Consider the following 54,932-nt stretch of genomic DNA (forward strand, 5'->3'; position numbering starts at 1 on the left):
AGGGACCGGTGGCCACCGGTCCCTTCACAGCTCAAAGCCATCACGCCTTCGAGCCGCGATCCAGATACAAGGGGTCCCGGGCACAAGGCCCGGGACGACGGTTAAAAGCAAGGGATGGAGGCTCGAAGCCCTCAGTCCACCATCGCCTCCAGCGCCGCGCGATCGCGCAGCAGCACCTTGCGGGTGGTCGGCAGGGCGATCAGGCCGTCGTGCTGGAACTGGGTGAAGGTGCGCGACACGGTCTCGATGGTCAGGCCCAGATAGTCGGCCATGTCCTGGCGGGTCATGGGCACGTCGAGCAGGGCGTCCGCGCCGGTCCGCTCGGCCAGGTCCAGCAGAAGGGCCGCGACCCGCTCGCAGGCGCTGCGGCGGCCCAGCATCAGCACGTGGTCCTGGCAGCGGCGCAGGTTGTCGGTGGTCAGCTCCAGCAGCCGGCGGGCCACGTCGGCATGGTCGTGGGCCAGGGCCTCCAGGGCCGAGCGCGGCAGGACCCGCACCTGGGCCGCGCTCAGGGTCTGGGCGGCTACCCGGTGGGTCTCGCCGCCTTCCAGGCCGAACACGTCGCCGGCGAAGTGGAACGCCTCGATCTGGCGGCGTCCATCGCGCAGGATCCGGCAGGTCCGCAGGCTTCCGGAGGTCAGCTGATAGACCCGGTCGGCCCGCTGGCCCTCGTCGAAGATCGTCTCGCCCGGGCCGTAGCTTTGGCGCAGGCCGTCCAGCACGATCGTCGCCGGCGGGCGTGTGACGAGGGGGGCGGCGGTCTGGATCACGGACAGCATGGCGGTTTCCCGATCTCTTTGGCCCGCCCAATCTCCGTCGCGGGAGCCTGGCGGTACAGTCGGGGCCTATGCCTAAGGAGGACTACCTAGGCTGGCTTGAACACCGCGCTCGCCCCCTGTTCACCCCCGCCGGATCGACAGGGTCATGCGCACCAGGGCGGCCAGGTTGTCGGCGTGCATCTTGGCCATCAGCTTGGCGCGATAGATCTCGACCGTGCGCGGACTGATGCCCAGCTCGCGGGCGATCACCTTGTTGGGCTGACCGTCGACGACGCCCTCCAGCACCTGGCGTTCGCGCTCGGACAGGGTCTCCAGCCGCTGGCGGACCAGGGTCGCCTCGTCCGAGGCGGAGACCGTCGCGCCGCTCTGAGCCTGGGGCGGCGGCCCGGCCTCCAGGGCCCGGTTGAGGGCGTCGAGGATCCGGCTTTCGCCGAACGGCTTTTCGATGAAGTCGGCCACCCCGGCCCGCATGGCCTCGACCGCCAGGGGGATGTCGCCATGGCCGGTGATCATGATGATCGGCACGCGGCAGCCGCGGGCGTTCAGCTCGCGCACCAGCTCAAGCCCGGTCATGTCGGGCATGCGCATGTCGGTGATCACGCAGCCGGCCCCATCCAGGGGCAGGGCGTCCAGCAGGGCCAGGGCGGAGGCGTGGCTGACCACCTCGAAGTCGGCGGCCTCCAGCAGGAAGGCCAGGGACTCGCGGGCGCTCTCGTCGTCGTCGACCACGTGGACCACGGCTTCACTCATCGATCACGTCCCTGGCCTGTTTATCGTCGTCGTCTTCTCTACGCGGCGGCAGGACGAAGTGGAACACCGTGCCGCCCTTGGGATTGGGGTCGGCCCAGATGCGCCCGCCATGCGCCTCGATGATCGACCGCGAGATTGACAGGCCCACCCCCATGCCCTCGGCCTTGGTGGTCATGAACGGCTGGAACAATCGCTCGCGGAAATCGTCGCTGATCCCCGAGCCGGTGTCGGTGACGCTGACCTGGACGGAGCCGTTGTCGAGCCGCCGGCTGGCGATCGTCAGTTCACGGCGGGGAGCGTCGGCCATGGCGTCGACGGCGTTGCGGATCAGGTTGACCAGCACCTGCTGGATCTGCACCCGGTCGGCATAGACCGCGTCGGCGGCCGGGTCGAGCTGCAGGCGGGTTGCCACCAGGTGCTCGCGCGCGCCGATCAGGGCCAGGGCGGCGGCGTCCTCGACCACCTTGGACAGGCTCTCGGGCGCGCGCTCGCTGGCTCCGCGCCGGACGAACTCGCGCATGCGGTGGATCACGTCGCCGGCCCGCAGGGCCTGGGCCGAGGCCCTGTCGATCGCGTCGCGGACCTTGGCCTGGTCCTCGGGCCGGCCGCGGTCGATCAGGCGGCGCGAGCCGGTCAGCAGGTTGGCGATCGCCGACAGCGGCTGGTTCAGCTCGTGGGCCAGGGTCGAGGCCATCTCGCCCATGGCCGTCAGGCGCGAGACGTGGACCAGCTCGGTCTGCAGGTCGCGCAGCCGGGCCTCGGTCTGCTGGCGTTCCGTCAGGTCACGGATGAAGCCGGTGTAGAACGGCTGCAGGCCCCGGGTTTCGCCGACCGCCAGCTCCATCGGAAAGGTGGTGCCGTCCTTGCGCTGGCCCACCACCACGCGGCCGACGCCGATGATCCGCTTCTCGCGGGTCTGGGCGTAGCGGGCCAGGAAACCGTCGTGGGCGCCGCGGTCGGGTTCGGGCATCAGCAGGCTGACATTGCGGCCGATCGCCTCGGCCGAGGTCCAGCCGAACAGACGCTCGGCCGCGGGGCTGAACGAGGTCATCACGCCGGCGGGATCGATGACGATCACCGCGTCGGGGGCCGAATCGAGGATCGACTGCAGGTGATGGGTCATGGCCGCGGCGCGCGAGCGGGCGGCGTGGAACCAGCCGCCGCCGACCGACATGCCCGAGCCGATCATCACGAACACCAGGCTGGACAGGGCGGTGGCCTGGTCGGGCCGTCCCTGCACCTTCAGCGCCCAGACCGCGCCGGCGGCCAGGACGGTGGCGAACAGGCCCGGCGCCAGGCCGCCGACCGCGGCGCTGATCAGCACGGACGGCACGAACAGCAGGAAGGCCGAGGGCGCCGTGAAGCCGGGGGGAAGGGCCAGCTGGATCAGGCCGCAGGCCAGCACCGTGGCCATGGCCGCCAGATAGGCCCTGGGCCGCAGGTCGCTGTGCAGCGTCCCGGCCGAAACCGTGGTCATCACGTGATAGCGCTCTCCGCTGCGCAAGGTGGCCTACCCCATAGCGCGGGGCGGAGCGATTGGCAGTTCCCGATCGCACAGGGCGCGCGGGGCCGGGCGGTGGCTGACCAGCACCAGGCCCTGGCCGGTGCGCTTCAGGCGGGCGTCCAGGCGCGCGACGACCAGGGCCTCGGTCGCGGCGTCCAGGCCCTCGGTGGGCTCGTCCAGCAGCAGCCAGGGCGCGTCGCGAAGCAGGGCCCGGGCCAGGGACAGCCGCCGCCGCTCGCCGCCCGACAGCCGCTCGCCGTTCTCGCCGATCCAGGTGTCCAGGCCTTGCGGCAGGGCGCGGACCCGGGCTTCCAGCGCCGCGTCGGCCAGGGCGTCCCACAGGGGCTCGTCGGGGTGCGGTCCGGCCAAAGCGAGGTTGGCGCGCACCGTGCCGGCGATCATCGCCGCGTCCTGCGGCGCGTGGGCGACGGCGGCGCGGAGGGCGGCGGGGTCGAGGGTTTCGATCTCCCGCCCATCACACATCAACCGCTCATCCCGGCGAATGCCGGGACCCAGATGGAATGGCTTTGAGGTTGACGCCAAAGCGCGCTGAGCTCCTCCAATCATCCACCCCGCTATGGGATCTGGGTCCCGGCATTCGCCGGGATGAGCGGAGTTTGAGGCGCGCAAACCCAGCAGCCGTTCAAGCACCGTGGTCTTGCCGCAACCCGAAGGACCGGTCAGGACCAGCCGTGAACCCGGTTCTAGGGTGAGATCGCCGAACCCGAGGCTAGGGCGATCCGGCGACGCCTGAGCGTCCGCCGTGACAGGCCCACGCCCCAGCACCGCATCCAGCCGCGCCGCCGCCGCATCGGCCCCGGCCTCCTGCTCGAACGCCTTGCCCACGCCCGCCAGGCCCTCCAGCGCCATGGCGGTCGCCAGGCCGGCCATGGCCGCCAGGGGCGTGGCGGCGTCGTGGGCGAAGGCCAGGACCAGGGCGACGGCCAGGCCGAGGATCGCGCCTTGCAGCACCGCCAGCCTCCCGCCGGCCGCCACGGCCTGGCGCTTCAGGTCGTCCAGCCGCGCGCCCTTGGCGGCGATCTCGGCGGCCGCGCGGTCCTGGACGCCATAGACCCGCAGCTCGGGCGCGGCGGCGGCGTAGGCGGCCAGGGCGTCCTTCAGGTCGCCGGCGGCCTGCTGGATCGCCGGACCCGCGCGGGCCATCAGGCGGCGGGCCAGGGCGCGGGTTCCGAGCACGGTCGCGGCCACGGCCAGGGCGACGACCACGGCCGACGCCCAGCCGGCGGGGGCCGCCATGGCCAGGCCGGCGGCGACGGCGGCTCCCGCGCCCCAGGGGGCGGAGAGGCGGATCAGACGGGTCTCGACCGCGTCGACGTCCTGCACCAGCCGCGCCGAGGCTTCGCCGCGCGACAGGGCCAGGGCCTGGGCGGGCGGGGCGGCGGCCAGGGATGCATAGAGCGTCGGGCGGATGGCGGCCAGGGCCTTGAGGGCGGCGGCGTGGCCCGACAGGCGCTCCAGATAGCGAAAGGCGGTGCGCAGGATGGCCAGCAGGCGGATGCCGGCGCTGGGCAGCAGCACGTTGAAGGTCTGGGCGGCCGCCAGTCCCGCCAGGCCGGCGATCGCCGCGCCGGTCAGGAACCAGCCCGACAGGCCCAGCAACAGCACCGACCCGGCCCCGACGATCGCGGCCGAGAGCGCGGCCAGGCGCAGGCCGTCGGCATGGCGCTTGCGCTGCTGGCGGATCAGGGCGGCGAGGGGGCCGCTCACAGCCGCACCACCCGGTCGGCCAGGGCGGCGACGGCCTCGGAGTGGGTGGCGATCAGGGTCGTGCGGCCGCGCGCCGCCTGACGCAGGATCGGCAGCAGGGCCAGCTCCGAGGCCGCGTCGAGGTCAGCGGTCGGCTCATCCAGCAGCAGGATTGGGGCCGGCTTGAGCATCGCCCGGGCCAGGCCCAGCCGCCGCCGCTCGCCGCCCGACAGGCCGGCGCCGCGTTCATCGAGCTCAGCGCCAAGACCTCCGCGCCCCTGCAGCACGGCATCCAGGCCGACGGCCCGCGCGGCCTGCTCCAGCGCCTCCCGCGTCGCGCCGGGATGGGCCAGGGCCAGGTTGTCGGCCAACGTCCCGGGCAAGATCACCGGCGACTGTCCGGCCCAGGCGGTCGAGGCGGCGATGGATTGCAGGTGCGACAGGCGCTGGTCGCCGACCATCACCTCGCCGCCGCTCAGCGGCGCCAGGCCCAGCAGCAGGTTCAGCAGGGTGGTCTTGCCGCTGCCGCTGGGACCGAGCAGGGCGACGGTCTCGCCCGGGGCGACAGCGAGGTCGAAGCTCTCGAACACCGAAGGCTCGCCGGCCTCATAGGTCACGGTCACGGTCTGGAAGCAGATAGCCGGCGGAGCGTCGAAGACTGCGACCGGCGGGGCGGGCGCGGGGGCGGGCAGGGCGGCCAGGGTCAGGGCGGCGGCCTCGGCGGCCTGGCGGTCGTGATAGGCGGCGGCCAGCCGGCGCAGCGGGGCGTAGACCTCCGGGGCCAGGGCCAGGGCGAAGAAGGCGCGCTTCAGGTCCAGCTGTTCGGGGACCGGAAAGGGCAGCAGCCGTAGCAGGTTGAAACCGCAATAGACCGCCACCAGGGCCACAGACAGGGCGGCGAAGAACTCCAGCGCGCCCGACGACAGGAAGGCGACCCTCAGCACACGGATTGTCCGCTTGGCCAGGTCGTCGGCGGCGACGGAAAGGTCGCGGGTCACGGTCGCTTCGGCCTGGAAGGCCAGCACCAGGGGCAGGGCGCGGACCCGATCGAGGAACAGGCTGGACAGCCGCTCCAGCGCCAGGAACTGCCGCCGCGACTCCTCGGCCGCGGCCCCGCCGGCCAGGGCCATGACCAGGCCGAACGGGACCAGGGTCGCCAGCAGGATCGCGGCCGCGACGGGGGTGGCGACGGCGATGGCGGCGATGACCAGCAGCGGCGCGACGGCGGCGGCCAGGCGGGCGGGCGCGAAGCGGGCGACGTGGCCGTCCAGGGCCTCGACCCCCTCGACGACGGCCGACAGCGCCTGTCCGCCCGTGGGCCGGCCGCCGGCGCCGCCCAGCACCGAGGCGATCGCCTCGCGCCGGGCCCGGTCCTTGGCCGCCGCGGCCGCCCGGGCCCCGGCATCGGCCGCGCGCCGGCCCAGCAGGCCGCGCGAAGCCGCCGCCAGGGCGAGCAGGACCAGCCAGGGCGCGGCGGCGGCTAGGCCGCGCGGCAGGGCGTCGACGGCCAGGGCCAGGCCCGCGGCGAACGCGACGGCGGCCGGCGCGTCGGCCAGCAGCCAGAGGGCGGCGGCCGTCGACGCCCGGTCGCCGGACCGGGTCAACGCCTTCAGCCAGGGTCGCGCGACGGCGTCGAGCTGGGCGGTGAAACTCGCGGACATGGACCGTCGTTAGGGGGCGGGGACGGGCGCGTCCTTGATCCGGATCAAAGCGCCCTAGCCACGAGGCGTCTAGGGGTGGAAAGTCCTGGCGCGATCGATCGCCAACGACCTCCGGAGCGCTGCATGGACCCCGCCGTCGTCGACCTTTCCCGCCTGCAGTTCGCCCTGACGGCGCTGTACCATTTCCTGTTCGTGCCGCTGACCCTGGGCCTCTCCTTCATGCTGGTGATCATGGAGAGCGTCTATGTGATGACCAAGCGGCCGATCTGGCGCACCACGACGCGGTTCTGGGGCACGCTGTTCGGTATCAACTTCGTGCTCGGCGTCGCCACCGGCCTGACCATGGAATTCCAGTTCGGCATGAACTGGTCCTACTACTCGCACTATGTCGGCGACATCTTCGGCGCGCCGCTGGCCATCGAGGGACTGATGGCCTTCTTCCTGGAGGCCACGTTCGTGGGCCTGATGTTCTTCGGCTGGGACAGGCTGAAGCCGGTGCAGCACCTGCTGGTCACCTTCCTGGTCGCCCTGGGCACCAACCTGTCGGCCCTGTGGATCCTGGTCGCCAACGGCTGGATGCAGAACCCGGTCGGCGCGGCCTTCAATCCCGACACCCTGCGCATGGAGGTGACCGACTTCCGGGCGGTGCTGTTCAACCCGGTGGCCCAGGCCAAGTTCGTGCACACGGTCAGCGCCGGCTACACCATCGCCGCGGTCTTCGTGCTGGGGGTCAGCGCCTTCTATCTGCTGAAGGGTCGCTACGTCAGCGTCGCCAAGCGCTCGCTGACCGTGGCCGCCGCCTTCGGCCTGGCCTCGTCCCTGTCGGTGGTCGTGCTGGGCGACGAGAGCGGCTACGCCCTGACCGACAACCAGAAAATGAAGCTCGCGGCTCTCGAGGCCATGTGGGAGACGGAGCCCGCGCCCGCCGGCCTGACCGCCTTCGGCATTCCCAGCCTGGCCGACCGCAAGACCCACGCCGAGATCAAGATCCCCTACGTCCTGGGCCTGATCGCCACCCGCAGCCTGGACCGGCCGGTCGCGGGCATCTTCGAGCTGGTGGCCCAGGCGCAGACCCGGATCGAGAGCGGCGTCGTCGCCTACGACGCGCTGGAAAAACTGAAGGCCAATCCCCAGGACCTCGCGGCGCGCGGCGTCTTCGAGACCCACCGCCGCGACCTGGGCTACGCCCTGCTGCTCAAGCGCCACGTCGCCGACCCGCGCCAGGCCGACCTGGCGCTGATCCAGAAGACCGCCTGGGACACCGTGCCCAACGTGCCGGTGATGTTCTGGTCGTTCCGCATCATGGCCGGCGTCGGCTTCCTGATGATCGCCCTGTTCGCCACCGCCTTCGTGCTGGTCACCCTGCGGCGGCATGACACCCGCTGGTTCCTGATGCTGGCCGTGGCGGCCATCCCGCTGCCGTGGATCTCGACCGAACTGGGCTGGGTGCTGGCCGAGGTCGGGCGCCAGCCCTGGGCGGTGGAGGGCGTGCTGCCCACCTTCCTGGCCCCCTCGTCGCTGAGCGTGCCCCAGATCCTGACCAGCATCGTGGTCTTCACCCTGCTCTACGGCGCCCTGGCGGTGGTCGAGGTCGGACTGATCCTGCGGACCATCAAGAAGGGCCCCTTCGCCGAGCAGGAAGCCTTCCCCGCCGGACAGGCGGCCCCCGCCGGCGAAGCCGTGGCCTAAGGAGATCGGATCCATGGAACTCCCCCTCGACTATCCGACCTTGCGCCTGATCTGGTGGGGCCTGCTGGGCGTGCTGCTGATCGGTTTCGCCGTGACCGACGGCTACGACATGGGCGTGGGCGCCCTCCTGCCCTTCGTCGCCCGCACCGACGAGGAGCGCCGGATGGTGATCAACACCGTCGGCGCCACCTGGGAAGGCAACCAGGTGTGGTTCATCACCGGCGGGGCCTCGATCTTCGCGGCCTGGCCGCTGGTCTATGGCGTCAGCTTCTCGGGCTTCTACCTGGCCATCTTCGCGGTGCTGGTGGCGATGATCCTGCGGCCGGTCGGCTTCAAGTACCGGTCCAAGCGGCCCGATCCGCGCTGGCGGACGTTCTGGGACTGGGCGCTGTTCACCGGGAGCTTCGTGCCGGTGCTGGTGTTCGGCGTGGCCGTGGGCAACGTGCTGCAGGGCGCGCCGTTCAAGCTGGATGGCGACTTGCGGGCGACCTATCACGGGGCCTTCTTCGGCCTGTTCACCCCGTTCACCCTGGTCTGCGGCCTGTTGTCGGTGGCCATGCTGGTGCTGCACGGCGCGGCCTGGCTGGGGATCAAGGCCGAGGAGGGCGTGGTCGGGGACCGGGCCCGCCGGTTCGGCGCGGGGGCCGGGATCGCCACCCTGGCGCTGTTCCTGGTCGGCGGCCTGCTAGCCACGCGCCTGGGCTTCCGGATCGAAGGCGCCTTCGATCCCGCCGCGCCGTCTAACCCGCTGCGGACAGCGACCGTCGCCGCGCCCGGGGCCTGGTTCGACAACTTCGGCCGCCATCCCTGGATGCTGGTCGCCCCGCTCATGGGCTTCGGCGGCGCGATCCTGGCGCTGGCGGGCCTGTGGCGACGCTCGGCGGTCCTGGCGTTCGGCGGCTCGTCGGCCTCGGCGGCGGGGATCGTGGCCACGGTCGGCCTGTCGATGTTCCCGTTCATCCTGCCCAGCACCATCGATCCGCGCTCGAGCCTGACGGTGTGGAACGCTTCGTCCAGCCACCTGACCCTGTTCATCATGCTGATCGTCGTGGCGGTGCTGATGCCGGTCGTGCTGCTCTACACCGCCTGGGTGTTCAAGGTGCTGTGGGGGCGGACCAGCACGGCGGCGCTCAAGACCGACCCGGCCCTGTACTGAGGAGTTTCGAGCCATGTGGTACTTCACCTGGATTTTGGGCCTGGGCCTGGCCGTCGCCTTCGGCGTGCTGAACGGCGTCTGGTACGAGTTCAACCTGACCGACGAGGGCGATGTGGGGGCGTCCGAGCCCTGACCCTTCCCCCACAGGGGGAGGCGCTCCAGCGCGACAATTCGACGCCGCCCCGCAAGCGCTGCATTAACCGTTATTAAACGGCGGCCGGGCTCTTGTGACGGGTGACGCGAAACCGCTTTCGGCCTTCGCCGCAAGACCTTTCGAGCCTCGGGACCCGACCATGACCGACCACGCCGAACCCGCCCTGGAGCTGATCTCGTTCTGCATCGGCGAGCAGGAGTTCTGCATCGACGTCAAGACTGTCCGCGAGATCCGCGGCTGGACCCCGGCCACCCCGATCCCGCACGCCCCGGCCTTCCTGAAGGGCGTGATCAACCTGCGCGGCGCGATCATGCCGGTCATCGACCTGCGCAACCGCCTGGGCCTGGGCGTCACCGTCCCGGAGACCCGCCACGTCATCGTCGTCGTCGAGTGCCAGGACCGCCTGGCCGGCATCCTGGTCGACGCGGTCAGCGAGACCTTCACCGTGTCGCGCGACCACCTGCAGCCGACCCCGGACCTGGGGACCGACGAACTGCGCTTCATCCAGGCGATCATCTCGCTGGACAGCCGCCTGATCACCTATCTGCGCATGGACGACGTCTTCCCCGCCCAGGTCAGCCAGGCGGCGTAAGGCTCCCATCCAGGGCGGTAACGAAAAGGGCGGGCCAGTGGGTCCGCCCTTTTTCGATTCAGCACCCGGACTGGGGACAGGCACATGTGCCTGTCCCCGACCGAGGCGACTTACTTCCCGCGCACGATCCGGGCGGCCGCCGCGTGGAAGGCGGCTTCGGTCTCGGCGGCGGCGGCCACGGCGTTGTGGCGGTCGGCGGCGACGGGCATGGCGGCGCGGCCGGTGGTGGGAGCGGCGTAGCTCTGGGCCACCTTGCGGGCGTCCTGGGCGCGCAGGGCGGCGTTGCTCGAGGCTGTCTCGTGCCAGTGGGCCAACTGCGCCGCCGTCAGGGCGCCGTCGGCCGGCAGGTCGGCGTGATGGACCACCTCGCCGAAGCCGATGGCCACGAAGCCGTGGATGACGCCGTAGTCCTCTTCCGACAGCAGGAAGGTGATCTGCCGCTCCTCGACCTGGCCGGTATAGACGTCCTGCTCCGGATCGAACTCGCGCAGCACCAGCACGTCGCCCACCGCGAACTCGCGGTCGTTGCGGCGGATCTCGAAGCGCTTCTTGCCCGAGCGGACGGCGGCGAAATACTGGGGCCAGGTCTTCAGTTCGTGACGGGTCATGGGGACTTCTTCGGAAAGGGAGGCGTGGCCTTAACGGGCGGACGTCGCCGGAAGGTTAAGGCTTGAGAGGACGGCTGTGGATTTTACTCGATCCGCTCATCCCGGCGAAGGCCGGGACCCAAGCGGAATGTCAGGATAGATCCCAGACGATCGGAACCATAGGACACACGCCCAAGCTCGGCTTGGGTCCCGGCCTTCGTCGGGATGAGCGGTGTTTTTTTATGACAAGCAGGTCCGGGCGATTTCGGCGCGCAGTTCGGGCAGGCCGTAGCCCTTTTCCGACGAGGTCGCCATCACCTTCGGGAAGGCGGCCGGACGCTTGGCGATGGCCTTCAGGGTCTTGTCGACCGTGGCGTCCAGCTCGGCCTGCTTGATCTTGTCGGCCTTGGTCAGGACGATCTGGTAGGAGACCGCCGCGATGTCCAGGGCGTCCAGGGCCTCGGCGTCCACGGCCTTCAGCCCATGGCGGGCGTCGATCAGCAGGTAGACACGCTTGAGGTTGACCCGGCCGCGCAGATAGGCGCGGCCCAGGTCCTGGAACTTGTCGGCGATGCTCTTGGACACCCGCGCGAAGCCGTAGCCCGGCAGGTCGACCAGGCGCAGCTTCTCGGCCAGCACGAAGAAGTTGACCTCCCGCGTGCGCCCCGGCGAGTTGGAGGCGCGCGCCAGGTGGTTCTGGCCGACCAGTCCGTTGATCAGGCTGGACTTGCCGACGTTGGAGCGGCCGGCGAAGGCCACTTCCGGCAGGGTCGGGGCCGGCATGCCGTCCATCCTGACCGCGCCCATCATGAAGGTCGCCGGCTGGGCGAACAGCACGCGGGCGGCCTCGATCTCCTCTTCGCTGTAGGCGAGTTCGTCCATCAGGTGGCCCCGACGGACTTGCCGCTGAAGCGGGCGATCAGCTTGTCGATCGGGTTCTCGACCTTGTAGCGGTGCATGATGATGTACTGCTGGATGATCGTCAGCACGTTGCTCCAGCACCAGTAGATCACCAGGCCCACCGCGAACTGCGACAGGGTGAAGGTGAAGACGATTGGGAACAGCTGGAAGATGCGCTGCTGCATCGGATCGCCGGCCGGCGGGTTCATCGCCGTGGTCAGCCACATGGTGAAGCCGTACAGCAGCGGCCAGACGCCGATGTGCAGCGGCCCGGCCAGCAGGCCGCCGATCAGCGGGGCCGTCGCCGGATCCCAGTGGATCAGGCCGAACAGGGTGGTGAAGGTCGACGGGTCGCGGGCCGACAGGTCGGTGATCCAGCCGAAGAACGGCGCATGCCGCATCTCGATGGTCACCGTCAGCACCTTGTACAGCGAGTAGAAGATCGGAATCTGGATCAGCATGGGCACGCAGCCCATCATCGGATTGATCTTCTCCTTGGCGTACAGCTGCATCATCTCCTGCTGCTGCTTGGCCGGATCGTCCTTGAACTTGGTCTTCAGCTTTTCGACGTCGGGCGCGATCTTCTTCATCTTCGCCATCGACTCGTAGCTCTTGTCGGCCAGCGGGAAGAGGATCAGCTTTAGGGCCACGGTCAGCAGCATGATGGCCACGCCGAAGTTGCCCACCAGCTTGTAGAAGATCTCCAGGATGTTGAAGATCGGCCGGGTGATGACCTCGAACATCCCCCAGTCGACGGCCTTGTCGAAGCTGGGGATGGCGGCGGCCGGACGGTTCCAGAACTGCCACCAGACCACCGGCTTGCCGCCGTACTCGTAGCGGGTCAGCAGCGGCACGGTCTTGGCGCCGGCGAACAGGCGGGTGGTGTTGGTGATGGTCGCGCCTGCCGCCAGCGAGCGCGGCGAGCCGGTGAAGGCCGACTCATAGACGTCGACGCCACTGACCGGCTTCACCTGGAAGCGGCCCTTGATCATCTCGGACTGCTGGGGAACCAGGGCCGCCAGCCAGTACTTGTCGGTCATGCCGATCCAGCCGCCCTTGGACTCCAGATTGTCCTGCAGCGGCTTGTCCTTCTTCCACTTGGGGTACTTGGCCTTGTTCTGAAGGATGTACTTGCCGCCCTCGACGCTATCGATGCCGCCCAGGACGCCGATGCCGCCTTCGTAGACGATCTGGGTCTTGCCCAGGCCATGCGGGCCTTCGGTGGGGATGCCCTGGCGCTGGACCGAGGCGTAGGGCGCCAGGGCCACGGCCGCGCCGCCTTGGTTGCGGACGGTGTCGGCCACCGTGAACATCGCGTCGGCGTCGACCGAGATGGTGCGGGTGAACACCAGGCCCTGGCCGTTGTCGTAGGTCAGGACGACCGGGGTGTTGGGGCGCAGCACCTGGCCGGGCGCGGCGGTCCACACGGTCTGGGGCGTGGGCAGGCCGGTCATGCCGGCGATCCCAGCCCAGCCGAAGTCGGCGAACCAGGCGTGCTCGGCGCCCTCGGGGCGGAACAGCTCGACCGGCGGCGAGTTCTTGTCGGCCGTCTGGGTGTAGCGCTTGAGCCAGAGGTCGTCGATCCGCGCGCCCTTCAGGGCGATCGAGCCCGACAGGGCCGGGGTGTCGACGGCGATGCGCGGGCTCTGGGCCTTGGCGGCGTCGCGCGACAGCTTCAGCGGCTGGGGCAGGCCGTCGGCGCCCAGGGTCATGCCCGGCTGGGCCGCGATCTGGGCCTCGGCGGCCTTCTTGGCGCGAAGCTCGGCCTCGGCCTTCCTCTGTTGCGGACCCAGCACCAGGAACTGGTAGCCGATCAGGATCGCGAACGCGCAGACGATGAACATCAGCGTGTTTTTGTTGGAGTCGTTCTGCATGGGTTGGACTTAACCAGAAACGGAGGAATCGGACGCGGCGGGGGCGTGCGGAGCGGGTGCGGCTGCCGGGCCCGCGCGATCGAGGTCGGCGGCGAGGCTTATCAGCGCGGTTTTGACATCGTCAAGCAAACGCCCCCATGGCCGCTGGCCGGTTCCGCCGCGGGCGATGAACACATAGTCGCAAGACGGGCGGCCATGAAGGGGGAGAAGCAGCCTGGCGGCCTCGCGCAGGCGTCTTTTGGCGCGATTTCGCTCGACCGAGCCGCCGATCTTCTTGGTGGCGGTGAATCCGACCCGGATCAGCGGGTCGTCGTCGTGGCGCGGACGCATCTGCAGGAACACCGCCCCGCGCGCCAGGTTGGGCGCCTTGGCGGCCTTCAGGAAGTCGGGGCGCTTCTTCAGGCGCTCGATCTTCGGCGGCGGAAACGGGGTTCCGGTCATGAAAAAAGCCGCCCTTTCCGGCGCAGGCGCTGGGCCTGGTTCGAGGAAAGGGCGGCTTCCATCATGGTCTTTTCCCGCCGAGCAGCGGGGAGAAGAAGGCTGTTAGGCCGTCAGGCGCTTGCGGCCCTTGGCGCGGCGACGCGCGACGATCTTCTGGCCGTTCTTGGTGGCCATACGCGCGCGGTAGCCGTGACGGCGGGCTCGCACGAGCTTCGACGGCTGGAATGTCCGCTTCACGAGGTGGCTCCGAATACAATAGTGGGACGCGAAAGCCGCGAGGCCGCCGCGAGTGAGGGGCGGTGGATAAGGGAACGGGCGGGCGCTGTCAACATGAGTCCGACACGAAGCCGAGTCGGTTCAGGGGCTTGGCGGGGCTGATCGACCTAAAGCCTCTTTGGGTCGTCTTGGCCGGGCAGTTTGATGTGTAGCACAAGCACGTTTCCCGCTGTCGCGTTCTCTCCGGTGTCTGGCGTGACCTCGAAGTAGATCGTGCATCCGCTGACGATCCGCTCACGCACGCCGTCAAACCGCAGACTAGCTCTGAAAGTCACCGGCGCGTGCACCAAGCCCCGAATGGCTTCAATCAGGGCTTCCTGGCGTTTTAAGGCTTGGGGTGTTGCGCCCGCATAGGCGAAGAAGCGGTCCGCCGCGGCGACAATGTCGGCTTCCGCGCGCGGCGAAACGACCAGCTCGCGGGCCAAGCGGCGTCAGTCGCGTTTGGATGTCGCGGCGGCGACACGCGCTCGAGCGTCGTCCAGTACCCGAGATAGAAAAGCCTCCGCGTCCTTGCCGCGCAAGCCGAGGCCAGCGTCACAATCGCGACGCGCTTGAGCCAGGATCGCGGCTGTCTCCAGATCTTCAGCCGAACGCGCGGGGTTCTCCGAAGGCTGTGAAACGGCGAGGTCGTGACGAGTAGCCATGAGGAGATCATAACGCGAACAGGGAGCGATGGAAACCACGCTCTGCTCCTGCGTGGTCTCACAGATCAGGCCGGATCATCGCCTTGCCCACCACCTTCCGTCCCGCCAGCAGGTCGAACGCCTCACGCCAGCGGTCCAAGGGGAGTTCGGCGTGCACATGAGGGCGGATGACGCCCTCGTCCGCCATCCGCCACACCGCGTCGGCGTTCTCCCGTCCCTTCTCGGGAAACCGCCGACCGTACTCCCCCGCCCGTACGCCCATCACCGAGAAGCCCTTGATCAGCGGCAGGTTGACCGAGACGGTCGGGATGCGGCCCGAGGTGAAACCGATCACCAGCAGCCGGCCGTCGAAGGCGATGCAGCGCACGCTCTCGTCGAACACGTCGCCGCCGACCGGGTCGTAGATCACGTCGGCCCCGCGCCCGCCGGTGATCGCCTTGACCTGCTCGCGGAAACCGCCGGTGACGTTGACCACGGCGTCGGGGGCGTACAGGTGCTGGACCTCCGCCAGCTTGGCGTCCGAGGCCGAGGCGGCGATCACCCGTGCGCCCAGGGCCTTGGCCAGGTCGACCGCCGCCAGGCCGACCCCGCCGGCCGCGCCCTGCACCAGCACCCATTCGCCCGGCTCCAGCCGTGCTCGACGCACCAAGGCCACATAGGCGGTCAGATAGGCCGCGCCATAAGCGGCGGCCTCGCCAAACGACAGCCGGGCCGGCTTGGGTTTTAACGTCTCGGCCGCCAGCACGGCGTACTCCGCGAACCCGCCCAGCCGCGCCCCGCTGACCACGGCGTCGCCGACGTCCCAGCCCGTGACCCCCTCGCCCAGGGCCGCGATTTCCCCGGAGAGGTCCAGGCCGGGCGTGAAGGGCAGGGGCGGCTTGAACTGGTATTCGCCCCGGGTCATCAGCAGGTCGGGGAAATTGACGCTGGCGGCGCGCACGCGGACCAGGACTTCGCCGGGACCAGGCTGCGGCATGGGAACCTCGCGGATGGCGCAGCCGGCGAAGTCCTCGCTCAGATGCTCAACGACAAGGACGCGCATCGTCTTATCCATCACCTCTCCAACTTCCGCTCATCCCGGCGAACGCCCGTAGGCGGCAAGTTTAGAACAAACGCCCCTCTGTGATCGTCATTCCCGCCCTTGTGGCGGGAACCCCTCTGTCCGCCGCAGGTGCGAAGATGTGGCCCGCCAGCGGGCCAAGGCACCTCACCGTCAGCTGAACCAGGGGTTCCCGCCACAGGGGCGGGAATGACGAGACAATTTGAAAGTTCGTGGATCGGCGAAAGGCCAAGGTCCGCCAAGAACCTCGATGCATCTAACTGACCGCCCATGGGCGAACGCCGGGATGAGCGAATTAGGTTTGGCCGTGCATCAATCGACCCAATAGTCGAACTGCTCCCGCACCAGCCGCGCGATCTCCCGGCAAGCGGCATCCGCCGCCGGCACGGCGCCGGTGAAGGCTGTAAACCCATGGGCCAAGCTATCGTAGCACCGGTAGCGCACGGACACGCCCGCCGCGATCAGCCGTTTGGCGTAGGCCTCGCCCTGGTCGACCAGCGGGTCGAAGCCGGCGGTGATCACCACGGCCGGGGCCAGGCCCGACAGGTCGACGGTCTTGTCCGGCGACAGGCGCGGATCGGCCGGGTCGGCGTCGGGACCCATATAGTGGCCCATGAACCAGTCCATGATCGGCCGGCTCAAGGGATAGGCGTCGGCATAGGTGGTCATCGACGGCGTCTCGCTGGCCACGTCGACGGCGGGATAGATCAGCAGCTGCAGGGCCGGCTGGGCCTCGCCCGTCCGCTTCATCTCCTGGGCGACGATGGCGGCGAAGTTGCCGCCCATCGAGTCGCCGCCGATCGCCGCCGTCCCGGACGCCGCCCCGAAGCGCGCGGCGTTCTCCCGTCCCCAGCGGAACGCGGCCAGCACGTCGTCGAGGCCGGCCGGGAAGCGGTGGTCCGGCGCCAGTCGATAGTCGACCGACAGCACCGCCGTGCGGGCGATCCGGGCCAGGATGCCGCAAAAGGCGTGGCAGGTCTCCAGGTCGCCGATCACCCCGCCGCCGAAGTGGGCGAAGACGATCAACGGCGTGGCGCTGTCCTGGTCGGCGGGGCGATAGGCGCGCAGCCGGACCGGCCCATGCGGGCCGTCGATCGACAGGCTCTCGTTGCGCACGCCGGGCTCCGGCGGGCCGCTCACGGCGACCAGGCCCTTGGCGCTGGCGGCTCGGACCTCCGCCGGCGACAGCGTGGTCACGGACGGCGTCCTGGCGGCGGCCGCCGCCAGGAACTGGAAGCGCGGATCCAGGGTCCGGCCGCCGCGATAGACCGTCCCGCCGCCCGACATCGCCCGCAGCACCGGGCTGGGCAGGGACATCAGCGCCTTGAGAATGAATTTCTGGACGGCGGGGTCGGCCATTCGGGCTCTTTCTTATGGGTTGGAGAACGTCTTCAGGGACGCGGCAGGGCGGGCAGTCCGCCCAGGATCATCCGGACGGCGAAGTCGGCGGCGCCGTCCACGTCGACCGGCCGTCGCTCCAGCATCTTGTCGCCGACCTCGCGGGCGACGGCGATGCAGGCGGCGGCGAAATAGTCAAGGTCGACCGCCGGGGCGTGGTCGTGCTCCAGCACCTTGGCGAAGGCCGCGTGGACCTCGTCGAACACCGCCTGGATCTCGGGGGTGGCGCGGGCGTGGGGAAACACCTCGCCGGCCGGTCGGTTGATCCGCCAGCTCTCGTGCTCGGCCGCCAGGAAGTCGAAATAGGCGCGGACCGCGCCGCGCAGGAAGCTCTCGAAGTCGACGGCCTTCTCGAATTCGGTCCGCAGGAGCGGCCGGAAGCGCCGCGCGCCGTCGTCGGCCAGGGCGTCGAACACCTCCTCCTTGGACTTGTAGTAGTTGTAGAAGGTGCCGGAGGCCAAGCCGGTGCGGCGGATGATGTCGCGCACCGTGGCGGCCTCGTAGCCCAGCTCGCCGAACACCGCTCGCGCCGCGTCGAGGATCGCCTGGCGGTTGGCCACCTTGGTCCGCTCGCGCTTGCCGGGGCGGTTGTCCTCGGCCGGACCGCGGACGGGGAAATAGGCGATGTTCGACATCGGACGCGACTCGTGGCGAGGCCCAGATGACGCCCCGTCACGATTTCAGCCTCATTCCGCCGCCAGTGGCAAGGCGTCCGGCGCTCGCCCCGGCACGGGCAGGACGCCGCTCGCCGCGCGGGCCCGCTTCTCGCCGGCCGCGATCTCCTTCTTTAGGTCGGCGCAATAGACCCCGAAGTCGACCTGGATCGTGTGGCGGGCCGAGGCGTAGTAGTGGCCGGTGTGGCGCTCCTCGTCCCTGGCGGTGATGCGTTGCATCTCGGCGAGCGAGGGCGGGGCGTAGCGGCCGGTCAGGTAGGCGGCGACCAGCTTGGACTGCTGCTCGGCGAAATTGACCAGGGTCGGCAGGGCCTGGGCCAGGCCCATGTAGAAGAGGTCGGGCACGCCGGGCTTCATCATCCGCTTGAACAGCGGCAGGCGGTGGTCGGCGTCGGGAACCAGGGCTGGATCGTCGAGGAACGGGAAGCTGATCCTGTAGCCGGTGGCGAACACGATCACGTCGACGGGCTCGACGCTGTCGTCGGCGAAGCGGACCTGCCGACCCTCCAGCGCCTTGATCGCCGGCTTGAAAGTGATGTCGCCGCAGCCGGCCCGGGTCAGGAACTCGCCGCTGACCGACGGGTGGGCCTCCAGCGGTTCGTGGTCGGGCTTGGGCAGGCCGTAGTCCTCCATCCGGCCCACATGCTTGCGGACCAGGGCGCCGACGATCTTCAGCCCCAGCTTGCGCGGCATCCAGGGGGGCATGGCCGACTTGTCCGACGGCTTGCCGTTCAGATATTTCGGGAACACCCAGACCCCGCGCCGGGCCGAGACGATCAGCTTGCCGGCGATCGGGCGCTGGGCCAGCTCGCTAGCGATGTCCATGGCCGAATTGCCCATGCCGACCACCATCACGGTCTTGCCGCGCATATCGACCGGGTCGAACGGGTCGCTATAGGCGTGGGCGTGGAAGGCGACGCCGTCGAAGGTTCCGGGATAGTCGGGAACGCGCGGGTCCCAGTGGTGGCCGTTGGCGACGATCAGCACGTCGTAGAGCCGGGTCTCGCCGGTCGACAGGCTCACCGACCACAGGCCGTCCGCGTTGCGCTCGGCGCGCAGCACCTTGGTGTTGAAGGTGATGGTCTCGCGCAGGCCGAAATGGGCGACATAGGCCTTGAAATAGGCCAGGACCTGGCTGTGGTGCGGGAAGTCGGGCCAGTCGGGCGGGACCGGAAAGTCCTCGAAGGCCAGGCGCCACTTGGACGTGTCGATGTGCAGGCTTTCGTAGCAGGCCGACAGCCCGTTGGGGTTCCTGTAGTACCAGTTGCCGCCGATGTCGTCGGAGGCCTCGAAGCAGTCATAGGGCACGCCGGCGTCCTTCAGCCGCTTGGCGGTGGTGAAGCCGCTGCAGCCCGCGCCGATGATGCAGACCTTCGGAAGCCGCTTGGCGGCCATCTGGGCGGCCATCTGGGCGCTCATCGCGCGCCTCCCTGACTTATCGTTGTTCAGGTGAGCGTATCAGCGTTATGCGAGCCGTCAAACTGCTCTTCTTCGGCGCGATCAGTTGCCGAGCGGTCGTGGCGAATAGGTGGCCGTGCAGCGCGACTTGCACTGCATCCACTGGGTCGGGCAGCTGTCGTCGTCGCCATTGGCCCGGCAGAAGAAGTAGGTGCGGTTGCAGGACGCGCGGCACTGGTCCGGATCGCGCGCCGGGGCCGCGCCGGTCAGCGGGATCAGCGGCGGCGGCAGGGCAGGGGTGTCGCTCGGGGCGGGGGCCGGGGCTTCCCGCGGCGCTTTTGGAACGACGCGCATCGGCTTGGCCGTCTGGGCCGCGGCGGAGCCGGCCAGGGCGGCGAGGATCAGCAGGCAGGCGAGGGCGCGGCGCATGGCGGCAGTCTAGCCGCGCCCCATTGAGGTTCGGTTAACCACGTTTGGCGCCCGCTTCGCCGTTCGCGGAACTTACGGCTGCGAGGTCGCCAGGAAGGCGTCCAGCCCGTCGGCCAGGTGGTCGAACATCGCCCGCATCCGCAAGGTCGTGCGCAGGTCCTCGTGCATGACCAGCCAGACCGGCAGGTCGAAGCCGATCTGGCCGGGGCAGACCGGGACCAGGTCGGGCTCGCGGCGCGCCACGCCGTGCTGGACGAAACCGATGCCGAATCCGGCCCGGACGGCGGCCAGCTGGGCCAGGTCGCTGTCGGCGCGGAAGGAAAAGCCGCGCGGTGGCAGGGGCACGCGCTGGACCAGGCCGCGCAGGAACGGCGTGCCCCTGTCGAAGCCGATCAGCGCGTGGTCGGCCAGGCCGTCGAGGGTGGCGGGCGCGCCCTCGGCCTCGACATAGCGCCGGTGGGCGTAGAGGCCCAGGTGGGTGTCGGCCAGGCGGCGGGCGACCAGGGCGTCCTGGGTAGGGCGGACCATGCGCACGGCGATGTCGGCCGCGCCGCGCAGCAGGTCCTGCTGCTGATTGTCCAGCGACAGCTCGACCGTCACGGCCGGATGCCGCGGACGAAACTCCGCCAGAAGCGGCGGCAGCACCTCGGCGCCGATGATCTCGCTGGCGGTGATGCGGACCACGCCGCGCGCCGTGTCGCCGGCCCCCGACGCCGCCCGGACCAGGGCGCTGGCGGCCCCGGCCATGGCCTGGGCGTGGGGCCTGAGGTCGAGGGCTGCGTCGGTGGGTTTCAGGCCCTGGGGCGACCGGGTGAACAGGGCCACGCCCAGGGCGTGCTCCAGGGCGGCGACCTGGCGGCCCAGGGTCGGCTGGGTCAGGCCCAGGGCCCGCGCCGCGGCCGACAGGCTGCCCTCGGTCATCACCGCCAGGAAGGCGCGGTACAGGCTCCAGTCGGGATCGCTCATGCATTAATGCATGGCAGATCAAGACAGTTCGTCAATTCTCGTTTGGTCTGGGCTGGCCGATCTTACCGTCATCAACCCGATGGAGATCGACATGACCACGACCCAACGCATCGCTCTGGTGATCGGCGCGACCGGCGGCATCGGCGGCGAGGCCGCCTCGGCTCTGATCCGCCACGGCTGGACCGTGCGGGCCCTGACCCGCCGCGCCCAGCCGGCCCGGTCCGGGATCGACTGGATCCAGGGCGACGCCATGGTCGCGGCCGACGTGGCTCGCGCCGCCAAGGGCGTCCAGCTGATCGTCCACGCCGCCAACCCGCCCGGCTACCGCAACTGGGGCCAGCTGGTGCTGCCGATGTTGGACAGCACCATCGCCGCGGCCAAGGCCGAGGGCGCGCGGATCCTGTTGCCGGGCACGGTCTATAATTTCGGTCGCGAGACCTTCCCGCGGATCGACGAGACCGCGCCGCAGGCCCCAACCACCCGCAAGGGCGGGATCCGGGCCGAGATGGAGCGGCGGCTGCGGGCGGCCTCGGCCGAGGGGACACCGGTGCTGATCGTCCGGGCCGGCGACTTCTTCGGACCGCACGCCGGCAACAACTGGTTCGGCCAGGCGGTGGTCAAGCCGGGCGGGGCCCTGACCTCGGTGACCGAGCCGGCGGCCCGGGGCGTCGCCCACGCCTGGGCCTATCTGCCGGACCTGGCCGAGACCATGGCCCGGCTGCTGGACCAGGCCGACCGCCTCGCGCCGTTCGAGGTCTTCCATTTCGGTGGCCATCAGATGGCCTGGGGCGAGATGGCGAGCTCGGTGCGGCGGGTGACGAGCCAGCCGAACCTGCCGGTCAAGGCCTTTCCCTGGTGGCTGGTCAGCGCCCTGTCGCCGGTCGTGCCGCTGTTCCGCGAGATGGCCGAGATGCGCTACCTGTGGCGCGAGCCCCTGGCGCTGGATGACCGCAAGCTCCGGGCGTTCCTGGGCGACGTGCCGCACACGCCGCTGGATCGGGCGGTGGAAGACAGCCTGCGGGGATTGGGATGCTTGGAGAAGGAGGCCGGGGGCGAAGGAGGGGACACACACTCACGTCGAGGCCTCGCCATCTCGGCTGGGGCCCTTGGGTGACTGTGTGTCCCCCGTTTCGGGCGCGGCGCTACTTCAGCTTCTCGATCAGCGCCATGGCGGCCGCCGGGTTGCGCACCTTCGCGCCGGCGATGAAATAGGCGAAGACGTCGCCGCGCTGGGCCCAGGCCTTGGTCTGCTTGGCGATGGCGTCCAGTTCGTCCGAAGTCATGCCGGTGGGCTCGTCAGGCTTGCTGGACATCAGGCGGGCATAGGTGAAGTCGGCGGTCGGCTGGTCGATGCAGGGCCAGGTCGGCTCCTCGTCGTCGACGGCGTAGACGATGGCCGCGCCGTACTGGGCGGCCAGGTCGTAGAACTGCTGGTCGGCGAAGGTCGGGCTGCGGACCTCCAGGGCATGACGGGCCGGCCGGCCGCCGATCTCCTTGGGCAGCAGTTTCAGGAAGCCCTCGAAATCGACCGGGTCGAACTTCTTGGTGGCCATGAACTGCCAGTTGATGGGGCCCAGCTTGGGGCCCAGCTCCTCCAGGCCCTGGGCCAGGAACTTCTCCAGCGAGTCGTTGTTCTCGGACAGCACCCGGCGGTTGGTGCAGAACCGGCTGGCCTTGACCGAGAACACGAAGTCGTCGGGCGTCTCGTCGCGCCACTTCTGCCAGCTGTTGGGCTTGAAGGTGGAATAGTAGGTGCCGTTGATCTCGATGCTCGTCACCTTGGACGAGGCGTATTTCAGCTCGTCCTTCTGCTTGAGATCGTCGGGATAGAAGGTCCCCCGCCAGGGCTCGTACGTCCAGCCGCCGATGCCGGCGCGAATGGTTCCGGGCATGCAGATGTTCCCTTCCTGTTCTCGCGGCGCACCGTATTGGGGAGCGACGTTATGCGCAAGTCCGGCGATCACTTGCCCCCTACGGATCGCTTCGCGATCGTCTTCCCCCAGAGGGGGAAGAGCGCTCCGCCCCCTCGCCGCGACAGACCGCGTAGCGGTCAGGTGGGGGCAAGTCAGCGTGAACCAGGCCCTCTCAGCATTCCACCCGGTTCACCGACAGCCCCACCGCCAGGCCGCCCAGCGAGGTCTCCTTGTAGATCTCGCTCATGTCCTCGCCGGTGCGCTTCATGGTGGCGATCACCTTGTCCAGCGACACCGAGTGCTGGCCGTCGCCCAGCAGGGCCAGCCTCGCGGCGTCGATGGCCTTGATGGCGCCCATGGCGTTGCGCTCGATGCAGGGGATCTGGACCAGGCCGCCGATCGGGTCGCAGGTCAGGCCGAGGTTGTGCTCCATGCCGATCTCGGCGGCGTTCTCGATCTGGTCGTTGGTCCCGCCCAGGGCGGCGCAGAGGCCGGCCGCCGCCATCGAGCAGGCCACCCCCACCTCGCCCTGGCAGCCCACCTCGGCCCCGCTGATCGAGGCGTTGCGCTTGTAGAGCGCGCCGATCGCCGCCGCCGTCAGCAGGAACACCCGCACCCCCTGCGGCGTGCCGTTGTGGAAGCGGTGGTAGAAGCGCAGCACCGCCGGGATCAGGCCGGCCGCGCCGTTGGTCGGGGCCGTAACCACCCGGCCGCCGGCCGCGTTCTCCTCGTTGACCGCCATGGCCCACAGGTTGACGAAGTCCATGGCCGACAGCGGGTCGCTGATCTGGCGCTCCAGCCGGCCCTGGATGGTCTGGTGGATCTGGCGGGCCCGGCGCTTGACGGCCAGGCCGCCGGGCAGGGTCCCGGTCTCGCGCATGCCGCGGTCGATGCAGGCCTCCATGGCCGCGAAGATGCGGTCCAGCCCGGCGTCGAGCTCGGCCTGCTCCATCCGCGCCAGTTCGTTGGCGCCCATCACCCCGGCGATCGACAGGCCGGCGTCGGCGGCCCGCTGCAGGAGGTCGGCGCCGCTCTCGAACGGGTGGGGAACCGGCGGACCCTCGTCCGGCGGGGTGTTGCGGCCCATCTCGCTCTCGTCGCGGACGAAGCCGCCGCCGATCGAGAAATAGGTGCGCTCAGCCAGCACGGCGTCGGCGCCGTCGTAGGCGGTGAAGGTCAGGCCGTTGGGATGCTGCGGCAGGCGCTCGTGGCCGGCCCAGACGATGTCGCGCGCCTCGTCGAAGGCGATGTCGATCTGGCCGCCGAGAAGCAGCGACTGGGACGCCTTGGTTTCCAGCAGGGCCGCTTCGCCGATGTCGGGATCCAGTTCGGCGGGGATGTAGCCCATCAGCCCCAGGATCACCGCCCGGTCGGTGGCGTGGCCGCGCCCGGTCAGGGCCAGGGAGGCGTAGAGCCGCGTCTCGACCCGGGCGACGTCGGGCAGCCGGCCGGCGTCACGCAGGCGGCCGACGAACAGGTTGGCGGCCGTCATCGGCCCCATGGTGTGGCTGCTCGACGGGCCGACGCCCAGCTTGAACAGGTCGAAGACGGAGGCTGTCATGATAAATTCCGCTCATCCCGGCGAAGGCCGGGACCCAAGCTGAGCTTGCAGGCCTGGTACCGACGCGCCGCTTGGGTCCCGGCCTTCGCCGGGATGAGCGGAGCAAAAAAGAGACTATTTGCGATCCGCCTTGCTCTGGTCCCGCAGCGCCTTGAACTCCGAGCCCGCCTGCCATTCCGGCCAGGCCTTCGAATTGGCCAGGTCCGCGCCCACCTCGTAGAACAGGCCGATGTCCTGGGCCTGGCCGGTCAGGTCCCAGTCGGCGCGCCACTCGTCGGCCGGCTGGTGGTAGCGGTTGGTGGTGTAGTCCTCTTCCGCCTTCTGGCCGGCCGCCTTGCCGCCGTTCACCAGGTCCTCGCCCGAGCCGACCGAGATGGCCGGCACGCCGCGCTTGGCGAACGGGAAGTGGTCCGAGCGATAGAAGTGGCCGGCCTGGGGCGACGGATCGGGCGTGAAATAGCGGCCGTGGGCCTTGGCCTTGGCGACCAGCAGGTCCTGCAGGTCGACCTTGCCGTCGCCCGAGGTGGTGATGTCCTTGGCCGGACCGGTGGCCGACAGGGCGTCGATGTTCAGGTCGGCCACGGTCTTGGACAGCGGGAACAGCGGGTTGGCGGCATAGTATTCCGAGCCCAGCAGGCCGCGCTCCTCGGCGGTGACGGCCAGGAACAGGATCGAGCGCTGCGGAGGCGGCTGGCTCTTGAAGGCGCGGGCCAGTTCCAGGATGGCGGCGATCCCGTCGGCGTTGTCGATCGCGCCGTTATAGATCCTGTCGCCGCGGGCGTCGGGCTGGCCGACGCCCAGGTGGTCCCAGTGGGCGCTGTAGATCACCGTCTCGTCGGGGGCGCGCGTCCCCTTGATCCGGCCAGCGATGTTCTTGGACGTGATCACCGAATGATCGACGGCGTAGCGGGCCGAGAAGGTCGCGCCCTTCAGCTCCACCGGCTTGAAATCGCGCGTCCGGGCCTGGGCCTTCAGGGCGTCGAAGTCGAGGCCGGCCGCCTTGAACAGCTCGACGGCCACGTCGCGCTGGATCCAGGATTCCAGCTGCGGATGGCTCTTGGCCGGATCCTTGCGGACGATGTCGAACATCGTGTTGGTGTTGGAGTTCTTGACCGTGGCCCAGCCATAGGAGGCCGGGGCGGTCTCGTGGACGATCAGCACCCCCGCCGCGCCCTGGCGGGCGGCTTCCTCGAACTTGTAGGTCCAGCGGCCGTAATAGGTCATGGCCTTGCCGCCGAAATCGCCGGAACCCGTCTCGAAGTCGGGATCGTTGATCAGCACCACCAGGATCTTGCCCTTCAGGTCCTGGCCCTTGAAGTCGTCCCAGTTGCGTTCCGGCGCCTTGACGCCGTAGCCGACGAAGACGATCGGGGCGTCCTTGATGGCGACGTTGTCGACATTGGTCATGGCCGCGCGGATGGCGATCTGCTCGCCCTGGGCCAGAGGGACGGCCTTGTCGCCGACCGTGAACTGGGCGGCGACCGGGCCCTTGATGTCGAACTTGGCCAGCGGCACGTCCTGGGTCCAGGCGCGGGTTCCATCGGCCTTGGGATCGCCGGCCGGCTCCAGGCCGATGGCCTTCATCTGGCCGACGATGTAGTCGACCGACTTGGTCTCGCCGGCCGTGGCCGGGCCGCGGCCCTCGAAGTCGTCGGACGACAGCACCTTGATGTGGGCCGACAGCCGGGCGGGGTCGATCTTCGGCGCATCTGCGGCGTGCGCGAGCATGGGAGCGACGATCAGGGCGGTCGCGAGCAGCAGGCGTTTCATCGGGTCTCTCTTTTGGAGCAGATCTTGGCGCGGACCCTAGCGGGAGTGTTGGGCGGCGGCTAGGCGCCCTGCGTCCTTCGAGGCCCGCTTCGCGGGCGCCTCAGGAAGAGGAAGTCAAAGCCCGCCCAACGTCCTCATCCTGAGGTGCGAGCCGATAGGCGAGCCTCGAAGGACGCACGGCGGTCACAGCTCCCCCGCCAGCACCCGCCCATACAGCGCCGGATCCACGTTGCCGCCAGAACAGACGATCGCCGCCGCCTGGCCCTTCAGGTCGATCTTGCCGGCCAGGGCCGCCGCCAGGGCCACGCAGCCGCCGGGCTCGACCACCAGCTTCAGCACCGAGAAGGCGTAGCGCATGGCCTCGGCCACCTCGGCGTCGGTGACGGCGGCGATCCCTGACAGGGTGCGGCTGTTGATCGGCCAGGTCAGCTCGCCCGGGATCGGGGTCAGCAGGGCGTCGCAGATCGAGCGGGCGTCTGGATCGATGGTTTCGCGCTTGCCCGAGGCCAGGGAGCGGCGGGTCTCGTCGAAGCCGCCCGGTTCGGCGCCCCAGACCTGCGTGGCCGGCGACAGCGCCTTGACCGCCGTCGAGACGCCGGCGATCAGCCCGCCGCCGCCGACCGGGCTCAGCACCCTGTCCAGCGCCACGCCCAGGGCTTCGGCCTGCTCGACGATCTCCAAGCCGACCGTGCCCTGGCCGGCGATGATGTGCGGGTCGTCATAGGACGGCACGACCACGCAGCCGCGCTCGGCGGCGATCTGGGCGGCGATGGCGACCCGGTCCTCGGTGAAGCGGTCGTAGAAGCGGATCTCGGCCCCGAAGCCCCGCGTGCCCTCGACCTTCACCGCCGGCGAGTCGGACGGCATGACGATCAGGGCCGGGCAGCCCAGCAGCTGGGCCGCCAGGGCCACGCCCTGGGCGTGGTTGCCCGACGAGAAGGCCACCACCCCGCGCCGGCGCTCGTCGTCGCTCAGCCGCGACAGGCGGTTGTAGGCGCCGCGGAACTTGAAGGCCCCGGCCCGCTGCAGGGTCTCGGGCTTGAGCAGCACCCGGCCGCCGAGTCGCTCGTTCAGCGCCGGGCTCTCGATCAGCGGCGTGCGGACGGCCTGGCCTTGGAGGCGGGCGGCGGCGGCTTGGATGTCGGAAAGGGCGATGCTCATGGCGCCCAGGTCTATCGTTCGGCGAGCGGCGCCGAAACCCTTTGCGAGCGGCGCCGTTCACGCCATAAGAGGACCAACAAGACCGCTGGGGACTACACCGTGAAAAAAGCCCTGTTCGTCGCCGCGGCCTGCGCCGCCGTGGCCGCCGCCGCGCCCGCCCTGGCCGGCGAAGCCTTCGTCGGCGTCTACAAGCACGACGTCACCTTCATCGGCGACGCCGTCGGCCTGGGCGCCGCGGGCCGCGAGGACGGCGTGGACGTCCATCTGGGGTACCGCACCAACCGGATCGAAAGCCTGCGCTGGCTGGGCAAGCCCCAGGTCCACGCCATGGTGTCGATCAACAGCGAGAACACCTCCAACTTCGTGGCCGCCGGCTTCGACTGGCGGATCGAGCTGGGCCAGCCGGGCGGCTTCTACCTGCGCCCCGGCATGGGCCTGGCCTATACGGACGGCGAGACCGGCCTGCCGCCGGCCAACGCCCCGAACATCAGCGACGAGGAACGCGCTCGCCGCACCTATCTCTATTATCACCGCATCGACTTCGGCTCGAAGGTGCTGTTCGAGCCGGAGCTGGCCCTGGGCTACGACATCAACGACAGCTGGTCGGCCGAACTGTCCTACACCCACCTGTCGAACGGCCAGATCTTCCACCAGGGCAAGAACCAGGGGCTTGACGACGCCGGGGTCCGGCTGGTCTACAAGTTCTGAACCGGACGGCCCCCTTGGAGGCGGGCCGTCACGCCGATCACAAGAGATGAAACGTCCGCCGCCGAGTCCTGTCGAAGGGCCGCGGGCGCCCTTCGGCAGGTGATAAGGCATATCTGAACATGGCCAATGTGACCGTTGTCGGCGCCCAGTGGGGCGACGAGGGCAAGGGCAAGATCGTCGACTGGCTCAGCAACCGGGCCGACGTCGTCGTGCGGTTCCAGGGCGGCCACAACGCCGGCCACACCCTGGTGGTCGACGGCAAGGTCTACAAGCTGGCCCTGCTGCCGTCGGGGGTCGTGCAAGGCAAGCTCTCTGTCATCGGGAACGGCGTGGTCGTCGATCCTTGGCACCTGCTGAGCGAGATCGACAAGATCGCCGAGCAGGGGGTGGCGATCACCCCCGAACTGCTGGTGCTGGCCGACAACGCCTGCCTGATCCTGCCGCTGCACAAGGATCTGGACCAGGCCCGCGAGGCCGCCTCGACCCAGAAGATCGGCACCACCGGCCGCGGCATCGGCCCGGCCTACGAGGACAAGGTCGGCCGCCGCGCCATCCGGGTCGCCGACCTGGCCGATCCGGAAGCCCTGAAGCCGAAGATCGAGCGGCTTCTGGCCCATCACGGCGCCCTGCGTCGCGGCCTGGGCCTGCCGGAAGCCGACGCGGCCGAGCTGTTCGACGCCCTGATGGCCCTGGCCCCGCGCATCCTGGCCTACGCCCAGCCGGCCTGGCGCCTGCTGGACAAGGCCTACAAGGACGGCCGCAAGATCCTGTTCGAGGGGGCGCAAGGCGCTCTCCTGGACGTCGACCACGGCACCTATCCGTTCGTCACCTCGTCCAACACCGTGGCCGGCCAGGCCTCGGCGGGCTCGGGCATGGGACCGGCGGCCACCGGCTACGTGCTGGGCATCGTCAAGGCCTACACCACCCGCGTCGGCGAAGGCCCGTTCGCGGCGGAACTCGACGACGAAGTGGGCAAGCACCTGTCGACGGTCGGCCGCGAGGTCGGGGTCAACACCGGCCGGGCCCGCCGCTGCGGCTGGTTCGACGCGGTGCTGGTGCGCCAGTCGGTGGCCATCAACGGCATCCACGGCGTGGCTCTGACCAAGCTGGACGTGCTGGACGGCCTCAAGACCCTGAAGATCTGCGTCGGCTATCGCATCGGCGACAAGGTCGTCGACTACCTGCCGGCCGGCATGCGCGACCAGAAGGCCGCCCAGCCGATCTACGAGGAGCTGGAAGGCTGGAGCGAAAGCACCGCCGGCGCCCGTTCGTTTAAGGACCTCAACGCCAACGCCATCAAGTATGTGCGCCGGGTCGAGGAACTGATCGGCGCCCCGGTGGCCCTGCTGTCCACCAGCCCCGAGCGCGACGACACCATCCTGATGCGCGATCCGTTCCAGGGCTGATCGGACTCCCGTCCTCCGGGCGCTCGGCGGGGCGTCCTGAGGACGGCGAAAAAGCCGCGACAACCCGCCGCACGGTAAACGCTTGTGAACCTTGTTCGGCCAAGCTTCGCGCGAATTCAGGCGTGAAGGGACGGCGAGTGGGGCTGCGCGATTTTCTCGACGACGGCCGCGACAGCGACAGCCTCGCCATGAGCCGGCGGGGGCGCAACGGCCGCCTGATCGCCATGGTCGTGATGGCGGGTTTCCTGGCCGCCATGTTCGGCCCGCCGCCCGCCCTGGCCTGGGTGGCGACCAATCTGGGCCTGGAGCTGTGGCTGGTCCGGCTGCAGCATGGCGTCGATGCGCGCGCCGAGCGGCCGCTTCCTCTGGTGACCAGGTTGGCGCCGGCCCTGATCTTCAGCAGCGTCTGGTCCGTGAGCGCCTTGCTCGCCTGGTGGCATGGCCTGCCGATCATGAAGTTCGCGGCCCTGCTGACCCTGCTGGGCCTGATCGTCGAGAGCCTGAAGTACGCCGCGCTCAGCCGTTCGGCGACGGTGTCGCTGCTGCCGCCGCCCGTGATCGCCCTGGCCGCCATGCCGTTCTCGGCCGACAAGCCGCTATGGATGGAAATCCTGGCCTCGTCCCTGGCCCTGCTGGGCCTGGGCGGCTACCTGGTCGACGCGGCCCGCCTGCTGCGCGCCAACGCCCTGGCCCTGGAGCAGGCCCAGGTCGAGGCCCAGGAGGCCAGCCGCGCCAAGTCGGCGTTCCTGGCGATGATGAGCCACGAGTTGCGGACCCCGATGAACGGGGTGCTGGGCATGGCCCACGCCCTGGGCTCGACCGAGCTCGACGCCCGCCAGGCCGACTATCTGGAGACCATCGTCGAGTCGGGCGACGGGCTGATGGCGATCCTCAACGACATTCTCGACCTGTCGAAGATCGAGGCCGGCAAGCTGGAGCTGGAAGCCATGCCGTTCGAGATCCGGGTCCTGGGGCGCCAGCTCGAGCGGGTGTGGCGGGAGACCGCCCGCGCCAAGGGCCTGGCGCTGTCGCTGCAGATCGCGCCAGACACCCCGCGCTGGCTCCTGGGCGACCCGATCCGCGTCCGCCAGATCCTGCTGAACCTGGTGTCCAATGCCCTGAAGTTCACCCAGGAAGGCCGGGTCGACATCGTCATCGCGCCTCACGCCGCCGGCGGCGTCGAGATCACGGTGTCCGACACCGGGGTCGGCATGACGCCCGAGCAGCAGGCCAAGCTGTTCACCCCTTTCGTCCAGGGCGATCGGTCGATCGCTCGACGGTTCGGCGGCACCGGCCTGGGCCTGTCGATCTGCCGCGAACTGGCCGAGAGGATGGGCGGTCGCATCGGCCTGGTCAGCCGGCCGGGCGAGGGCTCTACCTTTACTGTCGTCCTGGGCCTGGCGACGACCGAGGCGCCGGCGCCGGAAGCCGCCCCGGACGTCGCGCTGGACGTGGCCGGCGCGCGAGTGCTGGTGGTCGACGACAACCTGGCCAACCAGGCCGTCGCGCGGGCCATACTGGAGGCGGTCGGCGTGCTGGTCGCCACGGCGGGCGATGGTCGCGAGGCCCTGGCGCGGCTGCGGGTCGAGAACTTTGACGTGGTGCTGATGGACGTCCACATGCCGGTCATGGACGGCGTCGAGGCCCTGCGGCGCCTGCGGAACGGCGAGGGCGGCCGCCCCGACGTGCCGGTCGTCGCCCTGACGGCCGATGCGATGTCGGGCGAGGTCGAGCGCCTGATCGGTCTGGGCTTCGACGACGCCCACCCCAAGCCAATCCAGCCCGCCGGCCTGATCCAGGCCATCGCCTGGCGGCGTGCGCCCGCGCCGGCCAAGCCTATTCCGGTCAAGCTTGCCACGGATTAGCGATTGCTTAGCTGGCCAAGGTTTATGACGGCCAGGATCCTAACGGAGGTTCGCCGCCCTTGGCCCTCGCGCGTCGCCTGATGAAGTCCGCCAACAAGGCTGATCGCCTGACGCGCAGCCTGCGGGCGCTGGATCGCGAGGCCTCGACCAGCCGCGTCCTCAACCTGCTGGCCATCGAGGCCCGCAGCGGTCATCGACCCGAACACGGCGAGGCGCCGCTGTTTCGCAACCGCATCCTCAATACCGCCCTGGTGGTCAAACACCGTTTGCGGGCCGACGACATCTTCCTGTTCGACGAGATCCGGCCCAACGCCACCAAGATCATCATCCCGTTCGAGCGCAGCGACCTGGGCCTGGGCGGCCAGTCGTTCTTTGTGGGCCAGCGCGGCTGGGTCGAGCTGCTGCGTGAGGCCTGCAACGAACAGACCGACATGGCGCGCGACCTGGCGACCCTGCGGCTGATCGACCAGCTGCCGTCCCTGGACCCGTTTCTGCTGCGCGAGCACCTGCGCCGCCATGGCCTGTCGGTGGCCGCCACCTATTTCGCCCTGTCGACCGCCGACATGGAGCAGATGCAGAGCTTCGTCTCGGCCCAGATCTCGCTGCTGATCGACCTGGCCTATCGCGACGCCGGCCGTGCCGTGCCCGGCGCCCACGCGGCGCGGCTGGTCGAGGCCCTGCTGTCGACCGACGTCGACGAGCGGCTGGAGCCGCTGCGCGAGACGCTGATCATGGACGGCGAGAGCTTCAAGGAGGGGGTCTTCAGCTGGAAGGGCTTCCTCTATTACAAGTGGATGCTGACCCGGCTGTGGACCGAGCTGGACACCGTCGGCGGCGAGATCACCCGGCTGACGATCACCGGCAACCGCGACGCGGGAACCCAGCGTTATCTGGACGACACCCGCAAGCGCCTGCGGCGCGGCATATTGCTGGAGCGCCGGGCGATCATGCGGGCCCTGGAGGTCTATGACCGGGCCTTCGACGACCTGATCGACAACGGCAGGCCCCAGGCGTTCCGCGAGTTCCTGCTGCGCGCGCCCGACATGTTCCTGTCGCTGGGCGAAAAGGTCGGGGTGATCGCCCATATCGCCAGCTTCTGGCGCTACCGTTTCCCGGCCGGCATGCCGCTGGTCGCCGACATCGAGGACGCGATCGACCTGCTGCAGGACTTCGACTCCGGCCTCAGCGTCAGCCTGGCGGCCTGAATCCGGGACTTTCTGTCGCAACGGGCGAAGACTAAGCGGATTTTTACCATCGCCCGGCTAGTCTGCGGACAAGTCATTTTCTGGAGCTTCCGGGTCCCGTGTTCGACGGCAACATCCGCACCTTGCAGCGTATCGCGGCGAAGATGCAGCGCGTGCTGATCGTCGACCCGAACACCGCGGCCGTGCGCCTGCTGGCCGACCAGCTGCGCCATGTCGGCAACGTCCAGATCTTCCACGCCGTCTCGGCCGAGGCCGGCTGGGGCATGGCGCGCACGATCGACCCGATGCTGATGTTTGTCGAGCACGCCTCCAGCGGCTGCGACGGCCAGGCCCTGGCCCGCAAGATCCGCCGCAGCGACCTGGCCTGCCGCGAGAACCCGATCATCATGTGCACCGCCGAGGCCACGGCCGACGCGATCTTCGGGGCCCGGGACGCGGGCATCCACGAGTTCATGCGCAAGCCGTTCACGATCAAGGATCTGGAGCGCCGGCTCGAGGCGGTGACGCTGAAGCCCCGCGACTGGGTCGAGGCCGTGCAATATGTCGGTCCCGATCGCCGCCGCTTCAACTCGGCCGAATACAAGGGCCCGCGCAAGCGCAAGGCCGACGCCACCGGCGCACCGGCCGCCCGCCTGTCCCAGGCCCTGCGGATCGTCAAGTCGGCCGCCCAGGCCCTGGACAGCGATCCGGCCCAGGCCCGGCGCGCCCTGGTCGCCCAGGCGGTCGAACTGAAGAAGGTCGGCGAAGCGATCAAGGACGTCCGCCTGTTCGAGGCCGCCGCCGCCCTGGAGGCCTGCACGGCCGGCGGCATGGCGCGGGCCGAACTGATCCAGCGCATCGATAGCCTGATGGGCTTCCTGGTCGAGGACAGCGGCGACCGCGGCGCGGCCTGACGCTTCAGCGCAGGCCCAGGGCCTTCTCGACCGCGCGCCACGACACCATCTTGAAATTCTGCGCCTGGGGGCTGTTGTCGCCGTCCTGGGCCACCATCAGGCCGCCCGGGAAGTCGGGACCGAAGTCGCCGGCCGCGATCTCGACGCCGTCGGTGTCGCTCGTGCCGTCGACACCGCCATGGGCGACGATGCGGAACCGGCCGCGATAGGCGCCGTCGCGCAGGTTCCAGACCGCATAAGCCGAATCGCCCTGGCTGGAACCGACCAGATAGCCGCCGTTCCGTCCGCGCGGCAGGATCGCCAGGCCCTCGGAGTCCGCCACCAGCCTCACACCGTCGACCTTGGCGAAGGCGTCCCGATGGTCGCCGCCGTCCGGCGCGGCCGAGAAGCGCCACACCCCGACGTCCTCCTCGGCCACGTACAGCTGGCCGGTGCGATCGTCGGCCACGCAACCTTCCGATTGGGTGGCCAGCTTCATCTGCCGGACGACGGCGGCCTTGGGCGCCGGGCCCGAGACGTCGATCGACAGCTGGCTGATCAGGCCGTCCTTGCCGACCACGAAGGCGAACAGCGCGCGATCGGCGGCGCGGCGATAGAGGCAAAAGCCATAGGCCTCGCCGACCTGGGCGGGCAAGGCGCCAAGGGCGGTGAGCGCGGCGGTGCGGGTGTCCAGCGCGAACAGGGCGACCTTGCCGACCGTACGATCGGTCCGGTCGCTGGCCGCCACCAGCACGCCGGGCGCGCCGTGGATCACGACGTCGCCGCGCAGGTCGACATTGTTGACCCGGCCCGCCTCAAGGAAGCCACGCGTCTTGCCGTCCAGGCCATAGACATACAGGCCGTCCTTCTTGTCGGTGGCGACGATCAGGGAGTTCTCGGGGCGCCGGACGTCGCGCCAGATCGCCGGGTCGTCGGCGGCGTCGCGCTGAGAGGCGACGGCCGCGGTCTCGCGCAGGGCCGGGATCTCGGCCGTGACGACGGAGGCCGTCGTCGCTGGAGGCCGCGTCGCGCAGGCCGCCGTCACAAGCATCAAGGAGATGCAGATCGGCGGCAGTCCACCCGTAATTCGCATGATTGTCCGATCTCCATTCTATCGGTTCGCCATGCGGCAGGTCATTGTGTAAGTCAATCGCGCTCAGACATCCAAGTTGCATCATCGGAACCTGCCGATGTAGTCACGTCGGCGATATACAAAACTGACATAAATCTGTCGTCGACTTGACGCGCGGGGCCAATACCTGACAGCCGCGAGCCCAGGAAGGGCGGGCCAAGGGGATTCAACATGTCGGTCGGTATCAAGGGCGCCCTGCTGCGCCGATGCAGCCTCACGGCGATGGTCATGGCCGTGGCGGCGACGCCGGCGATGGCCGCCGAGCTGCGCGGCCAGGTGGTGGACAGCCGCGGCGCGCCGCTGCCAGGCGCCTCGGTCGAAGCGGGTGGACGCTCGGCCGCCGCCGGTCCCGACGGCCGTTTCGTGCTGACCGGCGTGGCGCCCGGCGCCATGGACGTGACCGTCGCCTATGTCGGCTACGGCGCCTCGACCCTGCCGGTCACCGTGGCCGAGGCCGGCGGCGAGGTCACGCTGACCCTGAAGGCGGCCGACGCGGTGTCCGAGGTCGTCGTCAGCGGCGCCCGCGCCGCCGAGCGCCGCTCGCTGCAGGTCAAGAAGGTGGCCGACAACTTCGTCGAAGCCCTCTACGCCAACGATGTGGGCAAGCTGCCCGACCAGAACGTCGCCGAGGCCGTGCGCCGTCTGCCGGGCGTGTCGGTGGCCAACGACCAGGGCGAAGGCCGCTACGTGATCATCCGCGGCGTCGATCCGCGCTATGTCAACGTCACCGTCAACGGCCAGACGGCCGCCGCGCCCGAGCCCGACAACCGCCAGGTCAAGCTGGACGACATTCCCTCGGCGATGATCGGTTCGGTCAAGGTGATCAAGAGCCTGACCGCCGACCTCGACGCCAGCGCCATCGCCGGCCAGGTGGACATCGTCACGCTCAGCGCCTTCGACCGTCACGGAACCTTCGGCAGCGCCCGGGCCGCCTATGGCCGCTTCGACCTCAACGACAAGAACCCCTACGAGGTCGACGGCGCGCTGGGCGGCACGTTCGGCCCGGGCGGCCAGTTCGGCGCGGTGGTCTCGGCCAACTATTCCAAGCGCCCGGTCGAGTCGCAGAACGTGGCCGGCGCGTCGTGGACCACGGACACCGGAAAACCTGGGGGCAACCCGATCCCGGCCGACTTCGACAGCCGCGACTACAACCTGACCCGCGAGCGCACCGGCTTCGTCGGCAATTTCGACTGGCGTCCCAGCGACGACGTCCAGCTCTATCTGCGCAGCGCCTATTCGAAGTTCACCGATCACGAGACCCGCGACCGCTTCCGCCTGCCGATCGCCGGCACGATCGTCTCGACCTCGGCCACGACCGGCTCGTTCACCAAGGCCACGGGCACGCGCTATGTCCGCCGCCGCGACGAGGACGACAACACCAAGACCGTGTCGGTCGGTGGTCGCTTCAATCTGCCGGTCGGACGCCTGGAGGTCGACGCCGCCTACAGCCGGGCCGAGAAGACCGATCCGCTGCGCAGCGAGTTCCAGTTCGCCACCGGCAAGACCATGGCCGGAATCTTTGACCTGTCGCAGGTGCTGTTCCAGGTCACCCCGACGGCCACGGCCTACGATCCGGCCAACTACGTCTTCAAGAGCGTCAACTACGATCGTCGCCAGGCGGTCGAGACGCTGAAGCAGGCGCGCGCCGACTACGCCTTCCCGCTGGCGGCGATCGGCGATGGCGGCGAGGTAAAGATCGGCGCCAAGCTGATCGACCGGTCCAAGACCAACGACCGCGACTATACGACCTTCGATCCGGGTTCGACGACCTTCACCCTGGCGGCCCTGAACCCGCCCAGCCTGGCCTCGACCTATGAGGGCCGCTACGCGTTCGGCCCCAAGGTCGACTATAACGCCGCCCAGGCCTATGTGACCGCCAATCCGGCGACGCTGAAGCTGAACGCCGCCAAGTCGCTCAGCACTGCCCTGCTCAGCGACTACGACGTGTCGGAAAAGATCTATGCCGGCTACGCCATGGCCACGCTGAAGATGGGGCGGGTGACCCTGGTTCCCGGCCTGCGGGTCGAGACCACCGACGGCGACTACACGGCCAAGACCTTCAATAACGCCACCGGCACGCGCGGCGCCGACACCGCGGGCTCGAACAAGTACACCAACTGGTTCCCCAGCCTGAACGCCAGAATGGACATTACCGACCGCCTGGTGCTGCGCGCGGCGGCGACCACCGCCATCGGCCGTCCGGACTATGTGTCGCTGGCCCCGGCCATCACGGTCGACGCCACCGCCGACACGGTCACCCAGGGCAATCCGGACCTGAAGCCGCTGCTGTCGGCCAATCTGGACGCCGGCGTCGAGTACTACCTGCCCGGCCAGGGCCTGCTGTCGGTCTCGGCGTTCTTCAAGGACATCCAGGACCCGATCTTCACCCAGACCCTGCTGAACCAGAACGGGACCTTCGGCGGCGTGGCCCTGACCGGCGCGGCGGTGACCACCCCGCTGAACGCCAGCAAGGCCAGCGTGCTGGGCGTCGAACTCAACGCCCAATCGCAGCTGACCTTCCTGCCGGACGCCCTGAACGGCGTCGGCGTGGGCGTGAACCTGGCGCTGATCGACTCGACCCTGCGCGGCGTGCCCGGCCGCTCCGCCGACAGCCTGCCGCTGGCCCAGCAGTCCAAGACCGTGGCCACCGCCCAGCTGTTCTACGAGAAGTACGGCTTCTCGGCCCGGCTGGCCTATTCCTACCGCTCGAAGTTCCTCTACACGATCGGCGCCGCCCAGGGGTCGGACGTGTGGTGGGACGACCACGGCCAACTCGACGCCCGCGTCGCCTACGCCTTCGGCAAGACCGCCAGCGTCTTCGTGGAGGCCAGCAACCTCAACGACGAATCCTGGCGCACCTTCGTCGGCAACGACCGCCGGCTGGGCGAGAACGAGCGCTACGGCCGGACCTTCCGCACGGGCGTGCAGCTGAGTTTCTGATACCAAGCGCCTTCATCTGACCGCTCCCGAAAGGGATCGTCATTCCGGGCCTTGTGCCCGGAACCCTTGGTTCAGCTGACGGTGAAGCGTCTTGACGCGCCGGCGCGCCACGCCTCCGCGCCCGCGACCGACAAAGGGTCCCGGGCACGAGTGTTCAGTCCGGGGACATGGCGGACACCTGTTCGGGGAGATAGCGGACACATCATCATTGGCATTAGGCGCGACGGCGAGCGGAAGCGGGGCGTTTCCCCTGAACCGCCGCTAGCGCGCCAGCCAGCGACGCAGGGCGGCGTTGACCGCGTCGGGCGCTTCCATGGGCGTCATGTGGCCGGCGTTCGGGATTACCACCATGTGCGTGCAGCCGATGGCGTGGGCCATCTCATGCTGGCCGGCCAGCGGGGTGATGGCGTCGTGCTCGCCGCAGATGATGACGATCGGACAGCGCAGGGCCCGCAGGGCGGCCGCGCCGTCCTCGCGGACCAGGCCGTTCTGGTGCAGGAACACCTCGCGGCCCAGGCGCTGGGTCATGGCCTGGATGCGGCCGGTCAGGTCCTTGTCGCCCAGGCGCGAGGCGTCGACATAGCTGGCCATCAGCCGGTCGGCGACGCCCAGGAACGCCCCCTCGTGGCTGGCCGCGGCGTTGACCGCCCGGCGCTGGGCCGCCCGTTCCGGGGTGTCGGCGCGGATGGCGGTGTCGATCAGGGCCAGGCGTTCGATCCGCTCGGACGCGATTCGGGCGATCTCCTGGGCCACGTAGCCGCCCATCGAGAAGCCGGCCAGGGCGAAGGTCGGCTCGGCTCCGGCCAGAACCTGCTCGGCCAGCTCGCGTAGGCTCTCGCCCTGCGTCAGGTCGGCCACCTGGCAGCGGGCGACGTCGGCCAGGCCGCTGATCTGGTCACGCCACAGTTCGGCGTCGTTCAGCAGGCCGGGCAGGAGCAGGAGTTGGGGGCGGGTCTCTGTCATCGAAAAACGCCCCGGGCCTTTCGATCCGGGGCGCTCCAGTCCTTGAAGGTCGAAACGGTTCTAGGCCTCGACCATGTTCTTGGCGATGGCGGCTTCGCGCATCGACTTCTGCAGCTTCTCGAAGGCCCGGACCTCGATCTGCCGGACCCGCTCGCGGCTGACGCCGTATTGAGCGGCCAGGTCTTCCAGGGTGGTGGGCTCGTCCTTCAGGCGCCGCTCGGTCAGGATGTGGCGCTCGCGGTCGGTGAGCTCGACCATGGCCTCCTCCAGAAGAGTCATCCGCAGGGACTTCTCTTCGTTCTCGGCGACCACGGTCTCTTGGCTGACCTGGTTGTCGTCGGCCAGCCAGTCCTGCCACTCGCTCTCGCCGTCGGCGCGCAGCGGCGCGTTCAGCGAGGCGTCGGGGCCCGACAGGCGGCGGTTCATCGAGACGACCTCGCTGTCCAGCACGCCCAGCTTGGTGGCGATCGCGCTGACCTGCTCGGGACGCAGATCACCGTCCTCGAAGGCGCTGATCTGGCTCTTGGCCTTGCGCAGGTTGAAGAACAGCTTCTTCTGCGCGGCGGTCGTGCCCATCTTCACCAGCGACCACGAGCGCAGGATGTATTCCTGGATCGAGGCGCGGATCCACCACATGGCGTAGGTGGCCAGGCGGAAACCCTTGTCGGGCTCGAACTTCTTGACGGCCTGCATCAGGCCGACATTGCCCTCGGAGATCACCTCGCCAATCGGCAGGCCGTAGCCGCGATAGCCCATGGCGATCTTCGCCACGAGGCGCAGGTGCGACGTCACCATCTTGTGGGCGGCTTCGCTGTCCTGATGCTCTTTCCAGCGCTGGGCGAGCATGAACTCCTCGTCCTTGGCCAGCATCGGGAACTTGCGGATTTCGGTGAGATAACGCGACAGGCCGCCGTCCGGCGACATCACCGATAGAGAATTCACGGCCATAAAAACTATCCCCTTGGTGCGGATCCGCCCGTCAATCGCGCGCCGTCATCCCCACCGGAATGGGTCAGATAGGAATGCGTTGCGGCGAAGGTAAGGTCGATAACGTATTTGTAATGTCCGACACCCGGACTCGGGTATTGGCGCTTCGGAAGTGAGAATGAACGTTCATTCTCAAAAATTCAAGCCAAAAATGTCAGGCAGACGCGACGTCACCGTCGGACGGTGAACGGGCCTTGCTCACCGCAGGCGAGGCGCGCATCTAATGGTGGTGCTTGACGCCCGGGAGGCTTGTCGTGATCCGCTTCATCGTCCGCGCCCTGATAGCCGCCCTGGGCCTGTGGCTGGCGTCCAGGATCGTGCCCGGGATCCGGGCGCCCGGCGGCTGGACCAGCCTGCTGATCGCCGCGGTGCTGCTGGGCGTGGTCAACGCCATCGTCCGGCCGGTGGTCGTGGTGCTGACCCTGCCGTTCACGGTGGTGACCCTGGGCCTGTTCCTGCTGGTCGTGAACGCCGCGATGCTGGGCCTGGTCGGCTGGCTGCTGGAAGGCTTCGTCGTCAATGGCCTGTGGGCCGGGATCTTCGGCTCGGTGGTGGTCGGCGCGGTCAGCTGGCTGGGCCATCTGCTGATCGGTGACGGGCGCGAGCGAGCCTAGCTTAGGCGCTCACCGCCGTCGCCGCCAGGTCGCGCCAGCCGCGGGCTTCCTTGCGGAAGTGCGAATGGGTCTTGGCCAGGCGCTTGTCGATCTCGGCCAGGGCCTCGCGGGCCTCGTCCTTGCGGCCCGTCTGGGCCAGGAACACCGCGTAGCGGGCCATGCCCTCGAAGCCCGGCAGATGCGCCGCCGCCCAGCGCAGGGCGGTGTCGGCCTCGGAATGACGGCCCAGCGCGTGGTAGGCGCGACCCATGGCCAGGGCGACGTTCGGCGTGCGGGCGGCCGGCGACTGGGCGCTCAGGCCCTCCAGCAGCGGCAGGGCCTCGGCGGCGCGGTCCAGTTCGATCAGGGCGTTGGCCCGTCCCAGCAGCAACTGCGGATCGTCGGCGTACATGCCCTGCAGAGACTCGGCGTACAGACGCTCGGCCTCGGCGTGCCGGCCCAGGCCCGAGGCCGCGGCGGCCAGCCGAGTGCGATTGGCGACCGTCGGCGCGTCCTCGACCGCCTTGCCGGCTTCGCGATATTCGCGTTGCGGGTCGAGGACCTGCCGCGCGGCCTGCCGCGCCTTCTGAGCCTTGGCGCCGCCCAGGAAGTCCGGCGCGACGATGGCGATCAGATAGACCAGCCCGCCCAGGGGCTGGAACAGCAGGATGATCATCAGCCAGTACATCTGCTGGCCCGTGCGGACCACGTGGACGCACAGGGCGATCGAGAACAGCAGCGACAGACCGAGCAGGATCATCGGAAGGGGAGCTCCAAGCTTGGCGTTGGCCAGGTCAAGGCTGGTTATGTGTGGGCTGGAGCCGGCGGCGTCAATCAGCCGTGTCCTACTCGGCCTGGCGCGCGGCTTTCTTGGGATCGGCCTTGGGCGCGGGGGCCAGGCGCAGCACCTCGGCTTGATAACGCTCGTCGTCGCCGGCCGCCGCGAAGGGCAGGGCGTCGGCCAGGGCGTCCAGCATCGGGTCCAGCCACTGGTGCTCGGCCTTGTGGAAGTCGCCCAGCACATAGTGCATGACCGCGTCCTTGTGGCCCGGATGGCCGACGCCGATCCGGCCGCGCCGGAAGGCGTCGCCGATCTGGCTGGTGATCGAGCGCACGCCGTTGTTGCCCGCCGCCCCGCCGCCGGCCTTCATCCGGAACCGGCCCGGCGCCATGTCGATCTCGTCGTGGAACACGATCACGTCGCTAGGGGCCAGCTTGAAGAACTTCATCGCCTCGCCCACGGCGCGGCCGCTCTCGTTGTAGAAGGTCCTGGGCTTGAGCAGCAGCAGCTTGACCGGACCGTTCGGAGTGGAGACCTGACCCTCGCAGGCCAGCCCCTGGAAGCGCGAGCGCCACGGCGCCGTGCCCCATTTGCGGGCCAGGGCCTCGACGGCCATGAACCCGACATTGTGCCGGTTCTTCTCGTATTTCGGCTCGGGATTGCCGAGACCGGCGAGGATCAGCATCGCTGAGGCTCCGTGCGTCCTTCGAGGCCCTGCCGGGCAAGGCGCCGCTAAACGAAAAACGGGCGGGCCGTGAAGCCCGCCCGTTTCGATAACTCAGATCGGAAACCCGACCGAAGGGGTTCAGCCTTCGACCGTGGTGTCGCCTTCGCTCGATTGCGAGGCGGCCGAGGCCTTCAGGTTGGCGATCACGAAGTCACGGTCCTGGGCCGGACGCACGCCTTCCGGCAGCTTCACTTCCGAGATGCGGATGACGTCGCCGATGTCGTGCGAGGCCAGGTCGATGACCAGCTCTTCGGGGATCTTGTCGGCCGGGCAGGCCAACTCGACCACGTGGCGGATGACTTCCAGCGTGCCGCCCTTCTTCAGGCCGACCGAGATGTCGTTGTTCTTGAAGTGCACGGGCACTTCGATCTTGATCAGCTGGTGCTCGTCGACGCGGTACAGGTCGAAGTGCAGCGGCTCGTCGGTGACGGGGTGGAACTGCACGGCCTTGGCGATGACCGACTGCTTCTCGTCGCCGTATTGCAGGGTCACCAGGTGGCCCAGCAGCTTGCCGGTGTAGAGCGCCTTGCGGAATTCGTTGCCCTTCACGGCGATGTTCACCGGGGCCTTGGCGCCGCCGTACAGAACGCCGGGGACCTTGCCTTGGCGGCGGGTTTCGCGCGAGCCGCCGGTGCCGGCGCGGTCGCGGAGTTCGACGTTGAGAATGATCTCGGCCATGTCTTGTCTCTCTGGAGAGCCCCATGCTCTCGAAATGCGAAGCCGCCGCACAAGACTGGATTGCCTCGCCCGGTCGACGTTTTTGGGTCGCGCTCCATACACGCAGCGGCCGCCCGATGCAACGGGGCCAGGAATCGCCCTTCTCCCCTTGCGGGAGAAGGGCGCTGGCTAGCTCTTCTTCTTCGCCGACGCCCTCTTCTTGGCGACGGGCTTCTTCTTGGTCACCACCGGTTCGGGCTTGGGCGGGGGCGGGGGCTCGTAGGGCAGGGCGGCGCCCGAGGCCTTGAGCACGCACATGCTGGTGTCGATCATGATGTGCTGGCCCAGGCAGAAGACGTCCTCGTAGTGCGGCTTGGCGACGGCCAGGCACTGGTAGAGGTTCAGCTTGGCCATGTTCAGGCACATGGCGCTGGCCGGCTCGACCATCACCGCGTCGATGGTCGCCAGGTTGTTGTCGCCGGCCGCGCCCAGGGCCGCCAGGGCGGCCACGGCCAGGCCGCGGATCACCAGGGGCTTGTAGGGCGGCGGGGCCGAACGGGGGCCGGAGACTGTGACGGCGGCGGCGGGAGCCGCCGGCGGGGCGGGCACCAGCGGCACGCCGCCCATCGAGGCCTGCTGCAAGGCGGCCACGTCGGCGCTGTCGGCCAGGGCGGGGGTCGCCGACATGGTCTTGGCGTAGGCCAGGCGGCCGTCGCGGTCCAGAACCGGCAGGGTCGACCACTTCGCGCGCTGGACGTCGTAGGCCGCCTGCTTCACGGCCTTGCCCGCGGTGTAGAGCCTGAGGCCCTCCGCGCCGAGCGTGTCGATGATCCGGCCGGCGGCCGTGTCGCTGCCCTTGAAGCCGACGGCGTAGGCCGGGTCGGCGATGATCTGGTTGATGATCGACTGGCGCTGAACCGGATCGGTGGCGAACGACCGGACCGAGGCCACATAGGTCGGGTCCTGCAGGGCCAGGACGGCGGCGTAGGCCGTGGCGCCCGACAGGAACTGCTTGGGCTCGTAGGCGACGCCGACCTTCAGCGAGGCCTGGATCTGGTCGCCGTTCTCGAAGGTGGCGCCGATCGCGCCGGCCCGCTGCATGTAGCCGCGGAAGGCGCTGGCCTTCTCGACGATGCTGGACGACAGGGTGATCGGCGGCGGGGCCGGCGGGGCGGCGACCAGGGGCGGAGGCGGAGGCGGGGGAGTCTCGCAACTGGCCAGCAAGGTGGCGGCGACCACGACGATGGCCGTCAGCGCGGCGCGCGTACGCGTGGTGGAAAGCATGCCGAGAACATCCCTAATGACATAAAGCGCCCGCCATACCACCGGCGCGCGGGCGATATTGTGACAGTCAGTCTGTTAACCACGTCTTGACAAGCGGGGCTGTCAAAACCCGTTTTGGTTCTCGGGAGATCGTCGGCGGAGCGTCCTCAGTCGAACAGCTTGGAGACCGATTCTTCGTTGGCGATCCGGCGGATGGCCTCGCCGATCAGCGGCGCGCACGACACGTAGCGCACCTTCTTGCAGGCCTTGACGGTGTCGGACGCCTCGATCGAGTCGGTGACCACCAGCTCGGTCAGCACCGAATTGGCCACCCGGTCGGCGGCGGCGCCCGACAGCACCCCGTGGGTGACATAGGCCGAGACCGACTTGGCGCCGTGGGCCATCAGGGCGGCGGCGGCGTTGCACAGGGTGCCGGCCGAATCGACGATGTCGTCGAACAGGATGCAGCGACGGTCCTTCACGTCGCCGATGATGTTCATCACCTCGCTCTCGCCGGGGGCCGAGCGGCGTTTGTCGACGATGGCCAGGTCGGCGTCGTCCAGGCGCTTGGCCAGGGCCCGGGCCCGCACCACGCCGCCGACGTCGGGCGAGACGACCATCAGGTCGGGACCCATCTTGTAGCGCTTGTGGATATCGTCGGCCAGCAGGCGCGAGGGCAGCAGGTTGTCGGTCGGAATGTCGAAGAAACCCTGGATCTGGCCGGCGTGCAGATCCATCGTCAGCACGCGGTCGGCGCCCGAGCGGGTGATCAGGTTGGCCACCAGCTTGGCCGAGATCGGCGTGCGGCCGCCGGTCTTGCGGTCCTGGCGGGCGTAGCCGAAGTACGGCAGCACGGCCGTGATCCGCTTGCCCGACGCGCGCTTCAGGGCGTCGATGCAGATCAGCAGCTCCATCAGGTTGTCGTTGGCCGGATAGCTGGTCGACTGGATGACGAAGACGTCCTCGCCCCGCACGTTCTCGTCGATCGTGACGAAGACCTCGAGGTCGGCGAACCGGCGCACCTGGGCGCGGGTCAGCGGCATGTCGAGATATTCCGCGATGGCCTGGGCCAGGGTGCGGTTCGAGTTGCCGGACAGCAGCTTCATGGTTTTGTCTCGGGGAGGGGTGTCGCCGTTGCGGGGGCTTCTAGCAGCCCCCGGCGTGGGAACAACCCCGAGTCTCGCCAGATTCTGCTTATTCGGCGTACTCACGCTTCGAGGGCGATCGCCGACAGAAGCCGTCCGTAGTCGGACTCCCCGGCCAGGAAGGCCCTGCGGTTCGAAAAGAACAGCTCCGGCTCGGCGCGGGTGTCGCGGCCGATCCATTCGCTTTGGCCAATGCCGGCCGTGGCCAGACGGTCCAGGACGAAGGCCGGCAGGTCGAACAGGCGCTTGTCGTCGGTTGCGCCCGGCGCGAAGAATCGGCCCGAGCCGGGGCTGTCGGCCTCGAAGCGCTGCAGGAACTCCAGGCCCACCTCGTAGGACTGCGGGCCGATGCAGGGGCCGACGGCGGCGACCATGCGCGAAGGTTCGGCCCCCAGGGCGGTCATCTGGTCGACGGCGGCCTGGACCACGCCGTCCAGAGCCCCGCGCCAGCCGGCATGGGCGGCGGCGACCACCTTGGCGACCGGATCGGCGATCAGCACCGGCGCGCAGTCGGCGTGCAGGGCGCCGCAGACCACGCCCGGCGTCCGGGTCACCACCGCGTCGCCCTGCGGCCGCACGTCGCCCCACGAGCCGTCGGCGACGATGGCGATGGTCGAATGGATCTGGAAGCAGGTGTTGAGGTCTTCCGGCGCGGCCCCGAACCAGGCGGCGGCCCGGGCGCGGTTCTCGGCGACGTCGGCCGGCTCGTCCTTGCTGCCGCGCCCGACGTTGAGGCTGGCGTAGACCCCGGTCGAGACCCCGCCCTGGCGGGTAAAGAAGGCGTGCCGGACCCCGGCGACGGCGGCCAGCAGGGGCGACTGGACGATAGGCAGGTCGATCATGGTCGAGCGTCCTCGAAAAGCGGAGGAGAAAGTCCCGGGGCGGACAGGCAGGCCGCCTTGAACAGCCGTCCCATCTGCGCGGGGCCGGTCAGGCGATCAAGCTGCCGGGCCAGCCTGTCGGCCTGGTCGGGCCGCGCGGCGGCCAGGGCCTGGGCGCGCTGCTCGATCCCCAGGCCCTGCAGGAACGCGCCCTGGGACAGGATGGGTCCCGTCGCGGCGCCGGCCTCGGCGGCGGCGGCCAGCACGGCGGGAAAGTCGGCCCAGACGGTCAGGTCGGCCTGACCGGGCTCGGCCAGCGGCGAGACCTTGGTGTGGGCCTTCAACGCCTGCAACGTGTCGCCCGGTCCTGGGGCGTCGCGGCCGTAGTCGATCAGCAGCGCCGCCCCGCCGTCGCGGGCGACGCGGTGGCCGATCTCCGAGCCCAGGGCGGCCTGAGCGGGGGAGGATTCGACGACGGTTCCGGGAGAATAGCCCCCTTCCCCCTCGGTGGGGAAAGGGTTGGAGATGGGGGTGAAAGCGTGCCCGGATCTGGCGAGGCCGGCGTGAGGTCCGCCGCCGTGGCCACCCCCACCCCCGGCCCCTCCCCCATCGAGGGGGAGGGGGGATTGCAGCGCCCGCAGTCCGAACGCCAGGTTCCCGGCTTCGTCGAGCCCCACCATCCGCTCGGCCCAGCCGTCTTCGGTCCGCACGAACTGGTGGGCGGGCAGGCAGTCCAGCACTTCGTTGGCGACCAGCAGCAGCGGCGCGCCGGCTGGCACGGCCTCCAGGCGGTCGGCCCAGTTCGGCGCCAGGGGAGCGGTGGCCAGGCGCTCGGCCTGGGCTTCCCGCAGCGGCGGCGAGACCTCGACCAGCCAAAGGTCGGCGGCGGCCAGGAACTCCGGCAGCAGCCGGGCTGCGCGCAGGATGTCGGAGATCAGGGTCCCGTCGCCCGGGCCGAGCTCCACCAGCCGCACCGGCGCGGGCCGGCCCATGCGGGCCCAGGTCTCCAGGATCCACAGGCCGATCAGCTCGCCGAACATCTGGCTGACACCCGGCGCGGTCAGGAAGTCGCCGCCTTCACCGAGCGCGGGCCGGGTGGCGTAATAGCCGTCGCGCGGGTCGTGCAGGCAGCGGGTGAAGTATTCGGCGACGCTGATCGGGCCGTCCTGGGCGATCTGGGCCCGCAGGCGGTCAAGCAGGCTCATGGTCGTCCGCGGCGGGGGCGGGAACCGGTTCGCGCAGGGCTCGCCACAGCAGCCAGCCGCCGATCAGCAGCATCGGGATCGACAGCATCATCCCCATGGTCAGGCCGAACGGGAAGTGGGGCATGCCGAGGTCGGGGTTGCGCACGTTCTCCAGCAGGGCGCGGAACAGGCCGTAGCAGATCAGGAAGGTCGCCACGAGCGCGCCGCGCCGCTGCAGCCACTTCAGCCGGTGGACCGCGAGGTTCAGGATCAGGAATAGCAGGACGCCCTCCAGCGCGGCTTCGTACAGCTGGCTGGGATGGCGTGGCAGCTCGCCGGCCGGACAGGCGCCGCGGTTGGCGGCGCGGATGGTGTCGTTGCAGAACACCATGCCGAACGGGTGGTCGGTGACCCGGCCCCACAGCTCGCCGTTGATGAAGTTGGCGCAGCGGCCGAAGAACAGGCCGATCGGCGCGACCGGCGCCACCAGGTCGCCCAGCCGGAGGATGTCGATCCTCTGCTGGCGGGCGAACAGGGCGACCGCCGCGCAGACGCCCAGGAAGCCGCCGTGGAAGGACATGCCGCCCTCCCAGATCTTGAAGACTGACAGCGGATCCTGCGCCAAGGCCGCCCGCTGGCCCTCGTTGACCAGCATGTAGAACAGGATGTAGCCGATCCGGCCGCCCAGGATGATGCCCAGGGTGATCCACAGCACCAGGTCGTCGATCTGCACCGAGGTGGCGGTCGGCTTCTGGCCGCCCCAGAGCCTGGCGTCGCGGACCAGTCGGATCGCGTACTGCCAGCCCAGCAGGATGCCGGCGACATAGGCCAGGGCGTACCAGCGCAGGGCCAGCGGCCCCCATTGCAGGGCCCAGGGGCCGATGTGGACGATGGGGTCGATGTCGGGGAAGATCACGCCGCGAGCGCTCCGGACGGACAGAGGGTCGCACCTCTACCGCGTTCGCTCTTCGCTTTCATCCTTCCTTTCCCATATAAGACCCGCGACGAACCACGCCGCGCCCCCCCGCCGGGCTTTGGAAATTTCGATGCATAGCCAAAACCCCTTCCTCGACGAATTCGCCAAGCTGACCCAGGCCGCCATGGGCATCGCCCAGACCGCGGGCGAGGAAGCCAAGACCGCCATGCGGGCGCAGGCCGATCGCCTGGCCGCCGAGTTCGACCTGATCCGGCGCGATGATTTCGAGGCCCTGAAGGCCGAGGTGGCGGCGCTGCGCGCGGAAGTCGCGGCGCTGAAGGCCAAGAAAACGCCGGCCAAGAAGGCCAATCCTGGTAGCGATAACGCGGCCGAATAGGCGAGTTTCGTTCCCGTTCGACGTGAAGGCGGTTGTGACGCCGCCCGCGAAGCAGATTAGAGTCCTCCAGGTGGGTGATTTGGTCGGGTCCCGCGACCCGTCTCTCCCCGGGGGTCAAAGGGTCTCATGGACACCCAACCGGAAGAAGACGACGTCCTGCTGGCGATGGATCCGCTGGAGGTGGTCGAGCACGTGCTCGCGGCCGAGAACCTGACGTTCGACCGCACCGAGGACGGCGACCTGGCCTTCGCCCTGACCGGCGACTGGAAGGACTACGAGCTGTGGTTCGCCTGGCGGCCCGAGGCCGACTGCCTGCAGCTGTGCCTGTCGCTCGACCTGCGCGCCAGCAAGACCAAACGTCCCAGCGCCTACCAGCTGCTGTCGATGATCAACCAGCGCGTCTGGCTGGGCCATTTCGAGGTCTGGACCGAGGACGGCGAGGTGGTGTTCCGCCACGCCCTGGCCCTGCCGGCTGGTGAGCGCCCGACCATGGCCCAGGCCGCCTCGATGATCGACGCCGCCGTCGAGGCCGCCGACCGCTTCTATCCCGCCTTCGACTTCCTGCTGCACGGCGCCAAGACGCCGGACGAGGCCATGGCCGCCTGCATGTTCGAAACGGTGGGCCAGGCTTAGGGCTGGACTTTCCTTCTCCCCTTGCGGGAGAAGGTGGCCTTGCGAAGCAAGGTCGGATGAGGGGTTTCTCGACGCTTGAGCAGAGTCGCCGGCTCGCCGCCGCGCGACCCCTCATCCGTCGCTTCGCGACACCTTCTCCCGCAAGGGGAGAAGGATTTCAGAGCGGAGCCGCCCATGACCACCCCCATCCTCCTCCTCGGCGCCGGGCGCATGGGCGGGGCCCTGATCGCGGGCTGGGCCAAGGCCGGGGCCTTCGCCGCCGCCGACCTGATCATCCGCGACCCGAACGCCGACCCCACCGCCTTCCCGGGCGCGACGGTCAATCCGCCGCTGGAAGCGCTGGCCGTCGCCAAGACCGTGCTGCTGGCCGTCAAGCCGCAGATCTGGCGCGAGGCCGTAGCCGACGTCGTTCCGCACCTGGCGCCCGACGCGGTGATCGTCTCGATCGCCGCCGGGGTGCGCGCCGCCGACATCTCTGAAGCGTTCGGCGGCCGCGCCGTGGCCCGGGTGATGCCGACCACCGCCGTCGCCATCGGCCTTGGCACGGCCAGCATCGTCGCCGATACGATCGAGGCCCGGGCCCGGGCGCACGCCCTGCTGGACCCGGTCGCCGCCACGGTCGACCTGGAGGACGAGGCGCTGATGCACGCCGCGACGGCGGTGTCCGGCTCGGCCCCGGCCTATCTCTACGCCTTCATCGAGGCGCTGGAGGCCGCCGGCGTGGGCCAGGGCCTGGACCCGGCCGACTCGGCCAGGCTGGCGCGGGCCACCATCGTCGGGGCGGCGGCCCTGCTGGGCCAGGGCGGCGAGGAGCCGGCCGAGCTGCGTAGGCAGGTCACCTCGCCTGGGGGCACCACGGCCGCGGCCCTGAGCGTGCTGATGGGCGAGGGCGGTTTCGGCGACCTGTTGCCGCGCGCGCTGGAGGCGGCGGTGAAGCGGTCGGTCGAGCTGGGGGGCTAGAAACCCCCTCAGTCGCTTCGCGACAGCTCCCCCAGAGGGGGAGCATCTCGGCGGGCTCGGCGTAGATCCTCCCCCTCTGGGGGAGGTGGCCCGAAGGGTCGGAGGGGGCCTTGTGCGGCGAGGCTTGGTGCGCCATCTCCGTTCCATGACCGCCGCCGCTGAAGATATCCTCGACCGCGCCGCCGCCGCCGCGCTCGCCCTGGCCGCCGACCGGCCGTGGACGCAGGTCACCCTGCGCGACATCGCCCTGAAGGCCGAAGCGCCGTTCGCAGAGCTCTACGCCCGCGCCGACGGCAAGGGCGCGGTGCTCGACCACCTGGCCGCCCGCTTCGACCGCGCGGCCCTGGCCACGGTCTCGGCGGAAGACGCCAGCACCCACGACCGGCTGTTCGACGCCGCCATGGCCCGCATCGAGGCGATGGAGCCGCATCGCGCCGCCCTGATCGCCATCAGCCGCTCCGAGAGCGTGGTGGTCTCGGCCCTGCGCTTTCCCAGGACCGCCCGCGCCGTGCTGGAGGCCGCTGGCCTCGACGCCACTCCGGCCCGGCTGGCCGCCATGTCGGCGGTCTGGGGACGCACCCTGCAGGTCTGGCGCGACGACGAGGGCGCCCTGAACCGCACCATGGCCGAGCTGGACAAGCGTCTGAAGCAGATGGCCCAGGGCCTGGAGAAGCTAGGCCTCTAAGATTGGCCGAAGGCCCAACGAAAAAGCCCGCCAGGATCGATCCCGGCGGGCTTTGCCGTTTCAGGCTGGAGGTCCGATCAGCCCTTGGTCTGGTTGGTCGGCAGCTTGCAGCCGCCGCCCACGCCCTTGGCCTGCAGGCACGAGAGCAGTTCGGCCGGTTTGGGCGCGCTCTGGTTCAGCGGATAGGCCATGACCCAGCCCGGCAGGCCGTCCGAGCAGGCGACCTCGACGAAGCCCTGGGTGGCGGTCTGACCGATGATGCGCGAGCCGGAAACGGTGCAGCTGCCCTTGCCCAGGCCCTTCAGGTCGGCCGACAGGCGCGGATAGACCGCGTCCGGCTTGGTGAAGCTGCAGCGATAGCCGTTCATTTCCGACGTCACGCAGTCGTAGACCGTGTTGCTGGTGGCGGTGAAGATGCCGATGCCGCCGTCGGGGCGGTTGGAGCACTTCAGCTCGACGATCTCCTTGCGGGGGTCGTTGCTGGGCAGCATGCCGTACTTCTCGACCTTGCAGTCGAAGCCGGCCTTGGTGGCCAGCTTGCTGTAGAGGCCGGCCTGCTCGGTCTGGGCCGCCACGGCGTCGCTCAGGGTGCAGCCGCCGCCGACGAAGCCGGCCTGGGCGCAGTCGATGGCCTTGACCAGGGCGCCGCCGGCCGAGGCCTGCTGCAGCACGTAGCCCTTGCCGTCCTGGCAGGCGACTTCGAAGTAGTTGTCGGTCTTGGTGCTGAGGATGTAGCGCTTGTCCTTGATCGCGCAGTTCTTGCCCGCCGCGGCGTTCAGCTGGTCGACGACGGCCAGCTGGGTGGCCTTGTCGGTCAGCTTGCAGCTGACATTGCCGCCATCCTCGTACAGCAGGCAGCTGTTGACCGTGACGTCCTGGTCGACATTGATCGGGGCCGAGGTCTGGACGATGTAGCCGGCGCCGCCCTTACAGGCGACTTCGAAATAGGCGTTCTTGGCGCCGGCGCCGATGGCGCGGGCGTTCTGGATGTCACAGGCGGTGTTGGCCTTGGCCAGGTACGGCGCCAGGCCGGTCTTGGGGTCGGCGTTGCCGGGCAGGATGCAGGCCAGGGCGCTCGGCTTGCCGTCGGCGCCGGGCTGACCGGTCTCCAGGCAGCTGTAGGCCTGGGGCGCGGCGTCCTTCTTGGCGAGCAGGGCGAAGCCCAGGCCCTGCTGGCAGGCGACTTCGTAATAGTCGGTGCTGGTCTTCTTGTCGTTGCCGATCAGGCGGGCGTCCGTGACGGTGCACGAGATGCCAGCGGCCTTGGCGACGTCCGGCGCGGCCTTCATGCCGGCCTCGCGGGATTTGGCGTCGACGGCGGCCGGCTTTTCCTTGTCCTTCGCCGCCGAGATCACGGTGGCGGGAACGAGCGCGGCGAGCGCGAGGGCGGCCGTCAAGCCGATCGCGATGGGCCTCATGGGGTACGTCTCCTGGGGTAAATTCCTCGCGGCGGACTTAAGGCCCGCTTGCATCGAGGGTCAAGATGTCGTCCGACGGGGGCGCAATCATGACGACGGCCGCGACCGGAGGACGCAAATGCGGGACGGGATCGAGGAAGATACGGCCGAACCGCCCGGGAAAACGCCAAGGCCCAGGCTGGTCTATCCGTTCGAAACGGCGCCGGAGGCTGGATCGGGCCAGGCCGTCGAGGTCGCGCCCGGCGTGCTGTGGCTGCGCCAGCCGCTGGGCGGTTCGCTGGGCTTCATCAATGTCTGGGCGATCGCCGACGGCGAGGGCTGGGCGGTGGTCGACACCGGTTTTCAGACCAAGGAGACCTCGCAGGCCTGGCGCGCGGCCTTCGCCGGCGCCCTGGGCGGGAGACCGGTCACCCGGGTGATCGTGACCCACCTGCATCCCGACCACGTGGGCCTGGCGGGCTGGATCGCCCGCAAGTTCGACGTCCGCCTGTGGATGACCCGGCTGGAATACTTCCAGTGCCGGATGCTGGTGGCCGACACCGGCCGCGAGGCGCCCGAGGACGGCGTGCGGTTCTTCCACGCCGCCGGCTGGGACGAGGAGGCGATCGAGAACTACAAGGCGCGGTTCGGCGGCTTCGGCAAGATGATCTATCAGCTGCCCGACAGCTATCGCCGGATGACCGACGGCGAGGTCTTCGCGATTGGCGACCACGCCTGGCGGGTGGTGACGGGGCAGGGCCATTCGCCCGACCACGCCTGCCTGTGGTGCGAGGACCTGGGCGTGCTGATCTCCGGCGATCAGGTGCTGCCCCGGATCTCGTCCAACGTCTCGGTGTTCCCGACCGAGCCGGACGCCGATCCGCTGACCGACTGGCTCTCTTCGCTGGCCAAGGTGAAGACGGTCGTGCCGGACACGGTGACGGTGCTGCCGGCCCACAACGATCCGTTCCAGGGTCTTCACGCCCGTATCGACGGTCTGATTTCGGGCCACGAACGCGGCCTGGCGCGGTTGGCCGGCAAGCTGGCCGAGCCGAAGCGGGCGATCGACGTATTCGGCGCCCTGTTCGCCCGGCCGATCGGGCCGGACCTGCTGGGTATGGCCACCGGCGAGGCCCTGGCTCACCTCAACTGCCTGATCGGCCGCGGCTTGGCGGTGCGCGAGACGGATGGCGCCGGGGTGAACTGGTATCGGGCGGCGGACTAGATTGGGGACAGGCGCATGCGCCTGTCCCCAACCGATCTCAAGCCGACAGCCGCTGTTCGTACTCGCCCTTGAGCTTGCTCCAGCTGTCCCAGAACGACGCCGTCTGCGGCTTGCCGCTGATCTTGGTGACCAGCACGTCGAGGTGGGCGTGCCAGCCGGCGCTGACGTTCAGCAGCTGGGCGCGGTCGGGCAGGCGGCGGTGGACGATCGTCAGCAGCACCTTGTCGCCGGCCGGCTCCAGCTCGAACGACACCTCGCCCTGGTTCCAGGCGATGGCCAGCTTGCGGTTCGGCTCGAGCGCCAGAATGCGGCTCTCCAGGCGGTGCTCGGTCCCGAAGCCCTCAGGGCGCCTACCGGGCGGGTCGCTGAGCTCGTCGTTGCGCCAGACCAGCTCGAACGGCGCGCCGGCCTTCATCTCCATCTGGCCGGCCGCCAGCCATTGGCGGCGCAGCTCGCTTTGCGTCAGGTAGGCCCAGACGCGGTCGACGGGGCCGGGCAGCAGGCGCTGGATCTTCAGGGTCAGCGGCTCGATCAGTTCGCCATAGGCGGAAAGGGTGGCGGCTTCGGTCATTGGTCGTCTCCTTGTTTCGGGGGCGGGGCGTTGCGGGCGTCCTCCTCGCGAAGGAGCCGGTCCAGCACGTCCAGACGGCTGGTCCAGAAGCGTTCGTAGAAGTTCAGCCACGCGTGGGCAGTGGCCAGCGGGCCGGGGTCGAGACGGCACAGGTGCGTGCGGCCGCGCACCTCGCGCTGGATCAGGCCGGCGCCTTCCAGAGCCTTGATGTGCTTGGAGGCGGCGGCCAGCGAGATCGAGAACGGCTCGGCCAGCTGGCCCACCGTCCGCTCTCCGTCGGCCAGTTCGCGCAGCATCCGGCGGCGAGTGGCGTCGCCGAGGGCGTGGAAGATGCTGTCCAGTTGGGGGGCAAGTAATTCAACCATGTGGTTGAATATGTGGGGCGCGGTCCCAAGAGTCAACCAGTTGGTTGAATATTCCCTATCGAAACATTCGTTTGATATTTCGTGCGCGAACTATAATCTCGCGCGATGACCACGCCTCCCGACCGCCGCCTGGTGTTCCTGCTCAATGTCGCGCACCGCCGGGTGCAGCGCTATGTCGAGGCCAAGATGGCGGCCAAGGGCGGGCTGACCGCCGCCCAGTCCGGGGCCCTGTTCGTGCTGGGCCAGAAGGACGGGGCGCTGATCGGCGAGGCCGCCGAGGCCCTGGACCTGGCGCCTTCGGCCATGACCGGCCTGGTCGACCGCATGGTCCGCGCCGGGCTGGTCGAGCGCCGGCCCGATCCAAGGGACGGCCGCGCCTTTCGCCTGCACCTGACCTCTCATGGCGAGGCCGCCCGCGAGGAGGCCAAGGCCGGGGTCGAGGGCCTGAACGCCCATCTCATCGACGGCTTCACGGACGACGAGATCGCCGTGGTGTCGCGCTGGCTGTCCAGCCTGCAAACCAAGTTCCCCAAAGGAGATCCTCAATGAGCACGCTCGAATCTGGGCACGTCCAAGTGGCCGTCGACGCCGGCGTGATGACCATCACCCTGGCCCGGCCGGACAAGAAGAACGCGCTCAGCAACGCCATGTACGGCGTGCTGGCCGACAGTCTCGAACGGGCCGAGAGCGACCCGGCCGTGCGCGTGGTGGTGTTCCAGGCCGACGGCGACAGCTTCAGCGCCGGCAACGACCTGCAGGACTTCGCCGCCCAGGCCACCGGCGCCTTCGAGGGCGAGCGCCACGTGATGCGCTTCCTGAAGGCCCTGGCCAGGGCCAGGCGGCCCCTGGTCGCCGCCGTGCAAGGCCAGGCCGTGGGCGTGGGCACGACCATGCTGCTGCACTGCGACCTGGTGTTCACGAGCCCCGACGCCAGGCTGACCACGCCGTTCGTCAACCTGGCCCTGGTGCCCGAGGCCGCCTCCAGCCTGCTGCTGCCGGCCCGCATCGGCCACGCCCGCGCCTACGCCATGTTCGCCCTGGGCGAGGCGCTGGACGGCGAAACCGCCGCGGCCTGGGGGCTCGCCAACGCCTGCGTGCCGCTGGAAGACCTGCGCGCCCGGGCCCGTGCCGCCGCCGACCAGCTGGCCAAGCGTCCGCTGGGCGCCCTGACGGCCACCAAGGGCCTGATGCGCGACGCCGAGACCATCGCCGCCCTGATGGACAGGGAGGGCGAGGTGTTCGGCCAGCGCTTGCAGACCGCCGAAGCCCGCGAGGCGTTCATGGCCTTCGCCGAGCGCCGCGCGCCCGACTTCAGCAAGGTCGGCTGAAGCGACGCGCCGGGGACACGCCCTTGCGGCGTGTCCCCGGCCTTGCCGGAAGGCCGCGGAAGGATCAGGGTCGCGGCCGCTTCGTGATCGTTGGAGAGGCCCCATGAGCCTGGCTGGCAAGACCCTGTTCATCACCGGCGCCTCGCGCGGCATCGGCCTGGC

Annotated in this window: 55 protein-coding genes and 1 pseudogene (1 of these 56 running past the window's edge); 20 read left to right on the top strand and 36 right to left on the bottom strand. The window is 69.6% G+C overall.

Going from position 1 to position 54,932, the window contains the following annotated elements; translation table 11 throughout:
- Positions 1 to 131 precede the first annotated feature (131 nt).
- The 5 genes from EV278_RS20590 to cydD all read right to left on the bottom strand — a co-directional run bounded on the left by EV278_RS20590 (position 132) and on the right by cydD (position 6,401).
- Positions 132 to 779 (bottom strand): helix-turn-helix domain-containing protein, encoded by a 648-nt coding sequence (locus EV278_RS20590; protein WP_132095557.1) that lies wholly within the window; start codon positions 777 to 779, stop codon positions 132 to 134.
- Positions 780 to 899: 120 nt separating this feature from the next.
- The gene (gene fixJ / locus EV278_RS20595; protein WP_132095559.1) at positions 900 to 1,529 is read right to left on the bottom strand and encodes a response regulator FixJ; all 630 of its coding nucleotides are present in this window, start codon (positions 1,527 to 1,529) and stop codon (positions 900 to 902) included.
- Positions 1,522 to 3,006 (bottom strand): PAS domain S-box protein, encoded by a 1,485-nt coding sequence (locus EV278_RS20600; protein WP_243692286.1) that lies wholly within the window; start codon positions 3,004 to 3,006, stop codon positions 1,522 to 1,524. Before EV278_RS20600 ends, fixJ begins: the two co-directional genes overlap by 8 nt.
- Positions 3,007 to 3,039: 33 nt before the next feature.
- Positions 3,040 to 4,761 carry an ATP-binding cassette domain-containing protein gene (locus tag EV278_RS20605; RefSeq protein WP_132095563.1) on the bottom strand — a complete coding sequence of 574 codons (1,722 nt, stop codon included), beginning with the start codon at positions 4,759 to 4,761 and terminating at the stop codon, positions 3,040 to 3,042.
- On the bottom strand, positions 4,758 to 6,401 hold the full coding sequence (gene cydD, locus EV278_RS20610) for a thiol reductant ABC exporter subunit CydD (protein WP_132095565.1): 1,644 nt from the start codon (positions 6,399 to 6,401) through the stop codon (positions 4,758 to 4,760). Before cydD ends, EV278_RS20605 begins: the two co-directional genes overlap by 4 nt.
- 123 nt (positions 6,402 to 6,524) lie before the next feature.
- On the opposite strand from cydD, the gene EV278_RS20615 reads away from it, so the two are divergent.
- From EV278_RS20615 to EV278_RS20630, 4 genes are all read left to right on the top strand, one after another.
- Entirely contained in the window at positions 6,525 to 8,090 is a 1,566-nt protein-coding gene (locus EV278_RS20615; RefSeq protein ID WP_132095567.1) for a cytochrome ubiquinol oxidase subunit I, read from the top strand.
- 13 nt (positions 8,091 to 8,103) lie between these two features.
- Positions 8,104 to 9,246 carry a cytochrome d ubiquinol oxidase subunit II gene (cydB, locus tag EV278_RS20620; RefSeq protein WP_132095569.1) on the top strand — a complete coding sequence of 381 codons (1,143 nt, stop codon included), beginning with the start codon at positions 8,104 to 8,106 and terminating at the stop codon, positions 9,244 to 9,246.
- A gap of 13 nt (positions 9,247 to 9,259) precedes the next feature.
- Positions 9,260 to 9,379 (top strand): cytochrome bd-I oxidase subunit CydX, encoded by a 120-nt coding sequence (gene cydX, locus EV278_RS20625; RefSeq protein ID WP_089925074.1) that lies wholly within the window; start codon positions 9,260 to 9,262, stop codon positions 9,377 to 9,379.
- Between the two features lie 160 nt (positions 9,380 to 9,539).
- On the top strand, positions 9,540 to 9,992 hold the full coding sequence (locus EV278_RS20630) for a chemotaxis protein CheW (protein WP_029911988.1): 453 nt from the start codon (positions 9,540 to 9,542) through the stop codon (positions 9,990 to 9,992).
- 110 nt (positions 9,993 to 10,102) lie between these two features.
- Here the strand turns inward: EV278_RS20630 and EV278_RS20635 are convergent, their stop codons facing one another.
- The 12 genes from EV278_RS20635 to EV278_RS20690 form a co-directional block, all read right to left on the bottom strand.
- Positions 10,103 to 10,600, bottom strand: coding sequence for an ASCH/PUA domain-containing protein (locus EV278_RS20635; protein ID WP_132095571.1), 498 nt, complete (start codon positions 10,598 to 10,600; stop codon positions 10,103 to 10,105).
- A 219-nt stretch (positions 10,601 to 10,819) separates the two neighbouring features.
- Complete coding sequence (gene yihA / locus EV278_RS20640) at positions 10,820 to 11,461, bottom strand: ribosome biogenesis GTP-binding protein YihA/YsxC (RefSeq protein ID WP_132095573.1); 642 nt, start codon at positions 11,459 to 11,461, stop codon at positions 10,820 to 10,822.
- Entirely contained in the window at positions 11,461 to 13,353 is a 1,893-nt protein-coding gene (yidC, locus tag EV278_RS20645) for a membrane protein insertase YidC (protein WP_132095575.1), read from the bottom strand. The genes yihA and yidC overlap by 1 nt, the downstream gene beginning before the upstream one ends.
- 9 nt (positions 13,354 to 13,362) lie before the next feature.
- Positions 13,363 to 13,794: a ribonuclease P protein component gene (gene rnpA / locus EV278_RS20650; protein WP_132095577.1), complete on the bottom strand. Its 432-nt coding sequence runs from the start codon at positions 13,792 to 13,794 to the stop codon at positions 13,363 to 13,365.
- A gap of 102 nt (positions 13,795 to 13,896) precedes the next feature.
- A complete protein-coding gene (gene rpmH, locus EV278_RS20655; RefSeq protein WP_012284717.1) occupies positions 13,897 to 14,031 on the bottom strand; it encodes a 50S ribosomal protein L34 in 135 nt (44 codons plus the stop codon).
- Positions 14,032 to 14,177: 146 nt separating this feature from the next.
- On the bottom strand, positions 14,178 to 14,495 hold the full coding sequence (locus EV278_RS20660; RefSeq protein WP_132095579.1) for a hypothetical protein: 318 nt from the start codon (positions 14,493 to 14,495) through the stop codon (positions 14,178 to 14,180).
- Positions 14,496 to 14,772: 277 nt separating this feature from the next.
- Positions 14,773 to 15,768 carry an NADPH:quinone oxidoreductase family protein gene (locus EV278_RS20665; RefSeq protein WP_165916723.1) on the bottom strand — a complete coding sequence of 332 codons (996 nt, stop codon included), beginning with the start codon at positions 15,766 to 15,768 and terminating at the stop codon, positions 14,773 to 14,775.
- Between the two features lie 318 nt (positions 15,769 to 16,086).
- On the bottom strand, positions 16,087 to 17,133 hold the full coding sequence (locus EV278_RS20670) for an alpha/beta hydrolase (protein WP_132095583.1): 1,047 nt from the start codon (positions 17,131 to 17,133) through the stop codon (positions 16,087 to 16,089).
- A gap of 32 nt (positions 17,134 to 17,165) precedes the next feature.
- A complete protein-coding gene (locus EV278_RS20675; RefSeq protein WP_132095585.1) occupies positions 17,166 to 17,807 on the bottom strand; it encodes a TetR/AcrR family transcriptional regulator in 642 nt (213 codons plus the stop codon).
- A gap of 51 nt (positions 17,808 to 17,858) precedes the next feature.
- Entirely contained in the window at positions 17,859 to 19,241 is a 1,383-nt protein-coding gene (locus EV278_RS20680; protein WP_132095679.1) for an NAD(P)-binding domain-containing protein, read from the bottom strand.
- Positions 19,242 to 19,346: 105 nt separating this feature from the next.
- Positions 19,347 to 19,673 carry a hypothetical protein gene (locus tag EV278_RS20685; protein WP_132095587.1) on the bottom strand — a complete coding sequence of 109 codons (327 nt, stop codon included), beginning with the start codon at positions 19,671 to 19,673 and terminating at the stop codon, positions 19,347 to 19,349.
- Positions 19,674 to 19,745: 72 nt separating this feature from the next.
- Positions 19,746 to 20,639 (bottom strand): LysR family transcriptional regulator, encoded by an 894-nt coding sequence (locus tag EV278_RS20690; protein ID WP_132095589.1) that lies wholly within the window; start codon positions 20,637 to 20,639, stop codon positions 19,746 to 19,748.
- A gap of 91 nt (positions 20,640 to 20,730) precedes the next feature.
- Here EV278_RS20690 and EV278_RS20695 point away from each other — a divergent pair, with 91 nt between their 5' ends.
- Positions 20,731 to 21,753, top strand: coding sequence for an NAD-dependent epimerase/dehydratase family protein (locus EV278_RS20695; RefSeq protein ID WP_132095591.1), 1,023 nt, complete (start codon positions 20,731 to 20,733; stop codon positions 21,751 to 21,753).
- A 28-nt stretch (positions 21,754 to 21,781) separates the two neighbouring features.
- Here the strand turns inward: EV278_RS20695 and EV278_RS20700 are convergent, their stop codons facing one another.
- From EV278_RS20700 to EV278_RS20715, 5 genes and pseudogenes are all read right to left on the bottom strand, one after another.
- Complete coding sequence (locus EV278_RS20700) at positions 21,782 to 22,531, bottom strand: DUF72 domain-containing protein (protein WP_132095593.1); 750 nt, start codon at positions 22,529 to 22,531, stop codon at positions 21,782 to 21,784.
- Between the two features lie 193 nt (positions 22,532 to 22,724).
- Complete coding sequence (locus EV278_RS20705; protein WP_132095595.1) at positions 22,725 to 24,113, bottom strand: L-serine ammonia-lyase; 1,389 nt, start codon at positions 24,111 to 24,113, stop codon at positions 22,725 to 22,727.
- Between the two features lie 114 nt (positions 24,114 to 24,227).
- Complete coding sequence (locus tag EV278_RS20710) at positions 24,228 to 25,883, bottom strand: M28 family metallopeptidase (protein WP_132095597.1); 1,656 nt, start codon at positions 25,881 to 25,883, stop codon at positions 24,228 to 24,230.
- A gap of 36 nt (positions 25,884 to 25,919) precedes the next feature.
- Positions 25,920 to 26,095, bottom strand: a pseudogene (locus EV278_RS24540) (hypothetical protein).
- Positions 26,067 to 27,044: a threonine/serine dehydratase gene (locus EV278_RS20715; protein ID WP_132095599.1), complete on the bottom strand. Its 978-nt coding sequence runs from the start codon at positions 27,042 to 27,044 to the stop codon at positions 26,067 to 26,069. The pseudogene EV278_RS24540 and the gene EV278_RS20715 overlap by 29 nt, the downstream one beginning before the upstream one ends.
- Positions 27,045 to 27,155: 111 nt before the next feature.
- On the opposite strand from EV278_RS20715, the gene EV278_RS20720 reads away from it, so the two are divergent.
- The 5 genes from EV278_RS20720 (at position 27,156) to EV278_RS20740 (ending at position 33,121) form a co-directional block, all read left to right on the top strand.
- The gene (locus EV278_RS20720) at positions 27,156 to 27,752 is read left to right on the top strand and encodes an acyloxyacyl hydrolase (RefSeq protein WP_243692288.1); all 597 of its coding nucleotides are present in this window, start codon (positions 27,156 to 27,158) and stop codon (positions 27,750 to 27,752) included.
- A 119-nt stretch (positions 27,753 to 27,871) separates the two neighbouring features.
- Positions 27,872 to 29,158, top strand: coding sequence for an adenylosuccinate synthase (locus EV278_RS20725; protein WP_132095603.1), 1,287 nt, complete (start codon positions 27,872 to 27,874; stop codon positions 29,156 to 29,158).
- A 122-nt stretch (positions 29,159 to 29,280) separates the two neighbouring features.
- Complete coding sequence (locus tag EV278_RS20730; RefSeq protein ID WP_347812833.1) at positions 29,281 to 31,023, top strand: ATP-binding protein; 1,743 nt, start codon at positions 29,281 to 29,283, stop codon at positions 31,021 to 31,023.
- 80 nt (positions 31,024 to 31,103) lie between these two features.
- On the top strand, positions 31,104 to 32,228 hold the full coding sequence (locus EV278_RS20735) for a hypothetical protein (protein ID WP_132095683.1): 1,125 nt from the start codon (positions 31,104 to 31,106) through the stop codon (positions 32,226 to 32,228).
- A 98-nt stretch (positions 32,229 to 32,326) separates the two neighbouring features.
- A complete protein-coding gene (locus tag EV278_RS20740; protein WP_132095605.1) occupies positions 32,327 to 33,121 on the top strand; it encodes a response regulator in 795 nt (264 codons plus the stop codon).
- A gap of 4 nt (positions 33,122 to 33,125) precedes the next feature.
- On the opposite strand, the gene EV278_RS20745 is transcribed toward EV278_RS20740, so the two are convergent.
- Positions 33,126 to 34,193 carry a phytase gene (locus EV278_RS20745; RefSeq protein ID WP_132095606.1) on the bottom strand — a complete coding sequence of 356 codons (1,068 nt, stop codon included), beginning with the start codon at positions 34,191 to 34,193 and terminating at the stop codon, positions 33,126 to 33,128.
- 210 nt (positions 34,194 to 34,403) lie between these two features.
- Between EV278_RS20745 and EV278_RS20750 the strand changes: the two genes are divergently transcribed.
- Positions 34,404 to 37,172 (top strand): TonB-dependent receptor, encoded by a 2,769-nt coding sequence (locus EV278_RS20750; protein WP_132095608.1) that lies wholly within the window; start codon positions 34,404 to 34,406, stop codon positions 37,170 to 37,172.
- 261 nt (positions 37,173 to 37,433) lie between these two features.
- On the opposite strand, the gene EV278_RS20755 is transcribed toward EV278_RS20750, so the two are convergent.
- Together EV278_RS20755 and rpoH are read right to left on the bottom strand one after the other, a co-directional pair.
- Entirely contained in the window at positions 37,434 to 38,135 is a 702-nt protein-coding gene (locus EV278_RS20755; protein ID WP_132095610.1) for an alpha/beta hydrolase, read from the bottom strand.
- Between the two features lie 60 nt (positions 38,136 to 38,195).
- On the bottom strand, positions 38,196 to 39,092 hold the full coding sequence (gene rpoH, locus EV278_RS20760; RefSeq protein WP_132095612.1) for an RNA polymerase sigma factor RpoH: 897 nt from the start codon (positions 39,090 to 39,092) through the stop codon (positions 38,196 to 38,198).
- 284 nt (positions 39,093 to 39,376) lie between these two features.
- Here rpoH and EV278_RS20765 point away from each other — a divergent pair, with 284 nt between their 5' ends.
- Positions 39,377 to 39,736 carry a phage holin family protein gene (locus EV278_RS20765; protein ID WP_132095614.1) on the top strand — a complete coding sequence of 120 codons (360 nt, stop codon included), beginning with the start codon at positions 39,377 to 39,379 and terminating at the stop codon, positions 39,734 to 39,736.
- A gap of 1 nt (position 39,737) precedes the next feature.
- On the opposite strand, the gene EV278_RS20770 is transcribed toward EV278_RS20765, so the two are convergent.
- The 8 genes from EV278_RS20770 to lgt form a co-directional block, all read right to left on the bottom strand.
- Positions 39,738 to 40,475, bottom strand: a complete 738-nt coding sequence (locus EV278_RS20770) for a tetratricopeptide repeat protein (RefSeq protein WP_132095616.1) — start codon at positions 40,473 to 40,475, stop codon at positions 39,738 to 39,740.
- A gap of 85 nt (positions 40,476 to 40,560) precedes the next feature.
- Complete coding sequence (gene pth, locus EV278_RS20775; RefSeq protein WP_132095618.1) at positions 40,561 to 41,181, bottom strand: aminoacyl-tRNA hydrolase; 621 nt, start codon at positions 41,179 to 41,181, stop codon at positions 40,561 to 40,563.
- A 120-nt stretch (positions 41,182 to 41,301) separates the two neighbouring features.
- Positions 41,302 to 41,901 (bottom strand): 50S ribosomal protein L25/general stress protein Ctc, encoded by a 600-nt coding sequence (locus EV278_RS20780; protein ID WP_132095620.1) that lies wholly within the window; start codon positions 41,899 to 41,901, stop codon positions 41,302 to 41,304.
- 168 nt (positions 41,902 to 42,069) lie between these two features.
- Positions 42,070 to 43,164 (bottom strand): hypothetical protein, encoded by a 1,095-nt coding sequence (locus EV278_RS20785; RefSeq protein ID WP_132095622.1) that lies wholly within the window; start codon positions 43,162 to 43,164, stop codon positions 42,070 to 42,072.
- Between the two features lie 146 nt (positions 43,165 to 43,310).
- Complete coding sequence (locus EV278_RS20790; RefSeq protein ID WP_132095624.1) at positions 43,311 to 44,249, bottom strand: ribose-phosphate pyrophosphokinase; 939 nt, start codon at positions 44,247 to 44,249, stop codon at positions 43,311 to 43,313.
- Positions 44,250 to 44,350: 101 nt separating this feature from the next.
- Entirely contained in the window at positions 44,351 to 45,130 is a 780-nt protein-coding gene (pgeF, locus tag EV278_RS20795) for a peptidoglycan editing factor PgeF (RefSeq protein ID WP_132095626.1), read from the bottom strand.
- Positions 45,127 to 46,314 (bottom strand): SAM-dependent methyltransferase, encoded by a 1,188-nt coding sequence (locus EV278_RS20800; RefSeq protein WP_132095628.1) that lies wholly within the window; start codon positions 46,312 to 46,314, stop codon positions 45,127 to 45,129. Before EV278_RS20800 ends, pgeF begins: the two co-directional genes overlap by 4 nt.
- A complete protein-coding gene (gene lgt, locus EV278_RS20805) occupies positions 46,301 to 47,209 on the bottom strand; it encodes a prolipoprotein diacylglyceryl transferase (protein WP_132095630.1) in 909 nt (302 codons plus the stop codon). Before lgt ends, EV278_RS20800 begins: the two co-directional genes overlap by 14 nt.
- Before the next feature lie 130 nt (positions 47,210 to 47,339).
- Here lgt and EV278_RS20810 point away from each other — a divergent pair, with 130 nt between their 5' ends.
- The 4 genes from EV278_RS20810 to EV278_RS20830 all read left to right on the top strand — a co-directional run bounded on the left by EV278_RS20810 (position 47,340) and on the right by EV278_RS20830 (position 49,884).
- Entirely contained in the window at positions 47,340 to 47,606 is a 267-nt protein-coding gene (locus EV278_RS20810) for an accessory factor UbiK family protein (protein ID WP_132095632.1), read from the top strand.
- A 126-nt stretch (positions 47,607 to 47,732) separates the two neighbouring features.
- Positions 47,733 to 48,239, top strand: coding sequence for a YbjN domain-containing protein (locus EV278_RS20815; protein WP_056758539.1), 507 nt, complete (start codon positions 47,733 to 47,735; stop codon positions 48,237 to 48,239).
- A 174-nt stretch (positions 48,240 to 48,413) separates the two neighbouring features.
- Positions 48,414 to 49,199, top strand: a complete 786-nt coding sequence (gene proC / locus EV278_RS20820; RefSeq protein ID WP_132095634.1) for a pyrroline-5-carboxylate reductase — start codon at positions 48,414 to 48,416, stop codon at positions 49,197 to 49,199.
- Positions 49,200 to 49,344: 145 nt separating this feature from the next.
- Entirely contained in the window at positions 49,345 to 49,884 is a 540-nt protein-coding gene (locus EV278_RS20830; protein ID WP_132095636.1) for a TetR family transcriptional regulator, read from the top strand.
- Between the two features lie 77 nt (positions 49,885 to 49,961).
- Here the strand turns inward: EV278_RS20830 and EV278_RS20835 are convergent, their stop codons facing one another.
- Positions 49,962 to 51,302, bottom strand: a complete 1,341-nt coding sequence (locus EV278_RS20835; protein WP_132095638.1) for a hypothetical protein — start codon at positions 51,300 to 51,302, stop codon at positions 49,962 to 49,964.
- Positions 51,303 to 51,420: 118 nt separating this feature from the next.
- On the opposite strand from EV278_RS20835, the gene EV278_RS20840 reads away from it, so the two are divergent.
- The gene (locus tag EV278_RS20840) at positions 51,421 to 52,506 is read left to right on the top strand and encodes an MBL fold metallo-hydrolase (RefSeq protein ID WP_132095640.1); all 1,086 of its coding nucleotides are present in this window, start codon (positions 51,421 to 51,423) and stop codon (positions 52,504 to 52,506) included.
- Between the two features lie 37 nt (positions 52,507 to 52,543).
- Here EV278_RS20840 and EV278_RS20845 read toward each other — a convergent pair whose 3' ends face one another.
- Both EV278_RS20845 and EV278_RS20850 read right to left on the bottom strand, forming a co-directional pair.
- The gene (locus EV278_RS20845) at positions 52,544 to 53,077 is read right to left on the bottom strand and encodes an SRPBCC family protein (protein WP_132095642.1); all 534 of its coding nucleotides are present in this window, start codon (positions 53,075 to 53,077) and stop codon (positions 52,544 to 52,546) included.
- Positions 53,074 to 53,442: a metalloregulator ArsR/SmtB family transcription factor gene (locus EV278_RS20850; protein WP_132095644.1), complete on the bottom strand. Its 369-nt coding sequence runs from the start codon at positions 53,440 to 53,442 to the stop codon at positions 53,074 to 53,076. The genes EV278_RS20845 and EV278_RS20850 overlap by 4 nt, the downstream gene beginning before the upstream one ends.
- Positions 53,443 to 53,547: 105 nt before the next feature.
- On the opposite strand from EV278_RS20850, the gene EV278_RS20855 reads away from it, so the two are divergent.
- The 3 genes from EV278_RS20855 to EV278_RS20865 form a co-directional block, all read left to right on the top strand.
- Entirely contained in the window at positions 53,548 to 53,991 is a 444-nt protein-coding gene (locus EV278_RS20855; protein WP_132095646.1) for a MarR family winged helix-turn-helix transcriptional regulator, read from the top strand.
- On the top strand, positions 53,988 to 54,770 hold the full coding sequence (locus EV278_RS20860) for an enoyl-CoA hydratase (protein WP_132095648.1): 783 nt from the start codon (positions 53,988 to 53,990) through the stop codon (positions 54,768 to 54,770). Before EV278_RS20855 ends, EV278_RS20860 begins: the two co-directional genes overlap by 4 nt.
- 103 nt (positions 54,771 to 54,873) lie before the next feature.
- Positions 54,874 to 54,932, top strand: the beginning of a protein-coding gene (locus EV278_RS20865) for an NAD(P)-dependent oxidoreductase (protein WP_132095650.1). 799 nt of this gene lie beyond the right edge of the window; 59 of the gene's 858 nt are visible here — the first part of the coding sequence; its start codon is at positions 54,874 to 54,876; the stop codon falls past the right edge of the window.

Source organism: Caulobacter sp. BK020, from assembly GCF_004342605.1.
In the GTDB taxonomy this organism is placed as follows: Bacteria; Pseudomonadota; Alphaproteobacteria; order Caulobacterales; family Caulobacteraceae; genus Caulobacter.

What these genes read in the sequence shown, in the direction of transcription:
- EV278_RS20705 (WP_132095595.1), bottom strand. Translation starts at nt 24,113, where the DNA reads ATGACAGCCTCCGTCTTCGACCTGTTCAAGCTGGGCGTCGGCCCGTCG.
- proC (WP_132095634.1), top strand. Translation starts at nt 48,414, where the DNA reads ATGACCACCCCCATCCTCCTCCTCGGCGCCGGGCGCATGGGCGGGGCC.
- EV278_RS20600 (WP_243692286.1), bottom strand. Translation starts at nt 3,006, where the DNA reads ATGACCACGGTTTCGGCCGGGACGCTGCACAGCGACCTGCGGCCCAGG.
- EV278_RS20685 (WP_132095587.1), bottom strand. Translation starts at nt 19,673, where the DNA reads ATGCGCCGCGCCCTCGCCTGCCTGCTGATCCTCGCCGCCCTGGCCGGC.
- EV278_RS20790 (WP_132095624.1), bottom strand. Translation starts at nt 44,249, where the DNA reads ATGAAGCTGCTGTCCGGCAACTCGAACCGCACCCTGGCCCAGGCCATC.
- EV278_RS20670 (WP_132095583.1), bottom strand. Translation starts at nt 17,133, where the DNA reads ATGGCCGACCCCGCCGTCCAGAAATTCATTCTCAAGGCGCTGATGTCC.
- EV278_RS20745 (WP_132095606.1), bottom strand. Translation starts at nt 34,193, where the DNA reads ATGCGAATTACGGGTGGACTGCCGCCGATCTGCATCTCCTTGATGCTT.
- EV278_RS20830 (WP_132095636.1), top strand. Translation starts at nt 49,345, where the DNA reads ATGACCGCCGCCGCTGAAGATATCCTCGACCGCGCCGCCGCCGCCGCG.
- EV278_RS20635 (WP_132095571.1), bottom strand. Translation starts at nt 10,600, where the DNA reads ATGACCCGTCACGAACTGAAGACCTGGCCCCAGTATTTCGCCGCCGTC.
- EV278_RS20860 (WP_132095648.1), top strand. Translation starts at nt 53,988, where the DNA reads ATGAGCACGCTCGAATCTGGGCACGTCCAAGTGGCCGTCGACGCCGGC.
- yidC (WP_132095575.1), bottom strand. Translation starts at nt 13,353, where the DNA reads ATGCAGAACGACTCCAACAAAAACACGCTGATGTTCATCGTCTGCGCG.
- pth (WP_132095618.1), bottom strand. Translation starts at nt 41,181, where the DNA reads ATGCTGATCCTCGCCGGTCTCGGCAATCCCGAGCCGAAATACGAGAAG.
- rnpA (WP_132095577.1), bottom strand. Translation starts at nt 13,794, where the DNA reads ATGACCGGAACCCCGTTTCCGCCGCCGAAGATCGAGCGCCTGAAGAAG.
- EV278_RS20630 (WP_029911988.1), top strand. Translation starts at nt 9,540, where the DNA reads ATGACCGACCACGCCGAACCCGCCCTGGAGCTGATCTCGTTCTGCATC.
- EV278_RS20855 (WP_132095646.1), top strand. Translation starts at nt 53,548, where the DNA reads ATGACCACGCCTCCCGACCGCCGCCTGGTGTTCCTGCTCAATGTCGCG.
- EV278_RS20750 (WP_132095608.1), top strand. Translation starts at nt 34,404, where the DNA reads ATGTCGGTCGGTATCAAGGGCGCCCTGCTGCGCCGATGCAGCCTCACG.
- EV278_RS20700 (WP_132095593.1), bottom strand. Translation starts at nt 22,531, where the DNA reads ATGCCCGGAACCATTCGCGCCGGCATCGGCGGCTGGACGTACGAGCCC.
- EV278_RS20690 (WP_132095589.1), bottom strand. Translation starts at nt 20,639, where the DNA reads ATGAGCGATCCCGACTGGAGCCTGTACCGCGCCTTCCTGGCGGTGATG.
- EV278_RS20665 (WP_165916723.1), bottom strand. Translation starts at nt 15,768, where the DNA reads ATGGATAAGACGATGCGCGTCCTTGTCGTTGAGCATCTGAGCGAGGAC.
- EV278_RS20755 (WP_132095610.1), bottom strand. Translation starts at nt 38,135, where the DNA reads ATGACAGAGACCCGCCCCCAACTCCTGCTCCTGCCCGGCCTGCTGAAC.
- EV278_RS20675 (WP_132095585.1), bottom strand. Translation starts at nt 17,807, where the DNA reads ATGTCGAACATCGCCTATTTCCCCGTCCGCGGTCCGGCCGAGGACAAC.
- EV278_RS20835 (WP_132095638.1), bottom strand. Translation starts at nt 51,302, where the DNA reads ATGAGGCCCATCGCGATCGGCTTGACGGCCGCCCTCGCGCTCGCCGCG.
- fixJ (WP_132095559.1), bottom strand. Translation starts at nt 1,529, where the DNA reads ATGAGTGAAGCCGTGGTCCACGTGGTCGACGACGACGAGAGCGCCCGC.
- EV278_RS20785 (WP_132095622.1), bottom strand. Translation starts at nt 43,164, where the DNA reads ATGCTTTCCACCACGCGTACGCGCGCCGCGCTGACGGCCATCGTCGTG.
- EV278_RS20725 (WP_132095603.1), top strand. Translation starts at nt 27,872, where the DNA reads ATGGCCAATGTGACCGTTGTCGGCGCCCAGTGGGGCGACGAGGGCAAG.
- EV278_RS20590 (WP_132095557.1), bottom strand. Translation starts at nt 779, where the DNA reads ATGCTGTCCGTGATCCAGACCGCCGCCCCCCTCGTCACACGCCCGCCG.
- EV278_RS20715 (WP_132095599.1), bottom strand. Translation starts at nt 27,044, where the DNA reads ATGAGCATCGCCCTTTCCGACATCCAAGCCGCCGCCGCCCGCCTCCAA.
- pgeF (WP_132095626.1), bottom strand. Translation starts at nt 45,130, where the DNA reads ATGATCGACCTGCCTATCGTCCAGTCGCCCCTGCTGGCCGCCGTCGCC.
- cydD (WP_132095565.1), bottom strand. Translation starts at nt 6,401, where the DNA reads ATGTCCGCGAGTTTCACCGCCCAGCTCGACGCCGTCGCGCGACCCTGG.
- EV278_RS20845 (WP_132095642.1), bottom strand. Translation starts at nt 53,077, where the DNA reads ATGACCGAAGCCGCCACCCTTTCCGCCTATGGCGAACTGATCGAGCCG.
- EV278_RS20695 (WP_132095591.1), top strand. Translation starts at nt 20,731, where the DNA reads ATGACCACGACCCAACGCATCGCTCTGGTGATCGGCGCGACCGGCGGC.
- cydB (WP_132095569.1), top strand. Translation starts at nt 8,104, where the DNA reads ATGGAACTCCCCCTCGACTATCCGACCTTGCGCCTGATCTGGTGGGGC.
- EV278_RS20770 (WP_132095616.1), bottom strand. Translation starts at nt 40,475, where the DNA reads ATGATCCTGCTCGGTCTGTCGCTGCTGTTCTCGATCGCCCTGTGCGTC.
- EV278_RS20800 (WP_132095628.1), bottom strand. Translation starts at nt 46,314, where the DNA reads ATGAGCCTGCTTGACCGCCTGCGGGCCCAGATCGCCCAGGACGGCCCG.
- cydX (WP_089925074.1), top strand. Translation starts at nt 9,260, where the DNA reads ATGTGGTACTTCACCTGGATTTTGGGCCTGGGCCTGGCCGTCGCCTTC.
- EV278_RS20780 (WP_132095620.1), bottom strand. Translation starts at nt 41,901, where the DNA reads ATGGCCGAGATCATTCTCAACGTCGAACTCCGCGACCGCGCCGGCACC.
- EV278_RS20710 (WP_132095597.1), bottom strand. Translation starts at nt 25,883, where the DNA reads ATGAAACGCCTGCTGCTCGCGACCGCCCTGATCGTCGCTCCCATGCTC.
- EV278_RS20680 (WP_132095679.1), bottom strand. Translation starts at nt 19,241, where the DNA reads ATGGCCGCCAAGCGGCTTCCGAAGGTCTGCATCATCGGCGCGGGCTGC.
- yihA (WP_132095573.1), bottom strand. Translation starts at nt 11,461, where the DNA reads ATGGACGAACTCGCCTACAGCGAAGAGGAGATCGAGGCCGCCCGCGTG.
- EV278_RS20810 (WP_132095632.1), top strand. Translation starts at nt 47,340, where the DNA reads ATGCATAGCCAAAACCCCTTCCTCGACGAATTCGCCAAGCTGACCCAG.
- EV278_RS20840 (WP_132095640.1), top strand. Translation starts at nt 51,421, where the DNA reads ATGCGGGACGGGATCGAGGAAGATACGGCCGAACCGCCCGGGAAAACG.
- EV278_RS20850 (WP_132095644.1), bottom strand. Translation starts at nt 53,442, where the DNA reads ATGGTTGAATTACTTGCCCCCCAACTGGACAGCATCTTCCACGCCCTC.
- EV278_RS20735 (WP_132095683.1), top strand. Translation starts at nt 31,104, where the DNA reads ATGAAGTCCGCCAACAAGGCTGATCGCCTGACGCGCAGCCTGCGGGCG.
- EV278_RS20815 (WP_056758539.1), top strand. Translation starts at nt 47,733, where the DNA reads ATGGACACCCAACCGGAAGAAGACGACGTCCTGCTGGCGATGGATCCG.
- EV278_RS20615 (WP_132095567.1), top strand. Translation starts at nt 6,525, where the DNA reads ATGGACCCCGCCGTCGTCGACCTTTCCCGCCTGCAGTTCGCCCTGACG.